The organism is Bradyrhizobium sp. UFLA01-814, from assembly GCF_046718885.1.
Classification (GTDB): Bacteria; Pseudomonadota; Alphaproteobacteria; order Rhizobiales; family Xanthobacteraceae; genus Bradyrhizobium; species Bradyrhizobium elkanii.
The window spans coordinates 1-50,423 of sequence record NZ_JAQOSR010000048.1 but is presented as its reverse complement, the minus strand read 5'-3'; the positions used below and the strand labels follow the sequence as shown (position 1 = coordinate 50,423).

The window sequence follows — 50,423 nt, the reverse complement described above, 5'->3', positions numbered from 1 at the left end:
GCTGCTCACGGTCCTCAATGCCATGATGCGAGACCGAAAGCCGTACCTGCAGACCAAACCAACATAACAGTTGCCGGGTCGCGCGGAGCCTGTCATCGGGCGGCGCTTCGCGCCGACCCGTTGGCTTGCCCGGGACGACGGCGAGTTTTGTGGCGCTAGATCCGCCGCCCCGCCCGCTCCCAATACGGATCGCGCAGCCGGCGCTTGAAGATTTTTCCGGAATCTTCACGCGGCAGGTTGGTCTGGATCTCGATGTGCTTGGGCACCTTGTAATCGGCGAGCGCAGTCTTCAGCTGGGCGCGGACGGAGGCGATGTCGAGCACGACGCCTGGCTGCGGCTCGACCACCGCCATCAGCGCCTCGCCGAACTCGGCATCCGGAATGCCGAACACCGCGCAATCGTGCACGCCGGGAACGGCATGCAGCACCGCCTCGATTTCGGCCGGATAGATGTTGACGCCACCCGAGATCACCATGTCGCGCTTGCGATCGCAGATGAAGACGTAGCCGTCGGCATCGATATAGCCGACGTCGCCCGAGGTGATGAATCCCTGCCGGTCGATCTCGGCGCGCTTCTCCGACTTGTTGTGATAGGTGAAATCGGGATTGCCCTTGATCCGCGAATAGATCTCGCCGATCTGCCCCTGCGGCACCTCCTTGCCGTCGTCGCCGACGAAGCGCAGCTCGGCACCGGGCGAGATCTTTCCGACCGTGCCGGGCTTCTTCAGCGCGTCCTCGGAATTGGCGAAGGTGACCGCGCCTGACTCGGTCGAGCCGTAGAACTCGTAGATCACCGGCCCCCACCATTCGATCATGGCGCGCTTGACATCGGGCGGACAGGGCGCGGCGGCATGGATGATGTGGCGCAGCGACGACATGTCGTACTTCCGGCGCACCTCCTCTGGCAGCTTCATCAGGCGGATGAACATCGTCGGCACCATGAAGATAGTATCGATTCGCTCGCGCGCGATCAGCTGCAGAAACTCCTCCGCGTCGAAGCGCGGCATCAGCACCAGCGCGCCGCCGAGCTTGCCCGAGCGCAAACCGAAGGAATTCGGCGCGGAATGGTAGAGCGGTCCCGGCAGGATCGCGCGTGCGCCGGGCTTCAGGCCGTAGATCATCGCGCGCATCGCTTCCGCATTGGCGGTTTGCTCCGGCGTCGGCGCGAAGCGGCGCACGCCCTTCGGATGGCCTGTCGTGCCCGAGGTGTAGATCATGTTCTGCGGCTGCGGCACCACCGGGCCGTCGTAGCGCGGGAATTGCGCGAGCCAGGCTTCGAAATCGATCGCGAAATCCGGTGTCGCCAGATGATCGGGATTGATCTTGTAGTTGGCGAGGATTTCCGGCGGCGTCGGCACGCCGAGCACGATGACACCGGGCGGGATCGCACCGCGCAGCGGATGCAGCATGTCGGCATGACCGATCAGGACGCGCGTGCCGGAATCCGTCAGCACATAGTTGATCTCCTCCGGCTTGAAGTGCCAGTTGATCGGCACACCATAGGCGCCGAGTCGCATCGCGGCATAGGCAGCCTCGATGAAGGCGATGTCGTTGCGCATCAGCATGCAGACGCTGTCGCCCGGCTTGACGCCGAGTTCGTTGAGGCCGCTGGCAATACGGTCGGCGCGCTCGGCCACTGCAGCGTGATCGCGCCGGCGACCGCCGCTGACGATGCCGAGGAAGGGCTGGGACGTTTCCATTGTCGTTGTCCGATCTTTCGTCGGGTTAAATGTCATTCCGGGGCGCGCAGAGCGCGAACCCGGAATCTCGAGATTCTCCGGTGCGCAATTGCGCACCATAGTTCGATGCTGCGCATCGCCCCGGAATGACTGCCGTGTCAGCCCGCATCCGCAAACCTTGGCGCGCGCTTCTCCAGATTGGCGCGCACGGATTCGGTCTGGTTCGGGCTGCCGAGCAATTTCTGCTGCTCGACGGATTCCGCGAGCAGCGCGGCCGCCGGATCGACCGACAGATTGTTGAGCATGCGCTTGGCGGCACGGATCGCATCCGGGCTCTTGCCGGCGATCTCGCGCGCGACCTCGAGCGCCGCGGCGCGCGGGTCGTCGCAGACGCGGGTGGCAAGGCCGTAACTTTGGGCCTCCTGCGCCGAGAAGATACGGCCGGTATAAGTGAGCTCGCGCAGGATGTCGTCGCGCACGAGGCTCGCGAGGATCGGCGTGCCCGCCATGTCGGGCACAAGGCCCCATTTGATCTCCATGATCGACATCCGCGCATCCTGCGAGAGGAAGCGCATGTCGGCGCCGAGCGCGAGCTGGAAGCCGCCGCCGAACGCGACGCCGTGGACCGCGGCGATCACCGGCACCGGAAGCTGGCGCCAGCCCCAGACCGCCTGCTGCGGGAAATTGGCCTTGCCGTGGGTGCGGATGGTGAGATCGCGCTTTTCGCCGCCCGGCACTCCGTTACCGCCGTCCTTCATGGCGGCGAAACGGCCCATGTCGAGCCCGGCGCAGAACGCCCGGCCCTCGCCGGACAGCACCACCACCCGAACGGCTTTTTCCCGGGAAAGCCGGTCGGTTGCGGCCACCAACGCCTCGAACATCGCGGCGTCGAGCGCGTTCATCTTGTCCGCCCGCACCAGGCGGACATCGGCGATACCGTCCGAAATCGATATCGAAACGCGATCTTCCATTGAAATCTCCTCCGCTGTTCCTTGTTGGCGCTTTACAGAAAGGCCGTTGTCCGCTTTTAGTCAATCGACCAATTAACTGACAACCCCCGTGGAGGAAACGATGTTCTCTGATCAGCTTCTTGCCGGGCGGCGCATACTGGTAACCGGTGGTGGCACAGGCCTCGGCAAGTCCATGGCCTCGCGGTTCCTGCAGCTCGGGGCCGAGGTGCATATCTGCGGCCGCCGCAAGAGCGTCTGCGATGAAACCGCAACCGAGCTGATGGCCGAGCATGGCGGGCGCGTGGTCAGCCACGGCGTCGATATCCGCAACGCCATGGCGGTCGACGAGATGATCGAGGCGATCTGGACCACCAGCGGTCCGCTCACCGATCTCATCAACAACGCCGCCGGCAATTTCATCTCGCGCTCGGAAGAATTGTCGCCGCGCGGCTTCGATGCGGTCGCCAACATCGTGATGCACGGCACCTTCTATGTGACGCACGCGGTGGGCCGGCGCTGGATCGCTGGCGGCCATCGCGGCAACGTGGTGTCGATCACCGTGACCTGGGTGCGCAACGGCTCGCCTTACGTGGTGCCGTCGGCGATGAGCAAGTCGGCGATCCACGCCATGACCATGTCGCTCGCCATCGAATGGGGCCGTCACGGCATCCGCCTCAACACCATCGCGCCCGGCGAGATCCCGACCGAGGGCATGAGCAAGCGCATCAAGCCCGGTGACGAGGCCGGCGCGCGGACCAAGGCGATGAACCCGATGGGCCGCGTCGGCACCATGGAGGAATTGCAGAACCTCGCCGTGTTCCTGATCTCCGGCGGCTGCGACTGGATCAACGGCGAGACCATCGCCATGGACGGCGCGCAGGCGCTCGCGATGGGCGGCAATTTCTACCAGCTGCGCGACTGGAGCGACGACGACTGGACCAAGGCGCGCGAGTCGATCAAGGCCCAGAACGAAAAGGACCGCGCGGCGCGGGGCTGAAGCCCGCGCTTGCTCCTCAATCACTACTGTCGTCCCTGCGAAAGCAGGGACCCATAACCACCGCTCAAAGCTACCGAGCACGCTGGGGCCACAGCGCACTCGACAACTCGATCCTGTGGTTATGGGTCCCGGGTCGCGCTTCGCTTGCCCGGGACGACGATGTGGATGGATCGTGGACGCCCCTCCGTATTGTCTTTGCTGCCGGATGCCGCCACACTCCGCGCAACCAAAACAAGACGTCACGGGGGAAACATGTCCGACGCGCCGAAGCTGACCAATCTTGCCGACATGGTGCGCGAGCGCGCCAAAAGCCGCGGCGCTGCGCTGGCCTATGAATTCGAGGGACGGCAAACCAGCTTCGCCGAGTTCGACATCAAGACCAACCGCGTCGCCAACGCGCTGATCGCGATGGGCGTCAAGAAGGGCGAGCGGATCGCCTATCTCGGCAAGAACAGCGACTTCTATTTCGAGCTGTTGATGGGGGCGATGAAGGCCGGCGTGGTGATGGCGCCGGTGAACTGGCGCCTGGCAGGCCCCGAGGTCGCCTTCATCGTCGACGACTGCAAGGCCCCCGTGCTGTTCGTCGGCCCCGAATTCGTCACGCAGGCGCGCAACATCCGCGACAAGCTGCCGAGCGTCCGCACCATTATCACGACCGAAGGCGGCGCGCCGGAATGGCCCGACTTTCTCGCCTGGCGCGATGCGCAGGGCGGCGACGACCCGCGCGTTGCGATCGAGCCAAAGGACATCGCAATCCAGCTCTACACCTCGGGCACGACGGGCAAGCCGAAAGGCGCGATGCTGTCGCACGCCAATTTCCTCAACCTCGTGCAGAGCGGCAACGAGGCCGAGAAGCCGGAATGGAACCGCTGGACCACCGACGACGTCTCGCTGGTCGCGATGCCGATCTTCCACATCGGCGGCTCCGGCTGGGGCGTGATGGGGCTCTATCACGGCGCCCGCGGCGTGATCGCGCGCGAGTTCGACCCGACCAAGGTGCTCGACTTCTTCGAGCAGTCCGGCATCACCAAGCTGTTCATGGTGCCGGCCGCGATGCAATTCGTGGTGCGGCAGCCGCGCGCGCGGCAGGTCGACTTCTCCCGCCTGAAATACATGCTTTATGGCGCCTCCCCGATTCCGGCGGCGCTGCTGAAGGAGTGCATCGAGGTCTTCAAATGCGGCTTCGTGCAGATGTACGGCATGACCGAGACCACCGGCACCATCGTCGCGCTGCCGCCGGAGGATCACATCGAGGGGCTCGATCGCATGCGCTCGGCCGGCAAGGCGTTGCCCGGCATCGAGCTCGCGATCCTCGATCCGGATGGCAAGCCGCTGCCGCCGGGCGAAGTCGGCGAGATCGCCACCCGCTCCGGCTCCAACATGGCCGGCTACTGGAATTTGCCCGAGGCCACCGCGCGCACGATCGACGGTGACGGCTGGCTGCGCACCGGCGACGCCGGCTACATGGACAAGGACGGCTATCTCTACATCCACGACCGCATCAAGGACATGATCATCTCCGGCGGCGAGAATATCTATCCGGCCGAGGTCGAGAGCGCGCTGTGCGACCATCCGGACGTGGCGGAAGCCGCCGTGATCGGCATTCCCGACGACAAATGGGGCGAGGCGGTGAAGGCGGTGGTGGTGATGAAGCCGGGAAAAACCGCGACCGCGACCGACATCATCAACTTCACGCGCGAACGGATCGCCGGCTACAAGACGCCGAAATCGGTCGACTTCATCCCGGCGCTGCCGCGCAACCCGTCGGGCAAGATTTTGCGGCGAAGCCTGCGTGAACCGTATTGGGCGGGCAAGGACCGGCAGGTGAACTAGCCCTCTCTGTCGTCCGGCCAAGCCAACGGGTCGGCGCGAAGCGCCGCCCGATGACAGGCTCCGCGCGAGCCGGGACCCATAACCACCGCTGTTCGTGGTGGTGCGATACTGGGGCCACATCCCTCTCCATCAACGGCCACTTGTGGTTATGGGTCCCTGCTTTCGCAGGGACGACGATGGAGCGAGACACGCATCACGCCTTCTTCATCTTCTCCCGCAAGATGCCCCAGCGCTCCTGCGCCTCCTCCGGCCAGACCTCTTTCCGATCGTAATACTCAGCGAACACTTTCGCGCCCGGCGGGAACGTCACCCAGGGCTGCTTCGACGACGTGAAGATGTGGACGTCCGGCGGACACTGGCTCGGATCATCCAGCGTGCCGACGCGGACGAAGCGCACCGCCGGTCCCGCGCCCGGGTAATTGCTCCACACCGCGACCTTGCAGATGGGGCAGCGCGCGATCTTCTGCCCCTTGCCGCTCGCCGACGGCGTGTCGACGATCTCGGGCTCGGCCGCGATGTGCGCGACCCGTTCGGCCTCGTACATCGCGTTGAGCGCATGCACGGTGCCGGTCTCGCGCTGGCACCAGGTGCAGTGGCAGGCGTGCACGATCAGCGGCCTGCCGGTCAGGCGGTAGCGGACGTTTCTGCAGGTGCATCCACCTTCCATGCTCATGCCGCCTCCTCTGCGTCAGTGCTTGCCGGCTCCCATGTAGCCGAACAGGAAGCCCGCCACCTTGCGCTTCTGGATCTCCTCGCTGCCTTCGGTGATGCGATAGCGGCGGTGATGGCGATAAATGTGCTCGAACGGCTTGTGGCGCGAATAGCCCATGCCGCCATGCACCTGCATCGCGCGGTCAGCGGCCTCGCAGCACAGACGGTTTGCCCAGAAATTGCACATCGAGACCCGGTCGGACAGCGTGTGCTCGACCTGCGCCTGGGTCAATTGATCCATCTCCCAGGCGGTCTTGCGGATCAACAGCCGCAGCATCTCGGCCTGGGTCGCGAGCTCGACCAGCGGCCACTGGATCGCCTGATTCTCGGCCAGCGCCTTGCCGAACGGCTTGCGCTCGCGGGCATATTTCACGCTCTCATTGATGCAGTAGACCGCAGCGCCGAGCGAGCTCGCCGCCTGGCGGATGCGGTTCTCGTGCACGAAGCATTGCGCCAGCGACAGTCCGCGGCCGACCTCGCCGAACTGCGCGTCCTCAGGCACGAACACATCGGTGAAGCTGACCCGCGGATGGTCGGTCGGCATGTTGAAGGTCCACATATACTCCTCGACCTTCACGCCCGCCGATTTCGCCGGCACCAGGAAGCAGGTGATGCCGCGGGCGTCGCCGTCGTTGCCGGAGGTGCGGGCAAACAGCGCGCAGTGGGTGGCGACATGCATGCCTGTCGTCCACATCTTCTCGCCGTTGATGATCCAGCCCTTGACGTTGTCACGCGTGGCCTGCACCGCCCTGGTCTCCATATGCGTGGCGTCGGAACCGTGCTCGGGCTCCGTCAAACCAAACGTGATGCGGTACTTGCCGGTGATCGAGCCGTCGATCATCGCCTTCTGCTCGTCGGTTCCGTAGCGGTCGAGCATGGTCACGATCGGCAGATTGCCGACGATCGAGTGCTCGTTCTGCAAATCGTTGTGCAGGCCGAGACCCTTTGAGGCAAAGTGTTCGCGGATGACGGCCATCCAGAGGTTGGAGCCGTCCTTGCCGCCGTAACGCTTCGGGATCGCGAAGCGCAGATGGCCGGCCGCATCGGCCAGGTTCTTGGCCTTGCGCAGCAGCAGCTCCCATTCATGGCGCGGCAGGCCGCCCTTGTCGAAGTCGGTGCGCGCCCATTCACGGCGATGGTCGAAGAAGCGGATGTTGTCATCAGCCTCTTCCAGCGGCTTGATCTCGCGTTCGATGAAGCGATCGAGCTCGGCGAGATAGGCTGTCAGGTCAGCCGGCAGATTGAAATCCAAGGCGGTCTCTCCCGGAAATATTGTTGATTCTGATTTTGCGTCTAGACGCTGTCGCGCATCCGCGTTCGGATCGATTAAGGTGAGAAGCCTGTCGCCAAGTCAAGCAGGTGAGCGAGGCTTGCGCGCGCGGTCGCCTTGCGTAATTGGATGGCACGGAACGCCGCGCAGGCGCTAGGATATGAGCAATATTCTTCGCCGCAGAAAATCGACGGGAGCAAACATGGATCTGAAATTCTCCAAGGTGACGCGCAGGGGTCCCATCACCATCGTGACGCTGTCGCGGCCCGAGGTTTACAACGCGCTGCATATCGACGCGCATTTCGAGCTCAACAAGGTGTTCGACGACTTCTCCGCCGATCCCGAGCAGTGGGTCGCGATCGTCACCGGCGCCGGCGACAAGGCGTTCTGCGCCGGCAATGACCTGAAATGGCAGGCCGCCGGCGGCAAGCGCGGCTGGGACAAGGGCGGCTTTGCCGGCCTCACCACCCGCTTCGACTGCGACAAGCCGATCATCGCCGCCGTCAACGGCGTCGCGATGGGCGGCGGGTTCGAGATCGCATTGGCCTGCGACCTGATCATCGCATCCGAGAATGCGACCTTCGCCCTGCCCGAGCCGCGCGTCGGCCTTGCCGCGCTTGCCGGCGGCCTGCACCGGCTGCCGCGCCAGATCGGGCTGAAGCGCGCCATGGGCATGATCCTGACCGCGCGCCATGTCAGCGCCAAGGAAGGCCTCGAACTCGGCTTCGTCAACGAGGTGGTGCCGCAGGGCGAGGCGCTGGCAGCCGCCGAGCGCTGGGCCGAGACCATCACCAAGAACTCGCCGATGTCGATCCGCGCCTCCAAGCAGGCGATCCAGAAGGGCCTCGAAGTCTCGCTCGAGCAGGCGCTGGCGGAGCAGCGCGAGTATCCGGCGGTGAAGGCGATGGCCGCCTCACAGGATTACATCGAGGGACCGAAGGCGTTTTCGGAGAAGCGCCCGCCGAAGTGGCTGGGGCGGTAAAGACTTCGTCCACACCTCAATGGCGGGGGAGTGAGCGCATGCCTGTCTCCCCTCGTCGTCCCGGCGAAGGCCGGGACCCATTACCATCTATGTGAATTGTGGATGAAAGGCTGTAGCCCCAGCATCGCACCACAAGTGAGATTTGGGGTTATGGGTCCCGGCCCCCGTGCGCAATTGCGCACTAGGCCGGGACGACGGCGAGGTTGTTGAAGCGCAGCGAAACCCATCAGCGCTTGCCGCGCGTCCCGATGGGTTTCGCTTCGCTCTAGCCATCCTATTTTCCGAGTTCCCGCTTGTAGGATGCGTAGTTCGGCTGGTCGACGGCGAGCTTGTCCAGCGTGGTCTGCCACAGATGCTCCGATAGTCCTGGCGTTTTCAGATCGACCTCGCCACCTGCGATCTTCTCCGACAGCGCGCGGTTCAGCTCCATCAGCGTTCCGTCGGCGCCCAGCAATTGCTTCAGCCGCGCGGCCTCGGTCGCATCGCCGGCCTCGGCGAGCGCGAGCTGGCGTGTCACCAGATCGAGCGCGTTGATACCGACGCGCAGCTTGAAGCCGTTGTGCCCCTTGATCGCAGGCGCGATCTCGCCGCGCAGGAAATCGGCGACGGCCTTGATCAGTTCGGTGGGTGTCGGTTCGTCCTGCATCTCAACGACCTCTCGGTGCGAGTAGCCTAAGCAGATCAATCTCGGTCTCCGACGCGCGCCGCCCGATCATCGCGCGCTCCATCGAGTGGTCCGGGCCACTTCGGAAGCGCTGCATCATGCCGCAGCACATCACGCCCCAGCGCAGCGTGCCCATCACTTCCCAGAACATCACGCGGTCGGGGTCGGCCTTGCGGCCGGCTTCTGCATAGCCTGCGAACAGATCTTCGCGTGTGCCGAAGCCGCCGACCGGCTTGTCGATCTCGCCGAAGCGCCAGGAGTTGACGCAGATCCAGCCGAGATCCTCCATGGGATCGCCGGTATGCGCGAGCTCCCAGTCGAGCACCGCGCGCACCCCGTCGGGGCCGATGATCAGGTTGCCGTGGCGGAAATCGCCGTGCACCAGCGTCACCTCGGACGACGGACCGGGATCGTGATCGCGCAGCCAGCGCAGCGCCAGCTCGAACACCGGCCGCGGCCAGTTGAAGCTGTGATACTCGCGGGCGAGATCCTCGATCTCCTTGGTCGCCGTCAGGCCGCGCAGCTTGGGCAATTTCGCCTGCGGCAGGCCATGGATGCCGGCGATGACGCGGCCGAGCTGGCGCGCGAGGATCGGCCGCGCGCCGGCGAATTCCTCGTCGCGCAAAATTTTCCGCGCGATGGTCTCGCCTTCGACCCGCGCCATGATAAAGCCGCGGCCAAGGCCGTCCTCCGGCCTCAAGACATGCATCACCTTCGGCGACGGCAGGCCCGCGTCATGCGCGAGCTGCATCAGCGTCGCCTCGGCATCGAGGCCGGCGGCGCGGCCCGGCGCGGCACCGTAGCCCGGCGGCGCGCGGCGCAGGATCGCGCCGACATTGCCGTTCGGGTGCACGATGTCGAACGTCCAGGTCTCCTGGCTGGCGCCGCCGGAGAGCTTTGCGGCGCCGGTGACGCCGGTTGCGCCTGGATGAAACGAGGCGACGCAGCGGGTGAGCTCGGTCTCGATCATTTGCCCTTGAACTTCGCCGGCCGCTTCTCGAGGAATGCGGTGACACCTTCCTTGAAATCCTCGGCACTACCTGCAAGGCGCTGCGACTCGAATTCCAGATTGAGCTGATCCTCGAGGGTATTTTCCGGGCTGTCCCAATAGAGCTTTCGGATCAGCGACAACGCCACCGTCGGGCCGTTGGCGAGATCGTGCGCGAGCTTCATGGTTTCTTCCATCAGCGAGGCGTCGTCATAGACGCGGTTGACGAGACCCCACTCCAGCGCCTTCTCGGCCGGCAGCCGCTCGCCGAGCAGCGACAGCTCGACCGAGCGCGCCTTGCCGATCAGCCGCGGCAACAGCCAGGTCGAGCCGCAATCCGGCACGAGACCGATGCGGCGGAATGCCTGCAGGAAATAGGACGAGCGCGCGCACAGAATGAGATCGCCCATCAGGGCGAAGCTCATGCCGGCGCCGGCGGCCGGCCCGTTCACCGCCGTCACGATCGGACAGTGCAGCTTACGCAATCGGCGCAGGAACGGATGGAACGCGGTCTCCAGCGCCGCGCCGGCATTGCTCTTGCCGGGCTTCTGCTGGTTGCGGCCCTGCAGATTGGCGCCGGTGCAGAAGGCGCGGCCCGCGCCCGTGATCACCAGGCAGCGCACCTCGTCACGCTTGTCGTCGATCGCATCGAGCGCCTCGGCAAGCCCGCCCAGCATGTCGATCGAGACCGCGTTCATGACTTCCTGGTGGTCGAGCTTGAGGATCGCGACCGATCCGTCGAAGTCGAGCGTGACGTGCTTGAACTGCATGGTTTCCTCTTCACCTTGTTTCGGCGGTTGGTACCGCGGTAGGTCGATGCTTCGACCCATATTTGATTTTTGTGCCGGGCTTGTCCATGGTCGGCGGCAAGCCCATCCGTGAACGCGTGATTAGCGCGCACCAAACCAAATGGAAACCCCAATGAGTGGCATCTTCGATCTCACCGGCCGCGTCGCTGTCATCACCGGCGGCAATGGCGGTATCGGCCTCGGCATCGCGCAGGCGCTGAACGCCGCCGGCTGCAACGTCTCGATCTGGGGCCGCAACGCGGAAAAAAACGCCAACGCCGCGGCCTCGATGAAGGCCGGCCCCGGCAAGGTCGCGACGCAATTCTGCGACGTCAGCGATCCCGGCTCGGTCAAGACCGCGATGAAGGCAACCCTCGACACCTTCGGCCGCGTCGACGGCTGCTTCGCCAATGCCGGCATCGGCGGCGGCGGACGAAGAGCCTTCATCGACCGCACTGAGGAAGAATGGCGCAAGATGTTCGCGACCAATCTCGACGGCGTGTTTCACGTATTCCAGGCTGCGGCACGCCACATGACCGACCGCGCCGAGGCCGGCGACAAGTTCGGCCGGCTGGTCGCGACCTCGAGCCTCGCCTCGCTGTTCGGCACCGCGCGCAACGAGCACTATGCCGGCACCAAGGCGGCGCTGAACGCGCTGTGCCGCGCACTCGGCGTCGAGCTCGCGCGCCACGGCGTCACCGCGAACGCGATCCTGCCCGGCTGGATCAAGAGCGACATGACCGCCGGCATCATGGCCAACGACAAATTCGTCGCCAATGTGATGCCGCGAATCCCGGTGCGCCGCTTCGGCGAGCCGAGCGATTTTGGCGGCATCGCCGTCTACATCATGAGCAAGGCGTCGTCCTATCATACGGCGGATTGTTTTGTGATCGACGGCGGGTACACGGCGTTCTGAGTTGGCTCTTGCCGCAACACTGATGTCGTCCCTGCGAAAGCAGGGACCCATAACCACAGGGCGCGGTTGTCGAAGCAGGCTGGGGCCATAGCGTCTCACCCAATGTGCAACGGTGGTTATGGGTCCCGGGTCGCGCTGCGCTTGCCCGGGACGACAGCGAGTATGTGGCGCGGCCTGTGAATCATCATGCATCCACATCCTTGCGGCGCTGCTGCGTCCAAGTCTTGCGTCTACTTGCCTCCTCCAAAGCAGAGGGCACAGGGAAAGCCCGGCGCCGATCGCAGCGTCGCGCGGGGATGCGCAGTTGCGTGGCGCGGAATGACGGCCGCAGAGTGACGGGTAGAGCAACGCGCGACGCAGCGTCGCTTCCGTCGTGGCAAAACTGCTGCTAGCGTTTGAGCCGCAAGGGACGCAATGAGGCGGCTTTTAACAAGCAGGGAGGATATTTCAGATGTTTTCACACGTGATGGTTGGCACCAACGATCTGGACAAGGCCAAGGCGTTCTATGATGCGCTGCTTGGCACGCTCGATGTCCGGCCGGCCCGGGTCGACGGTCACCGCATCATGTACCTCACCAAGGCCGGCATTTTCATGGTGTCCAAGCCGATCAACGGCGAACCGGCGACGCATGCCAATGGCGGCACGATCGGCTTTGCCTGCTCTTCGCCGGAGCAGGTCGAGGCTTGGCACGCGGCCGGCGTCGCCAATGGCGGCAAGCCTTGCGAGGACCCGCCGGGTGTACGGGAAGGTTCTGGCGTGAAGCTCTACCTTGCCTATCTGCGCGATCTCGACGGCAACAAGATCTGCGCGATGCACCGGATGGTCTGACGATCCGAGCGTCGTCCGCGGCGGCGTTCAAACAACGTTTGAAACGCCGTCGCGAAATTCCGCGATGCGGTAGGGGCGATCGAAAAATCGGTGCTCGCGCTTGGCGCCGCGCGCGTCTATTGTTCGCCGCGAAACGCGCCTTCGCGAGGGAGAAAAGACAGTGAAACATGCCTATGTGCCGCGCACCACGAACTACACGCTCAATCCGGGCGACGAGCTCAATGACCTGCGGATGTCGGACAAGGTCCGCCCGCTCTACGATCATGTGAAGCAGTTCATCCGCGACACGGTCGACCCGATGTCGGTCGAGTTCTATCGCGCCGGCGAGAAGAAGACCAACCGCTGGAGCTTCACGGACGAGCAGCTCGCGATCCTGCAGAAGGCCAAGGACAAGGCCAAGGAAGTCGGCCTCTGGAACTTCTTCCTGCCCGACGCCGAAACCGGCGACGGCCTCAACAACCTCGACTACGCCTACATCGCCGCCGAGCTGGGCAAGAGCCCGCTGGCCTCCGAGACCATGAACTGCTCGGCGCCGGACACCGGCAACATGGAGGTGCTGGAGCGCGTCGGCACCAAGGCGCAGAAGGAGAAGTGGCTGAAGCCGCTGCTCAACGGCGAGATCCGCTCGGCCTATGCGATGACCGAGCCGAACGTCGCCTCCTCCGACGCCAAGAACATCTCGACCACCGCGAAGCTGGTCGGCGACGAGTGGGTGATCAACGGCGAGAAGTATTACATCTCCGGCGCCGGCGATCCGCGCTGCAAGATCATGATCGTGATGGTGAAGACCAATCCCGACGCCGCGCCGAGCAAGCAGCAATCGCAGATCCTGGTGCCGATCGACACCCCCGGCGTCGAGATCCTCGGGCCCATGCACGTGTTCGGCCATGACCATGCGCCGCGCGGCCACATGCATCTGCGCTTCAACAATTGCAAGGTGCCGAAGGAGAACATGCTGCTCGGCGAAGGCCGCGGCTTCGAGATCTCGCAGGTCCGCCTCGGCCCCGGCCGCATCCATCACTGCATGCGCACCATCGGCAAGGCCGAGAAGGCGCTCGACATGATGGTGCAGCGTGGCCTGACCCGCGAAGCCTTCGGCAAGAAGATCGCCCATCTCGGCGGCAACATGCAGATCATCGCCCAGGCGCGTTGTGAGATCGAAGCGATGCGGCTGATGGTGCTGAAGGCGGCCAAGGCGATGGACGTGCTCGGCAACAAGGAAGCCCGGGTCTGGGTCTCGATGGTCAAGGCCATGGTGCCCGAGCGCGCCTGCAAGGTGATCGACCAGGCGATCCAGATGCACGGCGCCACCGGCATCTCGCAGTGGTCCCCGCTCGGCGAAATGTACCAGGACGTCCGCCATCTCCGCTTCGCCGACGGTCCGGACGAGGTGCACTGGATGGTGGTCGGCCGCCACGAGCTGAGCATGTCGTAGTTTCTCCTCCTCCCTCTCCCCGCTCTTCGCGGGGTCGAGACGAGCGCAGCTCGCTCTTAGAGGGTTGGGGTGAGGGGCTGCCTCCTCGAAGACGGTGAGAGAAGGACTCGCGGAGGCTCCCCCTCACCCGTATCGCATCTTCGATGCGATACGACCTCTCCCCGCAAGCGGGGCGAGGTAAGGAAGCAAGTCTGCAAGGCGGGTGCGCGCAAGCGTAACCCGCCTTTTGCTTTCCGAACCGTCGGCGGCAGGTTACCCTTGCGCCAACCCGCCCTACGCCTTTCGGAATGACCATTATGGAATATTCCCCCAGCGACCTGAGCCAGCGCGAACGCTACAAGGTGCTGACCTCTTTCGTGCTGCCGCGGCCGATCGCCTGGGTGACGAGCCTCGGCGCCGACGGCGTCGTCAATGCGGCGCCGTTCTCGTTCTTCAACGTGTTCTGCGAGGATCCGCCGCTCTGCATGTTCGCGGTCAACCGCAGGCCGGACGGCCGCGAGAAGGATACCCTGGTCAACATCCAGCGGCTGGGCGAATTCGTGGTCAACCTGACCGACGAGCCGCTGGCGCGCGCGATGCATGAGACCTCCGGCGACTTCCCGCCCGAGATCGGCGAGCCCGATTATCTCGGCCTGAAGCTCGCGCCCTCAAGCAAGATCTCAGTCCCTCGCCTCGCCGAGGCGCCGTTCGCGATGGAGTGCAAGACCTGGAAGCTGATCGACGTCAATGGCGACCGCCAGCTCATCATGGGCGAAGGCATCCACTTCCACATCCGCGACGAATTGTGGGACCGTGACGCGATGCGCGTCCACATGGAGCGCTACCACCCGATCGGCCGCATGTTCGCCGACCGCTATTGCCGCACCGACGACCGCGTGGTGTTTCCCGCGGCCGAGGGCGCAAAGACGAAATAACGAGGACGAGACAATGAGCGAAACATTCCGCGACAACGAGGCGCAGAGCCGGTTCGAGCTCGCCGTCGATGGCGCCACCGCCTTCGTGGTCTACCGCAAGACACCGGACACGATCACGCTGGTTCACACCGAGGTGCCGGCGGAGCTCGGCGGCCGCGGCATCGGCTCGAAGCTCGCCCGCGCCACGCTGGATGCGGTGCGCGCGCAAGGCATCAAACTCGTGGTGAAGTGCGAATTCATCCAGGGCTTCATGAAGAAGCATCCGGAATATGACGATTTGTTGGGGTGATCGCAGGGCGGCTTGGCAAAGCGTGTCATTCGTCATGGCCGGGCTTGTCCCGGCCATGACGCGTTTCGTCACGATGCCGCCTGCTCGACCTTGTCCTGCGTCTTCGTTTCGAAATCGCTGGCCTCATGGCGCTCGTGGAGCTGGCTCGACGGCTCGCCCCAGGTGCGGTTGACCATGCGGCCGCGCTTCACCGCGGGCCGTGCCGCGATCGCATCGGTCCAGCGCTGCACGTTCTTGTAGTCTTGCACCGAGAGGAATTCGCCGCCGCCGTACAGCAGCCCCTTGGCGAGGCTGCCGTACCAGGGCCACACCGCCATGTCGGCGATGGTGTAGACATCGCCCGCGAGATACTCGTTGTCGGCGAGCCTGCGGTCGAGCACGTCGAGCTGGCGCTTCACCTCCATCGCGAAGCGGTCGATGGCATATTCGATCTTGGTCGGCGCATAGGCATAGAAATGCCCGAAGCCGCCGCCGAGATAGGGCGCGGCGCCCATCTGCCAGAACAGCCAGGAGAAGGTTTCGGCGCGGGTCTTGACGTCGGTCGGCAGGAAGGCGCCGAATTTTTCCGCGAGGTAAACCAGGATCGAGCCCGACTCGAACACCCTGATCGGCTCCTTACCGCTGCGGTCCATCAGCGCCGGGATCTTCGAGTTCGGATTGACCGCGACGAAGCCGCTGCCGAACTGGTTGCCGTCGATCTTGATCAGCCAGGCGTCATACTCCGCGCCCTTGTGACCCGCCGCCAGCAGCTCTTCCAGCATCACGGTGACCTTCACGCCGTTCGGCGTCGCCAGCGAGTAGAGTTGCAGCGGATGCCGGCCGACCGGCAGTTCCTTGTCGTGGGTGGGACCGGCGATCGGCCGGTTGATGCTGGCGAAGCGCCCGCCGCTCTCCTTGTTCCAGGTCCAGACTTTCGGCGGCTCATAGGCAGAAATGTCGTTCACGTCGTTGGCTCCCGATTCATGTTCTTGCCGGGTGGCGCGGCGGCCGCCGTGCCCATCCCATGTCCGCACTAGATGGTGCGCAGGCTGCGCTTTGCCCACCCCGCGCGACCGCATTTTCTATCCAGCGGAATGCACCGCGAGGGATGCAGCCGGAGCAGCGCCTGCACGCAAGATCGCCGTGGCCGAAACCCGCTTGGCTTCGCGGACCGTGATGCGCTAGCGTTGCAGGGGCTGACGCCAAACAAGCACAAGAAGCAGCCGCCGGGAGAGAACCAGTCCATGAAATCACCGATCTGCGACATGCTGGGGATAGACTTCCCCCTGCTCGCCTTCAGCCATTGCCGCGACGTGGTGGCGGCGGTCAGCCGCGCCGGCGGCTTCGGCGTGCTCGGCGCAACCGCGCATTCGCCGGAGACGCTGGAGCAGGAGTTGAAGTGGATCGACGCGCATGTCGACGGCAAGCCCTATGGCATCGACGTGCTGATCCCTGAAAACATCTCGACCGCGGGCGAGAAGAACGTCACCTGGAAGAGCCTCGAGGCGCGCGTCTCGCAGGAGCATCGCGACTTCACCCGCAATCTCTTGAAAAAATACGATATCGAGCTGACCAGCCGCAACGTCGCCGACAACCAGCCGCAGCCGTTCGACGCCGAGACCGCGCTGCAACTGCTCGAGGTCTCGTTCCGGCATCCGATCAGGCTGATCGCGAATGCGCTCGGCGTACCGCCGAAGGCGATGATCGAGATGGGGCGCAAGCATGGTGTGCCGGTGGCAGCATTGGTCGGCTCCAAGGAGCATGCGCTGCGCCAGGTCGCGGCCGGCGTCGATATCCTGGTCGCGCAGGGCACCGAGGCCGGCGGCCATTGCGGCGAGGTCTCGACCATGGTGCTGGTGCCCGAGGTGATCAAGGCGGTCAAAAAGATCCGCGACGTCCCGGTGCTCGCCGCCGGCGGCATCATGACCGGCAGCCAGATGGCGGCCTGCATGGCGATGGGCGCGGCCGGCGCGTGGACCGGCTCGGTGTGGCTGGCCACGGTGGAATCGGAGACCTCGGAGATCTTCCGCGAGAAGATGATCGCGGCATCCTCGCGCGATGCGGTCCGCTCCAAGGGCCGCACCGGCAAGCCGGCGCGGCAGCTCCGCTCGGTCTGGACCGACGCGTGGGACCGCTCGCCGGACAGCCCCGGCGCGCTCCCGATGCCGCTGCAAAGCATCATCAGCCGCGACGCCTTCAACGCCATCGACCGCGCCGCCGCCGGTGGTAACGAGAAGGCCCGCGACCTCGTCAGCTATTTCGTCGGCCAGGGCGTCGGCCTGGTCGACAGCGTCAAATCCGCCGGCGCCGTGGTGCAGGAGTTCAAGGAAGAATTCGTCGAGGCCGTCGAGCACATGAACGCGCTGGTGGCGGAGTGATCGAATGCGTCTCATCCTTCGAGACGCGGCCAAGTGGCCGCTCCTCAGGATGACGGTGTGCCCGTAGCCGTCACCCTGAGGTGCGCGCCCTTGCGCGCCTCGAAGGTGACGGCGTGGCGAAGACCTAGAAAGTGAAGCAAGAAAAAAATGACCACATCTCACATCCCCGAAGACCGCATTCCCGTCATCGTCGGCGTCGGCGAGATCGTCGATCGTCCGAAGGACATCGCCGCCGGCCTCGAGCCGCTCACCTTGCTTGAGGAGGCGCTGAAGCGCGCCGAGGCGGACAGCGGCGCCAGGTTGCTCTCCGACGTGCAGTCGCTCGACGTCGTCAACTTCCTGAGCTGGCGTTACCGCGATCCCGAGAAGCAGCTGGCGCAGCGGCTCGGCATTCAGCCTTCGCATCTCTATTACGGCCCGGTCGGCGGCGAGAGCCCGATCCGCTATTTGCATGAGGCTGCGCAACGCATCGCGCGCGGCGAATGCAGCGTTGCCGCGGTCTGCGGCGCGGAGGCGCAGTCGACGGCGACCAAGGCGCAGCGTGCCGGCGTCGAGCTGCCGTGGACGCCGTTCGCGCACGACGTGGAGGAGCCGAAGCGCGGCGCCGCGTTCCAGAAGCCGATGGCCGTTGCGCTCGGCGTGTTCAGGCCGATCACGGTCTATCCGCTCTATGAGTCCGCAACATCGGCGCATTGGGGCCAGACGCCGCGCGAGGCGCTGAGGGAATCGGGCGAGTTGTGGTCGACCTATGCGCGCGTTGCCGCCGACAATCCGAACTCGTGGCTGAAGAAGACGTTCACCGGCGAGGAGATCACCACGGCCACGCCCGACAACCGGATGATCGCCTGGCCGTATACAAAACTGATGGTGGCGAACCCGACGGTGAACATGGGCGGCGCGCTGATCCTGACCAGCCTCGCAAAAGCGCGCGCGGCCGGCGTGCCGGAGGAAAAGCTGATCTATCCGCTCGGCGGCGCCTCGGCGGAAGAGCCGCGCGACTATTTGATCCGCGATCAGTTCGTCGAAAGCCACGCGCAGACCGCGGTGCTGAAGGCGGTGATGGATCTCGTCGGCGGCGATGGGAAAAAGTTCGACGCGATCGAGCTCTACAGCTGCTTCCCCTGCGTGCCGAAGATGGCGCGCCGGACACTCGGCCTCGGGTCCGACGTGCAGCCGACCGTGACCGGCGGTCTCACGTTCTTCGGCGCACCGCTCAACACCTACATGACGCATTCGGCCTGCGCGATGGTGCGCAAGCTCCGCAGCGGCGGCACGCTCGGCCTGCTCTATGGCCAGGGCGGCTTCGTCACCAAGCATCATGGCCTCGTGCTGTCGCGCGCGGCGCCGAACGTCGCGCTCAAGCAGGACACGTCCGTGCAGGCGGAGGCCGACCGCAACAGGCGCAACGTGCCCGACTTCACCGCAGAGGCTGCGGGAAAAGGCAAGGTCGAGGCCTTCACGGTGATCTATCGCGCCAATGGCGAGGTCGAGCATGGCGTCACCATGCTGCGCACCGAGGACGGCCGCCGCACGCTCGGCCGCATCCCGGCGAGCGACACGGCAACGTTGGCCTATCTGCAGGACATGGACCGCACGCCGGTCGGCACTACAGGCGACATCGTCACCGCCGGCGATGGCATGCTGGAATGGCGGGTGGGCTGACAATTCCTGCCACGCTGCAAAATCCGCCGTCATCCTGAGGTACGAGCAGAGCGAGCCTCGAAGGATGGGCTGCGAACACCGTCGTGATCCCATCCTTCGAGGCGCGCAAGGGCGCGCACCTCAGGATGACGGCAGAGCAAGCGGCTTGAGGTGAGAGGCAGGAACGAACTTACCCGTCCTCCCCTACCCCTTCACGTCCTGCTTTTCGGACGCCGTGGTCGGTTTGCCCTTGGCGCCGGCACCGGTGACGCGCACATGGTCGCCGTCGGCGAGTCCGTCCGGCGGGGCGGTGATGACGCGGTCGTCGGGCGCGAGACCGGTGGCGATCTCGATCTCCTTGCCGAGGTCGCGGCCGATCTTCACGGTCTTGAACAGCACCTTGTCGTCAGGACCGACGGTTGCGACCCGCAGGCCGCTGCTGTTGAAGATCAGCGCGCTGGCGGGAATGCTGAGCGGCGTGGATTCGCGCTGCAGATTGAGCTTCACGCTGGCATAGCTGCCCGGCATCAATTCGCCGGAGGAATTGTCGAGCCCGAGTTGCATCCGCGTCGTGCCGGAGGCGACATCGACCGCCTGCGAGGATGCTTCCACCGTCGCCTGGAAGGCGCGGTTCGGGTAATCCGGCAGTGCCAGCGTGGCCTTGGCACCGATCTTGATCGCCGGGACGTAGTTCTGCGGCACGTTGACATAGACGCGCAGCTTGGTGATGTCCGAGATCGTGAACATCGCCGGGCCCGAGTTACCGCCGGCGTTGATCAGCGCGCCGACGTCGGTGTCGCGCGAGGTCACCACGCCGTCGAACGGCGCCGTGATCTTCTTGTAACCGGCGAGCGCTTCCAGCCGCTCGACATTGGCCTGGCCGGCCTTGACCGCACCGTTCTTGTTGGAGAGGTCGGCGGTACGCTCGTCGATCTCCTGGGCGGAGACGAAGTTCGAGGCCACCAGCGTCTTGCGCCGGTTCAGCGTGGCCTCGGAAAGCTTGGCCGAGGCCTGGGCGCTGGCGAGATCGGCGCGCGCCTGCAGTAATTGCTGGTCGAGGTCGGGCGCCTCGATCTCGGCGATCACCTGGCCGGCCTTGACGCGGGCGCCGATGTCGGCGTCCCAGTTCTTGAGATAGCCGGACACCCGGGCATAGATCGGCGCGCGGGAATAGGCCTCGAGCCGGCCCGGCAGGTCGATCGTGGGACTCAGCGCCTTGGCATTGGGCAGCGCCACCGCAACGGTCGGAATGGCCTGGTCGTCGGTCCATTCCTTCAGCCGTGTGTCCTGTTCCTCACGGGCGCGGATCCCGGTGCCGACGATCAGGCCCGCCCCGACCAGGGCCACCACGCCGAAGATGCCCAGCTTCCGGCGTGAGACCGGGGGGCGCTGTTCAGTGGGCGGCATGCGGAATCTCCGATGAGGCGGCGGCTTTGGCGCCTTGCTTCTTGTGTACCATACTGAATACCACGGGAACAAACATCAGCGTCGCGAAGGTGGCGAAGATCAGGCCGCCGATCACGGCCCGGCCCAGGGGCGCGTTCTGCTCGCCGCCCTCGCCCAGCCCCAGCGCCATCGGCGCCATGCCGATGATCATGGCGAGCGCGGTCATCAGCACGGGGCGGAACCGGACGAAGCCGGCCTCCAGGGCCGCCGCGACGGGATCGCCGAGTTCCTCATAGCGCTCGCGGGCGAAGCTGATCACAAGCACGCTGTTGGCGGTCGCCACGCCCATGCACATGATGGCGCCGGTGAGCGCCGGAACCGACAGCGTGGTCTCCGTCGTGAACAGCATCCAGACGATGCCGGCGAGCGCGGCGGGCAGCGCCGTGATGATCACGAACGGGTCCGACCAGGACTGGAAGTTCACGACGATCAGGAAGTAGATCAGCACGACCGCGCCGAGCAGGCCGAACAAGAGGCCGGTGAAGGCCGAGTTCATGGTCTGCACCTGGCCGAGCAGCACCACGGACGAGCCCTTCGGCACCTCCTTGGCGGTGTCGGCGATCAGCTTGCGCACGTCGGTCGCGACGCTGCCGAGATCGCGGCCTTGCGTCGTGGCGTAGATCTGCACCAGCGACTGGATGTCATATTGCGACACCACCGCGCTCGAGGTCGCGCGCTTGATGTCGGCGATTCCGCCGAGGATCGGCGCCTGGGTGTTGCCGGTCGCGGTGATCGGCAGCGTCTGCAGCGCGCTCAGCGAGTCGATCTGGTATTGCGGCGTCTGCATCACGATCGAATACGACACGCCGTTGTCGGGATTGAGATAATAGGTCGGCGCCACCTGCGAGGAGCCGGCGAGGTTGACGACCAGCGAGTTGGTGACGTCGCGCTCGGTCAGGCCGACATATTGCGCGCGGGTGCGGTCGACATCGATGTTGAAGGTCGGGTTGTTCGGCGACTGCTGGATCCGCGCATCGGCGATGCCGGGGATGCGCTTGATCCCGGCCAGCAGCTTGTTGGCATAGGCGAAGTTGGCATCGAGATTGGCGCCGCGGATCTGCAGATCGATCGGCGCCGGCGCGCCGAAGTTCAGGATCTGGCTGACGATGTCGGCCGGCAGGAACGCGAAGCTGGTGCCCGGGAACAGCCGCGGCAATTGCTCACGCAGCGTGCGGACATGCTCCTCGGTCGGCTTGTGGCCTTCCTTCAGGCGGATCTGGATGTCGCCGTCCTGCGGGCCGATCACGCCGGTGTTGTTGTAGGTCATGTTGATGCCGGAGATCGGCATGCCGATGTTGTCGGTCATGGTCTCGATCTCGCCGGGCACCAGCTTGCGGATCGCCTTCTGGATGTCGGCGAGCTGGTTGGCGGTCTCCTCGACGCGGGTGCCGACCTGGGTGCGGACATGCATCAGGATGTTGCCGGCGTCGACCGACGGGAAGAAGTTGCGCCCGAGGAACGGCACCAAGAGGAACGACGCCGCGACCACCGCGAGGAAGCAGCTCACGAACACCGTGCGGTGACCGAGCGCCATCGCGAGCAGGCCGCGATAGCCGCTGCGGATGCGCTCGAACCGCGCCTCGAAGCCGCGCTGGAACCAGACCAGGGGATTGCGCGACTTCGGCGGCGCGCCCTCATGATGCACATGCGCCTGCAGCAAATAGTTCGCCATGGTCAGCACCAAGGTGCGCGACAGGACGAACGACCAGATCATCGCGAACATCACCGCTTCGGCCATCGGCACGAACAGGAAGCGCGCCACGCCGGTGAGGAAGAACATCGGCACGAACACGATGCAGATGCAGAGCAGCGAGACGAAGGCCGGCGTCACGATCTGGTTGGCGCCGTCGAGGATCGACTGCTCGACCGGTTTGCCCTGCTCAAGGTGATAATTGATGTTCTCGATCGTCACCGTGGCGTCGTCGACCAGGATGCCGACCGCGAGCGCGAGGCCGCCGAGCGTCATGATGTTCAGCGTCTCGCCGATCAGGGACAGCATGATGATGGCGCCGAGCACCGACAGCGGGATCGACACCGCGATGATGACGGTCGAGCGCCAGCTGCCGAGGAACAAGAGGATCATGATGCTGGTGAGCAGCGCGGCGATCACGCCCTCGAAGGCGACGCCGGTGATCGCGCCGCGGACGAACACCGACTGGTCGCCGATGAAGCCGATCTTCAGCGCGTCCGGCATCTGGTCCTTGACCTCGATCACCTTCTGCTTGATGCCGGAGATGATATCGAGCGTCGAGGTGGCGCCGGCCTTCAGCACCATCATCAAGACCGAGCGGTTGCCGTCGACATGGACGATGTTGGTTTGCGGCGGGTTGCCGTCGCGGACCGAGGCGACGTCACGCACATAGACCATCGCGCCGTTGACCTGCTTGATCGGCAGGTCGCCGAGCTCCTCGAGCCGCAGCGGTGAGTTGTTGAGGTTGATGGTGTATTCGAAATTACCGATCTTCTGCGTGCCGACCGGGGTGATCAGGTTCTGTGCGGCGAGCGCGTTGGCAACGTCCTGGCCCGACAGGCCGCGGGCCTGCAGCGCAGTCGAATTGAGGTCGATCTGGACCTGGCGCTGCTTGCCGCCGAACGGATACGGGATCGCCGCGCCGGGCACCGTGACCAGCGGCGTGCGCAGCTGGTTGATGCCGATATCGGCGAGGTTCTGCTCGGTCAGGCCCTCGCCCGACAGCGCGACCTGGATGATCGGAACCGTCGAGGCGCTGTAGTTCAGGATCAGCGGCGGCGTCGCGCCCGGCGGCATCTGCTTGAGCAGGGTCTGCGAGATCGCGGTGACCTGCGCATTGGCGGTGCGGATGTCGACGTTGGGCTGGAAGAAGATCTTGATGATGCCGACGCCGTTATAGGAATTGGCGACGATGTGCTCGATGTCGTTGACGGTCGTGGTCAGCGCGCGCTGGAACGGCGTGGTGATGCGGCCGGACATCTGGTCCGGCGGCAGGCCGGTGTACTGCCAGACCACGCCAATCACGGGGATGCGGATATCCGGGAAGATGTCGGTCGGCGTGCGCAACGCCGCCAGCGGTCCGATAATCAGCAGCAGGATCGCGAGCACGACGAAAGTATATGGCCGGCTCAGCGCGATACGGACCAGTGCGATCATAAAACAAGCATTCCCGAAATGAAGCCCGCCCAGGCAGAGGAATCGACATTGCAAAAGCCGTTCCGCAGCGGCCGATTTACCCGATGGCGGGCAAAACGCCAACCCGCGGAGCCGCGGCGGCTTTCACTTCCTCGGCATAGTGCGTGAGGCTGCGCGCTCCGATCGGCCATGCCGGGCGCTGTGCCGCCGATCGCGCGCGGATCGTCGTCAAAAAGAGACGGCTCTGCTGCGAATGCGAGCCGGCTGAGGACGCCATTTCGGCCGACGCGAGCTTAATGCATCGCTGCTCTGCGAAAATGTAAAACGTGGTGGGCCGGGTCGGCCCACCACGTCGGCATCGGTTACGCGAAGGATGGCGGCCGCCCGAGCGGCGCCGCCGGATCAGGCGGCGCGGACGGCGTCGAGGAACTTGCTGACCTCGACCTTAAGGCGGCTGCTGTCGCCCGAGAGCGATTGGGCCGCCGACAGCACCTGGCTCGACGCCGAGCCGGTTTCGTTGGCGCCATGCTGGACGTCGGTGATGTTGGCCGAGACCTGCTGGGTGCCCTGCGCCGCCTGCTGCACGTTGCGGGAGATTTCCTGCGTCGCCGCGCCCTGCTCTTCGACCGCGGCGGCAATGGTGGACGAGATCTCCGACAGTCGTTCGATGGTCGAGGAGATTTCCTTGATCGCGCCGACCGACTCCTGGGTCGCGGTCTGGATGCCGGCGATCTGCTGGCCGATCTCGCCGGTCGCCTTGGCGGTCTGCTCGGCCAGCGCCTTCACCTCGGACGCCACCACGGCGAAGCCGCGGCCGGCCTCGCCGGCGCGCGCCGCCTCGATGGTCGCGTTCAGCGCCAGCAGATTGGTCTGGCCGGCAATGGTGTTGATCAGCTCGACGACGTCGCCGATCCGCGCGGCGGCCTTCGACAGCTCGCTGACGCGATCGTTGGTGGTGCGCGCCTGGCCGACGGCATCGCCGGCCATCCGTGCCGACTCCTGCACCTGGCGGCTGATCTCGGTCACCGACGACGACAGCTCCTCGGTCGCCGACGCCACCGACTGGACATTGGTCGAGGCCTCCTCGGACGCGGCGGCAACCGACGTGGTCAGCTCCTGCGAACGCCGGGCGGTCGACGACAGCGTGCCGGCGGAGGCTTCGAGCTGGGTCGAGGCCGACGACACGGTCTGCACGATCTCGCCGATCATCTGTTCGAAATTGCGGGTGATGGTATCGACCCGGCGGCCGCGCTCGATCTTGGCTTCGGCGTCGGCAGCCGCGGCTTCATCGGCCGCCTTCTTGGCGACCAGGGCTTCCTTGAACACCTGCAGCGTATCGGCCATCGCGCCGATCTCGGTCTTCTCGCTCTGATGCGGGACGTTTGCGGTCAGGTCGCCGCGGCCCAGCGCCTGCATCGGGCTCACGATCGAGGCGATGCCGGCCGAGACGTCGCGGATCATCAGGAAGCTGACGCCGACGCCGACGATGATGGCGGCGCCAAGGATCATCGCAAGCAGCATGACGGCAGACGCGTAGCTGTTGGCCGCGTCGTGCGCCGCCTTGTCGGCACCGGCATTGTTGAGCTCGATGTCCTTGCGCAGGATCTCGTCGGCCTCGAGGCCGATCTTGTTCACGGTCTTGGCGTTCAGCTCATGCGCTTCGTGCTGGATCTTGCCGACATCCCTGCGCGACAGCGCCATCACCTCCTCGGTGCCCTTCTTGTAGCGGGTCCAGGCATCGACCCATTGATTGTAGAGCCCGCGCTCCTCGGGGGATGCGATCAGGGGTTCATAGGTCGCGCGGACCTTGGTATTGGCTTCGACCACGGTCGCAAGGGTCTTTTCCTGCGCGAGCTTCTCCTCCAGCGTCTCGGACAGCATGTGCTCGCGGATGACGTTGCGATAGGTGATGACGCCGGCGCGCAGATCGCCGAGCGCACGCACGCTCGGCAGCCAGCTCGTCGTGATGTCGACGGTGTTGGCGTTGATCGACCGTAAATTCACGACCGCGAGCAGGCCCATGCCGGTCATCGCGACAAGCAGGAACGCAACCACGGCAATAATCTTGGCGCGGATCGAGAATTTGGCGAACATCGTGGGGTCTCTTGATATCGGGCTCGCGAAGCCCGATCGAATGGCTGGGGGCGCGGCGGGACGCCGCAGACATCAAAGCCAGCCCCCCTCCTTAAGTAGGGTTAATTTGGTCCCCCGTTGAACTACTGAGACGCTGTTCGACGCCGTGGCATGATGCGCGCCAGCCGCATCAAGGCATCAATGCCAGCGCATCCGAGAAAAACTCCGGCCCGCCGAAATTGCCTGATTTCAGGGCAAGCACCATCTCGCCTCTCCCGGTGCCGACTGCTCGCAGAACCGGCACGCCGGCGGCGATTTCCGCACCGACCAGGAATCCAGGGATGCGCAGGCGATCGACCACGGCGCCCGAAGTTTCACCACCGGCGACCACCAGCCTGTGCACGCCCGACTGCACCAGACCATCCGCGATGTCGGCCATCGCCTGTTCGATGGCATGCCCGGCTGCATCGCGACCATGACGGGATTGCACAGCTGCCACCTCATCCGGGGTCGAGCTGCTCGCAATCAGGATCGGCCCCGCCCCGAGCCGGTCCCTGGCCCAGGCGAGCGCGCGCTGCGCCTCGTCCTTGCCGGCGACCACCCGCTCGGGATCGAGGTGCAGGACCGGCATCACCTTCTCGGCGTTGGCGATCTGGCGCAAGGTCGCCTGCGAGCAACTGCCGGCAAGGCACGCCGCCGCGCCGCCGACCGGCGTCGCCAGCATCGCATCCGCGGTGTCCGGTTTGGCTTTGCTCGCGGCGACCAGCGCCCGCGCCAGGCCAAGCCCGATCCCGGAAGCGCCGACCGAAAGACGGTGTTCCAGCGCGACCTGCCCGATAGTCTCGAGGTCGCGGTCGAACACCGCATCGACGATGGCGGCGCCGATGCCGCTTTGCGTGAGCTCGGCGAGCTTTGCCCGGACGGCGTCCGCGCCACGGCTCAGCGTCGCCAGATCGACCAGGCCGACCTTGGTCGTGCTTTGCCGCGCCAGCACGCGAACCAGATTGGAATCATGCATCGGGTTGAGCGGATGGTCCTTCAGCGGACTCTCGTTCAGCGGCACCGAGCCGACGAACAGATTGCCCTGGTAGACGGTGCGGCCGGTCTCCGGGAATGCCGGCGTCACCAGCACGATGGCATCCCTTGAATCGGCGCGCAGCGCGTCCATCACGGGGCCGATATTGCCGGCATCGGTTGAATCGAAGGTCGAGCAGATCTTGAACAGGATATGTTTGGCGCCGCGGCCGCGCAGCCAGGCCTCCGCTGCGCGCGAACGCGTCACGGCGAGGCCGGCCTCGATCGAGCGGCTCTTCAGCGACACCACGACGGCGTCGACCTCGGGCAGCGCGAGATCGTCCGCGGGCACGCCGATGGTCTGCACCGTGCGCAGGCCGGCGCGGGTCAGCGTGTTGGCGAGGTCGGAGGCGCCGGTATAGTCGTCGGCGACGCAGCCAAGAGACAGTTTTCCGGCTGATGTCACGGCTTCACTCCGGCATAGGGCTTGAACCAGGCGAGACCGTCGGTGGTCTTGCCGCGCGGATTGTATTCGCAGCCGACGAAGCCGCCATAGCCGAGCCGGTCGAGCTCGCCGAACAGGAACGGATAGTTCAGCTCCTCGCCGTCAGGCTCGTTGCGCGAGGGGATCGACGCAATCTGGATGTGGCCGATGATCGGCATCATTTCGCGCAGCCGCATGGTGACGTCGCCATGGATGATCTGGCAGTGGTAGATGTCGAACTGCAGCTTCAGGTTCGCGATACCAAGCTCGTTGATCAGATCGCGCGCGAAGATGAAGTCGTTGAGGAAGTAGCCGGGCACGTTGCGCGGATTGATCGGCTCGATCACGAGGTCGAGGCCGTGCGGCGCGAAGAACTCCGCGGCATGGGCGACCGATTTGCGAAACGCGGCGACCGCCCTGGCATCGCTGCGGTCGGCTATTCCCGCCATCAGATGCACCCGCTTGACGCCGGTCGCCTGCACATAGGGCAGCGCGGTCTTCAGGCTTTGCTGGAGGTCGGCGAAGCGATCGGGCAGCGCGGCAAACCCCTTCTCGCCTGCGTTCCAGTCGCCCGGCGGCAAGTTGAACAGCGCCTGCGTCAGCCCATTGTCTTTCAGCCGCTTGCCGACCTCCTCGGCCGGATGGTCGTAAGGAAACAGGAACTCGACCGCGGTGAAGCCCGCTTTCGCCGCCGCCTCGAAGCGGTCGAGGAACGGGACCTCGTTGAACATCATGGTGAGGTTGGCGGCAAAACGGGGCATTGCAAGATCCTCTTATTTCTCGCCTGGAAGCTTGGTGCCGGTAACCTGCGCATACATCCGCGCCACCGACGCATCGTCGTCGCGGCCCATGCCGGCGGCCGCGGTCATCAGGAACATCTGCAAGGCCGCGGCCGAGACCGGCACCGGGAAGCGTGCATTGCGCGCCATGTCCTGGATGATGCCGAGATCCTTGACGAAGATCTCCACCGCGCTGCGCGGCGCATAGTCGCCGTCGAGCACATGCGGCATGCGGTTCTCGAACATCCAGGAATTGCCGGCGGAGGCGGTGATCACCTCATACACCTTGCGGATGTCGAGGCCCTGCTTGGCGGCAAAGGCGATCGCCTCGGAGGCGGCCGCGATATGCACGCCGGCCAGCAGCTGGTTGATCATCTTGAACGCAGCGCCCTGCCCCGCGGCATCGCCGAGCTCGTAGAGTTTTGCCGCCATCGCATCCAGCGCCGGCCGCGCCTTCGCAAACGCCGCCGCACTGCCGGAGGCGAGAATTGTCAATTCGCCTTGCGCCGCGCGTTGCGCGCCGCCGGAGATCGGGGCGTCGAGATAATGCCGACCGGTCGCCTCGAGCTGTTTTGCGAGGCGCCGCGCGATATCGGGGTCCATGGTCGCCGAGGAGATGAAGACCGCGTCCTTGGCCAAGGTCTCGGCGACACCGTCCTTGCCGAACAGAATCCCTTCAGTCTGCGCGGCATTGACGACGACGCTGACGACGATGTCGGCATCCCGGGCCGCCTCGGCCGGCGACTTGGCGCCCTTGCCGCCGTCGGCGACGAAGCGCGCCACCGCATCGGCCGTGACGTCGCAGCCGGTCACCTCGAAACCGGCCCGCCTGAGCGAGGTCGCCATGCCGTATCCCATCGAGCCCAGCCCGATGACGGCGACACGTGATGTTGCGGAACTGGACATGTGGCGATCCCTGAACATTTTTAGTTGTTTGAGCATGACCTTTTCGGAAAACCGGCCGCCACTTTGCGCCAGCGCGGCCTTCCGGGTCCGGATCAAGCTCGTTGCTGCTTGCCTATCACGGCTTGGCCGCGCTGCCAAAGCATGAGACAAAGCGGAAAACGGATAGCGCCAAAGCTGGCGCCGCGAGCGAAACCGGATGAACGAAACAAAGCTTCGTGAGGACATCTGCCGCTTCGGCCGCTCGCTGTTCGAGCGCGGCCTGACGCCGGGGTCCTCGGGCAATATCAGCGTCCGGCTCGACGACGGCGGCTGGCTGGTGACGCCGACCAACGCCTCGCTCGGCTTCCTCGATCCGGCGAAAATGTCACGGCTCGACGGCAACGGCCGGCTCGTCTCCGGCGACGCCCCGACCAAGGAAGTGCCGCTGCACACCGCGCTCTACCAGACGCGCGCCTCCGCCGGCGCCGTGGTGCACCTGCACTCGACCCATTCGGTCGCGCTCTCGATGCTGCCGGAGATCGACCCGCGCGCCGCGCTGCCGCCGATGACGGCCTATTACGTCATGAAGTGCGGCCAGACCGCGCTGGTGCCCTATTATCGCCCCGGCGATCCGGCCGTTGCCGACGCGATCCGGGGGCTGGCCGGGAAATATTCATCGGTGCTGCTCGCCAATCACGGGCCCGTGGTGTCGGGCGATACGCTGGAAGCGGCGGTGTTCGCGACCGAGGAGCTCGAGGAAACCGCAAAGCTCTATCTGCTGCTGCGCGGGCTGAACCCGCGCTATTTGTCGCCCGACCAGGTGGCGGATTTGACCAGGACGTTCGGGCTCGTGCTGCCGGATCACCCTCACTAGATCAAGCGGAGGATCGATATGCGGAAGACAGTCATGATGAGGTTCACAGGCTTGGCGTTAGCGGTTCCGTTCGCCGTTGGCCTTGCGGCGTCTGACGCACGGACCGAAGAGACCTTGCAAGGCATGCTGGCAACCCAGCTGCGCGCGCAGGGCTATCCTTGCGACAAGCCGCTCAAGGCCGAACGGGACGACAAGCTCTCGAAGCCCGACAACGAGGCCTGGACGCTGACATGCAGCAACGCGACCTATCGCGTCAGCCGCGTGCCCGATCTTGCCGCCAAAGTCGAGAAGGTCGAAGAGGGCAAGGACAAGTAGGATCCGTGGGCTGGATCGGTAGCCAGGCATCAACCATGGCTTCCCGCCGCAAACACTGACGTCATCCTGAGGTGCGAGCGCAGCGAGCCTCGAAGGATGGGCCACAAGCGCGCCTGCGGCCATCCTTCGAGGCGCGCCGAAGAGGCGCGCACCTCCAGCGACAAAGGCTTCGCCTTTGCGCGGGGATGACGGCGGTGTGCGTGGAGACATTCCGTCGCTACAGCCCCAGATACGCCTTGCGCACATCCGGATTGCCGCTGATCTCGGCGGCGGTGCCCTGCATCAGCACGCGGCCGGTCTGCAGGATGTAGGCGCGGTCGGCGATCTCGAGGCATTCGGCCATGCGCTGCTCGACGATCAGCACCGTCATGCCGGCGTCGCGGATGCGCTTCACGGCCTGGAAGATCTCGTCGACCAGTTTCGGCATGATGCCCTGCGACGGTTCGTCGAGCATCAGAAGCCGCGGCCGCGTCATCAGCGCGCGGCCGATCGCGAGCATCTGCTGCTCGCCGCCGGACAAGGTCTCGGCACGCTGGTCGAGCCGTTCGCCGAGTCGCGGGAACAGCTTGAACACCAGATCGAGCGGCGCGTCGCGGTCGGATTGGCTGCGGTAGAGATAGCTGCCGAGCCGCAGATTGTCGCGCACCGAGAGCCGCGGAAACAGCCGGCGGTTCTCCGGCACGTAAGCGATGCCGCTTGACGTGATGACGTGCTGCGGCTGGCCGTCGATACGCTTGCCGTCGAAGGTGACGGTCCCTGCGCGCGGCCGCTCGGCGCCGGCGATCGATTTCAACAGCGTCGACTTGCCCGCACCGTTGGCGCCGGCGACGCAGACGATCTCGCCCTTGGTGACGTCGATCGACACCGAGGAGATCGCGACGAGGCCCTGATAGGCGGTGGTGACTTCACGCACCGACAGCATGACGATCCCCGAGATAGGCAGAAATGACTTCCGGATTGCGGACGACCTCGGTCGGCTTGCCCTCGACCAGCACCTTGCCGAGATTGAGCACGATGGCGCGGTCGACCAGCGGCATCACGATCTCCATCACGTGCTCGACCATCAGCACGGTGACGCCGGTGGCGCGGACCTTGCGCACCAGCTCGACGCCGGTCTGTGCCTCGACCGGCGTCAGTCCGGTGAGGACTTCGTCAAGCAGCAGCAGCTTCGGCTCGGTGGCGAGCGCGCGGGCGACCTCGAGCCGGCGCTTCTCCGACGGGACGAGGTCGGCGGCCAGCTTGTCGGCGCGCGCGGCAAGGCCGCAGAACTCCAGCACCTCATAGGCCTTCTGCCGCGCGATGCGCATCTTGGTGTTGCGGATCAGCGCGCCGACGATGACGTTGTCGATCACGGTCATGGTCTCAAAACTCTTGACCACCTGGAAGGTGCGCCCGACGCCGCGCTGGCAGCGTTCCGCCGCCGGCAGCTTTGTCACGTCCTCGCCGTCGAAGATGATCGAGCCCTGGGTCGGCGGCAGCACGCCCGCGATCAGGTTGAACAGCGTCGACTTGCCGGCGCCGTTCGGGCCGATCAGGCCGACTATCTCGCCGCGCCCGACCGAAATCGAGACGTCGCTGTTGGCGACGAGGCCGCCGAAGCGCTGCCAAACTCCGCGCGTTTCCAGAAGCGCCGTCATCGTGCAGCTCCCTTGCGCAGGGAGAACACGCTGACCAGGCCGCGCGGCAGCGCCAGCGAGATCACGACAATCAGCGTGCCGTAGACGATGAGGTCGACGCCGCGCCCGGAGCCGCCGATGAACGAGCGCGTCAGCTCGGTGAGAGGGATCAGGATGACCGCGCCGAGCACCGGCCCCCACAGGGTGCCGATGCCGCCTAACACCGCGGGCAGCGCCATCAGCAGCGAGAACTGGAAGCCCATCACGCTTTCAGGATCGATGTAGGAGACGAACTGGGCGTAGAAGCTGCCGCCGACCGCAACGAGGAAGGCCGAGACCGCCGCCGCGCCCATCTTGGAATTGAACACGACCACGCCGAGGCTTTCGGCCGCATCGGGATTGTCCTTCACCGCGCGCCACCAATAGCCCCATTTGGAATCCTCCAGCCACCAGGTGACGAACCAGGCGACGCAGGCCAGCGCCAGCGCGAAATAGAAGTAAGGCAGCTTCGAGCGGGTGAACTGGAATTTCAGCCAGCTGTCGCCGCGCACCGGGATGTCGATGCCGAGCGCCGCGCCGGCCCAATCCCAGTTCTGGATCAGCAGCAGCGCGATCTCGGCGATCACGATGGTCGCGATCACGAAGTAATGCCCGCGCAGGCGGAAGCAGGGATAGCCGAGCGCCATCGCGATCAAGGCGGAGATCGCCCCGCCGGCCAGCATGCCGAACCACGGCAGCACGCCGAACTTGGTGAACAGGAGCGCTGTGGTATAGGCGCCGAGCCCGAAATAAAGCGCATGGCCGAGCGAGATCTGTCCGCAATAGCCGGACAGGATGTTCCAGCTCTGCGACAGCGCCGCGTACATCAGCGTCAGCACCATGATGTTCTGGACGTAGACGTCCTTGACGAACAGCGGCACCAGCGCGGCGATCACCGCGAGGCAGGCCGCCACGATCAGGTCACGCCTGCGGCGTTGGGCGAACTGGGTGTCCATCACATCGATCCGAACAGGCCACGCGGGCGGATGAAGACGACCAGCAGGTAAACGGCATAGATGCCGACCGATTTCAGCGACGGCGGCAGGATCAGCGCGGTGGTCGCCTCCACCAGGCCGACGATAATGCCGCCGGCAAAGGCGCCGAACACGCTGCCGAAGCCGCCGAGCGCCACCGTGACGTAGGCGATCAGGGCGAACGACGCGCCGACGTCGGGATAGACGTAGAAGAAGATCGCCATGATGGCGCCGGCGAGGCCGACCAGCGCTGCACCGAGGCCCCAGCCGAGCGCGAACACCCGGTTCTTGTCGATGCCGACCAGCGCCACCGCGCCGGCGTCCTCGCGCGTCGCCTCGAGCGCGCGGCCGAAATCGGTGCGATTGATGAAGAAGTAGAGCGCGACGAAGGCCGCGATCGACAGCATCGCGCCGATCAGCTGCGGCTCCGGCAGATAGATGCCGGCGATCGACACCGTCTTGCCGCCGACCCAGGAGTTGGTGACGCTGCGGTAGTCGGGCGTGAAGAAGAACTGGGCGAGGCCCCGCATCACGATCGCCAGCCCGAAGGTCGAGAAGATCTGCACCATGCCGGCATTGGCCTTGGCGCGCATCGCGAAGCGGACGATCAATAGATAGACCACCGCGCCGAACACGAACAGCGCCGCGGCGACCAGCGGCGCCGAAAGCAAGGGATCGATCGCGAAGAACGCGAACAGGAAGAAGGTCGCGTACATCGCGATCATCAGGAACTCGCCGTGCGCGAAATTCACGACGTCCATCAATCCGAAGATCAATGCGAGGCCTGCGGCGATCAATCCGTAGAGCAGCCCCATCAACAGGCCACTCGCCAAACTCTGGATAATGGTCTCGGCTGTCACCGCCGTCTGTCCCCTCAATAGCGTTTTCGAGCGAAGTAAATACCGGTTCGCGCTAGGAAAACGCGTCGCAACAAGAATCCAGAGCTCCGTTCCGATACAATCGGAACGGACGCTCTGGCGCCCGACCGATCAGCTGTTCATCGGCCAGATCGCCTCGGAGACGGCGGCCTGTTCCGGGAAGATCGTCACGAAGTTCTTCGCGGAGTACTGCAACAGCACCGGATCGGCGAAGTTGTTCTGACCCATCTCGTCGAACTTGACGCGCCGCCACGGCATGATGGTTTGATCGCCCGGCATGTCGGTGGCGACCAGCGCCTCGCGGATCTTCTCGCCGTCGGTCGACTTGGCGCGGTTGATGGCGTCCGCCATCACGATCAGGCCCATGAACTGGCGCGACGAATAGTCGTTGAAATCCTTGCCGGACTTGGCGCGGTACATCTCGTTGATGAGACCGACCATCGGACGCTTCTGCGCCAGGTCGAGCGAGAAGCTGCCGCGCGAGATCACGCCCTCGAGCTTGTCGCCGACCGCGTCGTAGGTCGCCTTCTCGGAGAAGCCGGCGTCCTGCGCCATGATGTTCTTCGGCTTGTAGCCGAGCTCGGCCATGGTCTTGACCAGGAGGATCGCGTCGGTGGTGTAGCTCGACGGCATCAGCACGTCGGCATTCGCCGCCTTGAGCTGCTGCACCTCGGCGGTCAGCGACGGCGAGTTGGCGCGGTACTTGATGTCGGCCACGATCTTGTAGCCGCGCTCGCCGGCGAGCTTGGTCTGCGCGTTTGCCGAATCGGTGCCGAAGATGGTGTCCTCGTGGAACAGCGCCAGCGTTTCGATCTTCTGGCCCTTCTTCTTCATCGCATCGAAGAAGTCGAACATCGCGGTCGAGAACATCTCGTCATGCGGCGAGGCGCGGAAATAGTATTTCAGGCCGCGGCGATGCAGGCTCGGCGAGGAATTGTCGGCCGAGAGGAACGGAACGCCGTAGCGCTCGCAGATCTGGCTGACGGTGACGGCGACCGCGCTCTGATAGGTGCCGATCACGGCGCAGACCTTCTCCTGCGTGATCAGGCGCTCGGCTTCAGCGCGGCCCTTCTGCGGATCGGCCTGGTGGTCGGCGAACACGAGCTTGACCTTGGCGCCGCCGAGGCCGGACAGGCCCTCGCCCTTGGCGAGCGGCAGCGCGAAATCATAATTCTTGTTGATGATGTCTGCCGCGGTCTCGAACGCGCGCTGCGCGTCGACGCCGATCTGGGCGCTGGCGCCCGAGAGCGGATAGATCACGCCGATTGCCACTTCACTGGCCTGCGCGCGCGCGGCCATCGGACCGAGCGCCGCGGCGGCAGTGGCACCCAGCAACACGTTACGGCGAGAGATCGTCATCGAAATTTCCCCTTGGTCAGCTTGTTATTATCGATGTGACGCTTGTAGCGCGCAGTAAAGCCTCAATGAATTGCACGAATTGCCTATTCAGAGCACAGCGAGCTGCTTGTTCCTGAGATCGGTCACCAGCATCAGGCCCGGCGAATGCGTGATCGCGAACGGCAGCTTCGCACTTGCGATCACCGATTGCGGCGTGACGCCACAGGCCCAGAACACCGGGATTTCGTCGTCGGCGACCGGTACCGCATCGCCGTAATCGGGCTTGGCGATATCCTTGATGCCGATCGCATGCGGATGGCCGAGATGGACCGGCGCGCCATGCACCGACGGAAAGCGCGAGGTGATCTGCACCGCGCGGATCGCATCCGCCGGCTTGAACGGGCGCATCGACACCACCATGGGTCCCGCGAACGGCCCCGACGGGCTGCAGGCGATACTGGTCCGGTACATTGGCACACGCAGATTGCGTTCAATGTGACGGATCGGCAGGCCCTCATCCAGCAGCGCCTCTTCAAACGAGTAGGAGCAGCCGAGCACGAAGGTGACGAGATCGTCGCGCCAGTATTTGGTGATGTCGGCCGGCTCGTCCGCCACCTCGCCGTCGCGCCAGACCCGGTAGCGCGGCACGTCGGTGCGGATGTCGAGGTCGAGGCCGAGCGCCGGAATGCGGGGATCGCCGACGTCGGACATGCCGATGATCGGGCACGGCTTCGGATTGAGCTGGCAGAAGCGGTGGAAGGCGCCGGCGAGTTTTTCCGGCAGGATCGCGAGATTGCCCTGGACGAAACCGTTGGCGAGACCGGCTGTGGTGGCGGAGGCCACGCCGTCACGGCAGGCGCGGCGCGCTTCGACGCTCGCCAGCACTGGTTCCCCTTGAGATCGCTGCACTGCCGCAAAAACAGTCATGGGATTCTCCTGCCCATAATCTCGACAAGGACAAACCAACACCAAGCGTGATATAATGTCTAATCGTCCTTTCTAATCAAAATCGATAAAACAAATTTATCGATCTGGAAAATGCTTCCAATGACGGACTTCCGCTCGATCGAGACATTCCTTTGGGTCGTCAAGCTCGGCAGCTTTCGCGGCGCCGCCCAGCGGCTCAACACCACCCAGCCGGCGATCTCCCAGCGCATTGCCCAGCTCGAGCGCGAAATGGGCGTCAAGCTGCTCAACCGCGACCACCGGGTGGCCTCGCCGACCCCGAGTGGACGGCTGATGATGATCTATGCCGAGAAGCTGATCGGCCTGCGTTCGGAGATGATGGCCGAGGTCGGCGACCGTTCGGCGATGCGCGGCGCACTGCGGCTCGGTGTCGCGGAGACCATCGTGCACACCTGGCTGCCGCGCCTCGTCAAGAGCGTCAACGAGATCTACCCCAACCTGTCGCTGGAGATCGAGGTCGACATCACGCCCAATCTGACCGCGCGGCTGCTGGCGCAGGAGATCGAGCTCGCCTTCGTGCTTGGGCCGGTCTCGGCGTCCGGCGCGCACAACCATGTGCTGTGCGATTACCCGATCGGTTTCCTGGCGAGCCCGGCGCTCGGCCTCGGCGACGGCCCGGTGGCGCGGCAGGACCTGGCGCGGTTTCCGATCATCACCTTTCCGCGCAAGACCCAGCCCTACGAGACCGTACGCGCATTGTTCAACGCCCCCGATCTGCCGCCGATCCGGCTGCACGCCTCGACCTCGCTCGCGACCGTGATCCACATGGCCAATGAAGGGCTTGGCATCGCGGTGATCCCGGCCGCGATCGTCGAGAACGAGCTTGCCGACGGGCGCTTGCTGCTGCTCGACACCGACCTCAAGCTGCCGCCCCTCACCTTCACCGCGAGCTGGCTCGCCTCGCCCGATGCGGTCGCCATCGAGCGCGTCGCCAATCTCGCCAGGCAGATCGCGCAGGCGAGCGTGGCGGTTGACGGCGCGAGAGTGGCGCGTCATTGAACGATTGCCGGATAATCGAACGTCATTCCGGGATGGTCCGAAGGACCAGACCCGGAATCTCGAGATTCCGGGTTCAATGCTGACGCATCGCCCCGGAATGACGAAAATAAAAATGGACTGACGACATGAGCCGAGCCGCCACCAACCTGCAGATCGATTCCGCCCGCCTCTGGGGCACCATCCACGAAACCGCGCAGTTTGGTGCAACGCCCAAGGGCGGCGTGCGGCGGCTGACCCTGAGCGCCGAAGACAAGCAGGTGCGCGACTGGTTCCGCAAGGCGTGCCAGGACGCCGGCCTCGAGGTGCAGGTCGACGCGCTCGGCTCGATGTTCGGCTTGCGGAAAGGACGGGATATGTCGAAGCCGCCGATCGGCGTCGGCTCGCATCTCGACACCCAGCCGACCGGCGGCAAATATGACGGCGTGCTCGGCACGCTGGCGGCGCTCGAAATGGTGCGCACGCTCAACGATGCCGGGATCGAGACCGAGCTGCCGATCTGCATCTGCAACTGGACCAATGAGGAAGGCTCGCGCTTTGCGCCGGCGATGATGGCCTCGGCCGCCTATGTCGGCGACTTCACCACGGACGACATCCTGTCGCGCAAGGACGCCGAGGGCGTCACGGTGGCGCAGGCGCTGGACACGATCGGTTATCGCGGCGACGCCCCGGTCGGCCGCCAGAAGTTCACCAGCTTCGTCGAGCTGCATATCGAGCAGGGTCCGATCCTGGAGGCCGAGGGCAAGACCATCGGCGTGGTCGATTCCGGCCAGGGCGTGTTGTGGTACGACGGCAAGATCGTAGGCTTCGAGAGCCACGCCGGTTCGACCCCGATGCCGCTGCGCCGCGATGCGCTGGCGACGTTGTCCGAGATCGTGCTGGCGATGGAGAGCATCGCCAAGAAGCACGGCCCGAAGGCCGTCGGCACCATCGGCGAGGCCGTGATCGCCGCGCCCTCGCGCAACGTCATCCCCGGCGAGATCGCCTTCACGGTGGATTGCCGCAGTGCCGACGCCACGATCATGGATGCGCTGGATCGCGACCTGCGTGCCGCCGTGAGCGAGATCGCAGCAAAGCGCAAGGTCGAGGTGCAGCTTGATCTCGTCTGGCGCAAGGCGCCGACGCATTTCGATCCCAAGCTGGTCGACGCGGTCGAGAACGCCGCCAAGCAGCTCGGCTATTCGCACCGCCGCATCACCTCGGGCGCCGGCCACGACGCCTGCAACCTCAACACGGTGATGCCGGCCGCGATGGTGTTCGTGCCCTGCAAGGACGGCATCAGCCATAATGAGCTGGAAGATGCCAAGCAGACCGATTGCGCTGCCGGCGCCAACGTCCTGATGCATACGGTGCTGGCGCTCGCCGGCGTCGCGTCCTGATCTTCCCTTCTCCCCTCGATGGAGGCTTTCGTGCGCGCAGTGTTTGTCGACGCCAATGAATCGCTCGCTGTCATCACGGAGCGCCTGGAAAAGTCAGGCGATCCAAAAATGCGGATCAACCGCAACCCCGACATCAAGTCCGAGGACTATCCGGCTGTGCTCGACGGCGCCGAGATCGCGGTGGTCGATCACACCGCGCTGCCGACCGATGTTGCGAAGAAGTGCGCCGGCCTGAAGCATGTCGTATTCCTCGGCACCGGCGCGCGCAGCTACATGAACCCGGAAGAGCTCGCCGAGCTCGGCATTTCCGTGCACCTGATCAAGGGCTATGGCGACACCGCGGTCGCGGAATCGGCGATCGCGCTGATGTGGTCGTCGGCGCGCGTGATCGCGCAGATGGACCGCGAGATGCGCGCCGGCAACTGGCTGCGCGAGGACGGCATGCAGCTCACCGGCAAGACGCTCGGCCTCGTCGGCTTCGGCGGCATCGCCGCCGAGGTCGCCCGCATCGCGCTTGGCAGCGGCATGAAGGTGATCGCGTGCAACCGGTCGCCCAAGAACCATCCGGGCGTCGAGTTCGTCGATCTCGACACCGTGCTGGCGAGCAGCGACGTGGTCTCGATCCATCTGCTATTGAACGACGAGACCCGCGGCCTGATCACGCGCGACAAGATCGCGAAGATGAAGAAGGGCGTGGTGCTGATCAACACCGCGCGCGGCGCGATCGTCGACGAGCAGGCGATGATCGATGCGCTCAATTCGGGCCACATCCGCCACGCCGGCCTCGACGTCTACAACATCGAGCCGCTGCCCAAGGATCACCCGTTGACCAAAATCCCGAACGTGACGCTGTCGGCGCACTCCGCCTTCCGCACGCCCGAGGCGAGCGAGAATTTGATCCACGCGGCGTGGGAGCACTGCCGCAGGATCGTGAAGGGGTAATTTCACCGTCGTCCCGGCGCAAAGCGCCGCCCGATGACAGGCTCCGCGCGAGCCGGGACCCATAACCATCACTGCCCATTGTCACGAAGGCTGGGGCCACAGCGAGCCCCAACAACAAGACCCTGTGGTTATGGGTCCCTGCTTTCGCAGGGACGACAGTGGCCGTAGGGTGGCTAACCCGCCCTACGCAGATTGCGGAGCAATCAATAACGACGTCGTCCTGGACAAGCGAGAGTAGCGAGCGCGATCCAGGACCCATTACCACCGGCCTGCGTCATCGCGCAGGGCGGTGATCAGAACCAGCAATACAACAAGCACTCGGGGTAATGGGTCCTGGCTTTCGCCAGGACGACCCCGTGATTGACAGCGTAGCCTAATCCACCATCTCCGCGACGGCCTTGCCGCACGCGGTAGTGTCGGCATTGCCGCCGAGGTCGCGCGTGCGCAGCGTGCGTTCGCCGAGCGTGCGCTCGATCGCGCCGACGATGGCGCTAGCTGCCTGCGTCTCGCCGAGATGCTCCAACATCATCGCGCCCGACCAGATCATGCCGATCGGGTTGGCGATGCCCTGCCCCGCAATGTCAGGCGCCGAGCCATGCACCGGCTCGAACACCGAGGGGAAATCGCCTTCCGGATTGATGTTGCCCGACGGCGCGATGCCGATCGTGCCGGTGCAGGCCGGGCCGAGATCGGAAAGTATGTCCCCGAACAGATTGGAGCCGACCACGACGTCGAACCAGTCCGGATGCAGCACGAAGTTCGCGGTCAGGATGTCGATGTGGTACTTGTCCCACTTCACGCCGGGATACTTCTTGGCCATCGCCTCCACGCGCTCGTCCCAATAGGGCATGGTGATGGAGATGCCGTTCGACTTGGTCGCCGAGGTCAGATGCTTCTTCGGCCGCGACTGCGCCAGATCGAACGCGAATTTCAGGATGCGGTCGACGCCGGTGCGGGTCATCACGGTCTGCTGGGTGACGAATTCGCGGTCGGTGTCCGGGAACATGCGGCCGCCGACCGAGGAGTATTCGCCCTCGGTGTTCTCGCGCACCACCCAGAAGTCGATGTCGCCGGGCTTGCGGTTCGCCAGCGGCGACGGCACGCCGGGCATCAGCCGCACCGGGCGCAGATTGACGTATTGGTCGAATTCGCGGCGGAATTTTATGAGCGATCCCCACAACGAGATATGGTCAGGTATTTTCGCCGGCCAGCCGACCGCGCCAAAGTAGATCGCGTCATGCTTGCCGATCTGGTCCTTCCAGTCGGCCGGCATCATCTCGCCGTGCTTCTCGTAATAGTCGTAGGAGGCGAAGTCGAAATGGTCGAACTTCACGTCGACGCCGTGCTTCTTCGCCGCCGTCTCGATGACGCGCAGGCCCTCGGGCATCACTTCCTTGCCGATGCCGTCACCGGGAATGACCGCAATCCGATACTGCTTCTTTGCGCTGCTCATCGAGAACACCCTTGTGATTTGCCCGGCCGGCAATGCCGCCTATTCTGATGATCCTGCAATGGACCAAACTTCGCGCGAGCGCAACGCTGCAGTGCAGTGTTGACCGCGGCGCGACCCTGCCCCACCAAATTCGCCGACACCACTCCTCATACCAAGCGAGACATCCCATGGATCTGCATCTGCGCGGCAAGCGTGTCCTGATCACCGGCGCCTCCAAGGGCATTGGCGCGGCCGCCGCCGAAGCCTTTGCCGAGGAAGGCGCCAATTTGCTGCTCGCCGCCCGCAACGGCGAGCAATTGAAGGCACTGGCCGAGCGGCTCCGTTCTGCGCATCAGATCGACGCGGCGATCAGCGTGGTCGACCTGCGCAAATCCGAAGATCTGGCGCGATTGGCAAAGGAGGCCGCCGACATCGACATCCTGGTCAACAATGCCGGCGACATCCCGGGCGGCTCGATCGACAAGATCGACGAGGCGACCTGGCGGCATGCCTGGGAGCTCAAGGTGTTCGGTTACGTCAATCTGACGCGCGCGATCTACGCCCAGATGAAGGCGCGCGGCGGGGGCGTGATCGTCAACGACATCGGCGCGGCCGGCGAGAAGTTCGACGCCAATTACATCTGCGGCAGCGCCGGCAATGCGGCGCTGATGGCGTTCACCCGCGCGCTCGGTGGCAAGAGCCTCGCCGACAACATCCGCGTCGTCGGCATCAATCCCGGCCCTGTCGGCACCGATCGCCACGTCACGCTGCTCAAGACCCGCGCCAGGAACCAGTTCGGCGACGAGAACCGCTACAAGGAATTCCAGAAGGGTCTGCCGCTCGGCCGGCCCGCACATGCACGCGAGATCGGCGACCTGATGGCGTTTTTGGCGTCCGACCGCGCCGGCTATACGTCCGGCGTGATCTATACCGTGGATGGCGGGCTGACGTCGGGGTGGGGTTAATCCCGATCGCGCCACTTCTTTCACCGTCATCCTGAGGAGGCCGCAAAGCGGCCGTCTCGAAGGATGGGCCACGGGCTACGTCATCCTTCGAGGCTCGCTCCGCTCGCACCTCAGGATGACGGTGATAGTACGCGTCGCTCCATCCACGTCATTGCGAGCGAAGCGAAGCAATCCATCGCGCCGCAAGCGGAGAAATGGATTGCTTCGTCGCTATCGCTCCTCGCAATGACGGCGGCGAAAGCGTCACAGCCTCTCAGGATGACGTCAACTCGCCGTCCGCTCGAACAGCTGCCGGATCAGGGTCGTGATGCGGCCCTGCGGCGCCAGCATCTGGTTCATGATGGAGAAATGATCGGCCCCGGCGATCTCCTCGTAGGTCACCGGCAGGCCGTAACGGGCGCGATGGCCGGCGAAATCGGCTGTCTGCTTGCGCAGCAGCGGCAATTCGGCGCTGCCGACCACCAGCGACAGCGGCTTTGCCGTGCCGCCTTCCGCCATCATCGGCGAGTTGCGCCGCGACGCCGCTTCGTCGAGCTTGAGCTTTTCGTTGAGGTACGAATGCCTGATCGGCTCGAGGTCGTAGATACCCGAGATCGCCATGCCGGCCCGGACATGGGCGTTCGACAGCGCCATCGATGTCAAATGTCCGCCGGCCGACCAGCCCGACACCACGATGCCCTCGGCAGCGGCCCCGAGCGCGGGCAACTGCCCGGCCAGAAAGTCGATGCCGGCATGGATCTCGGCGACGATGTCATCGAGCGTCGCATCCGGCGCGAGCGTATAGCCGATCAGCGCGACATTGATGCCATGGGCCATCGGCCCCTCGGCGAAGATCGTGAACACCTCCTTGGCACGGGTCTGCCAGTAGCCGCCGTGGATGAACAGCAGCGTCGGCGCGCCGTCGCGGGCTTTCAGGAAGTCGATCCGGTTGCGCTCGCGCGGGCCGTATCTGAGGTCGAGATGGCCGGCGTGCTTTTGCCGCAGTGTCGCCGAGCGCTGCTCCCAGCCCGCAGCGATCTCGGCGCTACCCTTGACGGCAACGCCGTTGTTCAGACCGAGATCGCGCTCCTGCTGGCTCATCGCGCGCCAGTCCAGCGCGGAAAACAACGCTGCCATCCCTGCCCCTTCCGTTCACGTCGCATTGCCACGACGGCAGGAAATGTTCTACAGCACAAGCAAACGGAAGGCATAGGAGCAACGGCGCATGGCTGATCAGGGCTTGGTGAAGGAAACGGCGTGTGCCGTCGTCGAAAAGCTGAAGGCCGGTGACGTCACGCCGCTCGATCTGCTCGACGTGCTGGAGACGCGCATCGCCGAGGTGGACGGCAAGGTCAACGCACTGCCGACACTCTGCTTCGACCGCGCCCGCAGCCACGCCAAGGCCCTGATGCAGAAGCCGGTCAGCGAGCGCGGTCTGCTCGCGGGCCTTCCCGTTCCGATCAAGGACCTCACCGCCGTCTCCGGCGTGCTGACCACGCTGGGCTCGCCGATCTTCAAGGACAACGTCCCCGCGAAGTCGGACATCCTGGTCGAGCGCCTCGAACAGAACGGTGGCGTGATCTACGCCAAGTCGAACACGCCGGAATTCGGCGCCGGCGCCAACACCTTCAACGAGGTGTTCGGTCCGACCCGCAATCCCTGGGACACGTCACGCTCGGCGGCCGGCTCCTCCGGCGGCGCCGCCGCGGCCCTTGCGAGCGGCACCGCGTGGCTCGCACACGGCTCCGACATGGGCGGCAGCCTGCGCAACCCGGCGAGCTTCTGCGGCATCGTCGGCCTGCGGCCGTCGATCGGCCGCGTCGCGCACACGCCGAAGTTCGGTGTCGACCGTACCCTCGGGGTGCAAGGACCGATGGCGCGCAATGTCGAGGACCTCGCGCTGCTGCTCGACGCGATGAGCGGCGAGCATGCCGCCGATCCGCTGTCGCTGCCCGCACTGCCGACCTCATTCCTGTCGGCGGCGCGTTCGAACCAGAAGCCGAAGCGCATCGCCTATTCACCCGATCTCGGCATCACGCCGGTCGATCCCGAGGTCAGGGCTGTGACCCGCAAGGCGGCGGAGCGGTTTGCGGAAGCCGGTGCGATCGTCGAGGAGGCGCATCCCGATCTGCGCGAAGCCCATGAATGCTTCCACGTGCTGCGCGCGTTCGATTTCGCGATCAGCAAGGCCGAATTGCTGCGCACCAAGCGCGATTTGCTGAAGCCCGAGGTGATCTGGAACATCGAGGAAGGGTTGAAGCTCACGGTCGAGAAGCTCGAACGCGCCGAGGCGCAGCGCGTCGCGATGACCGCGCGTGCGCTCGAATTCTTCGACAAGTACGACCTGCTGCTGGCGCCCGCGACCATCGTGGCGCCGTTCCCGGTCGAGAACCGCTATGTCGCCGAGTGCGACGGCAAGAAGTTCGACAATTACGTCGAATGGCTCGGCATCGTCTACGCGATTACGCTGGCCTGCTGTCCGGCGCTGTCGCTGCCCTGCGGCTTCACCGCCTCGGGCCTGCCGGTCGGCCTGCAGATGGTCGCAAAGCCGCGCGCCGAAGCGCAGCTGCTGGCCGGCGCGAAAGTGCTGGAGGACATTCTGGGCGTGCGCGGCACCACGCCGATCGATCCGCGTCCGCCGAAGTAAGGCTTTTTCCTCATGGTGAGGAGGCGCGCAGCGCCGTCTCGAACCATGAGGCCCGGTCCGTCCGTGGCCTCGTCCTTCGAGACGCTTGCTGCGCAAGCTCCTCAGGATGAGGTGATGAATCTGTTGATGCGGCCCCAAGACGCGAAGCCTACGCCCTGTCCCCCGTCGCCTGCAGCGCCACGGTGAGTGCTGCCTTGGTCTGCTCGACGATCTCGTCCAGCAACTCCTCGCGGCTGATCTGCGCGGACTCGCCGGTCAGCAGGCCCTGCTCGGCGAGCATCACGATGCCGTGCAGTCCGGCCCAGATCTTCAGCGCCTGCCGCTCGCGCAGGAGCCCGACCGCGGGCGCCTCGAACGACTCGACCAGCAGTGCCAGCGTTTCCATCGCCGCGGTGTGCAGCTCGCTGCCCTTGGGCGCGCAGGCCATGGTGCGCGACGCGAACATCAGCCGGTAGATGCCGTGGCGCTCCAGCCCGAAGGCGAGCGCGGCCTGGGCAAAGCGCGACAGTTTCGAGCCTTTGCCCGACTGCTCGATCGCCTCGCGCATGATCACGTTGAACTGCCGGAACGCTTCGGCGGTCACCGCCTCCAGCAGCGCCTCGCGGTCGGCGAAATGCCGGTACGGCGCCGGCTGCGAGACGCCGAGCTGCTTGGCCAGCGCCTTGATGCTGATCGCCTCGGGACCACCGAGCTCGACCTCGCGTAACGCGGCCTGGATCAGGGCTTCGCGGAGGTCGCCATGGTGGTAGGTTTTGAACGGCTTACGAACGATTTGTCCCATTGCGGCAATGATCGCTGAATTTTCGCTTGACGCGCAAGCGCGACGATAATGTAATATACTATAACTTGGCGATCCGGTTAAGAGGCCGGCCGCCCAAGCAAGCCAAGAACTTGCCTGAACAAGAACTTGCCTAAACAAGACTTGCATAAACTGGAATGAGGAACCGGGCGCAACCCACAATGCGCCAGAGCCGAGGGAGGGTGCTTGCATGACCAAGCTCAGAATCCGCGTCGACCAGGACAAGTGCCAGGGTCACGCCCGCTGCAAATCGCTCGCCCCCGAACTGTTCGAGCTCGACGAATACGGCAACGCCCATGAGGTCGGCGACGGGACCGTCCCGGCCGGGCTCGAGGACAAGGCCTGGCTCGCGCAGACCAATTGCCCGGAAATCGCGATCGAAGTCACCGAGGAATGACGGCGAGCCGGGGACGGCCGCGCGCCGCCCGTTGAGCCGACCAGCGTTTGATCGAACGAGAAGGAAACGAGCTGATGTCCGATTCCCCGTCCGCAAGCTATCTGCCCGAACATCCCCCGGTCTCCGACTGGGTGCATGATTTCGACCATACCGATCCGGTCTGGACCGACGACCCGTTCCCGATCTGGGAGACGCTGCGCGCGGCTTCGCCCGTCGTGCATACCGAGCGCTTCCTCGGCTGCTACATGCCGACCACCTATCAGGCGGTGAAGGAGATCGCCTACGACACCGAGCACTTCTCCTCGCGCCGGGTCATCGTGCGCGACATCCGCCCCGAGATCACCGCCCGCGCGCCGCCGATCACCTCCGATCCGCCGGAGCACAAGCCCGCCAAGCAGGTGCTGCTGCCGCCGTTCACGCCGGACGCAATGAAGCGGCTGGAGCCGCGGGTGCGCGCGATCTGCAACGAGCTGATCGACGACTTCATCGCCGACGGCCACTGCGACGCCGCCGCGCGCTACACCAAGCACATCCCGGTGCGCGCCATCGCCCACATGCTGGGGATTCCCGAGAAGGACGGCGATCTCTTCATCAAATGGATCCACCAGATCCTCGAGCTCGGCATCAAGAACGAAGACGAGCTGATGAACGGCGTACGCGAGATGACCGGCTACTTCGTGGCCCATCTCGAGCAGCGCAAGCTTGAGCCGGGCGACGATCTGATCTCGCAGCTGCTGCGGGCCAAGGGTCCCGGCGGCCAGCCGCTCACCGACGAGCATGTGCTCGGCTCGCTGCGGCTGCTGCTGATCGCCGGCATCGACACCACCTGGAGCGCGATCGGCTCCTCGCTCTGGCACCTCGCCAAGACGCCGGCCGATCGCGAGCGCCTGATCGCGGAGCCGGCACTGATCCCGACCGCGATCGAGGAATTCCTGCGCGCCTATTCGCCGGTGACGATGGCGCGCGAGGTGATGAAGGAGACCACGATCTCCGGCTGCCCGGTGAAGGCGGGCAACATGGTGCTGCTGTCCTTCCCCGCAGCGAACCGCGATCCCGCCATGTTCCCCAATGCGGACAAGGTGGTGATCGACCGCAAGGAGAACCGCCACGCCGCCTTCGGCCTCGGCATCCACCGCTGCGTCGGTTCCAACCTCGCACGGATGGAGATGCAGGTCGCGATCGAGGAATGGCTGAAGCGGATCCCCGATTTCCGGCTCGATCCGGCCGGCAAGGTCACCTGGTCGGAAGGCACGGTGCGCGGCCCGCGTCAACTGCCTGTCCTGTTCGGCAACAACGCCTGAGGAACCGGACAGCGGTTACATCACGTCACCCAATGAGGTAGCTTGCCCCGGAATCGAACCGACGAGTCCGGGAGCAATGCTATGTCCGAACAAACCGCTCAGCCCGCGAGCGATCATCTCGACATCCACGACGTCGAGCGGCGGGTGAAGGCGATCTTCATCGGCTCGGTCGGCAATCTCGTCGAGTGGTACGATTTCTACGCCTACACCGCGTTTGCGCTGTATTTCGCGCCGGCATTCTTCCCGCACAGCGACCCGGTGGTGCAGCAGCTCAATGCCGCCGTGCTGTTTGCCGCGACCTTCCTGATGCGCCCGCTCGGCGGCTGGCTGTTCGGCTACATCGCCGACCGCTATGGCCGTCGGCTGTCGTTGACGCTCTCGGTGGTCTGCATGTGCTTCGGCTCGCTGATCATCGCGGTGACGCCGACCTATGCCTCGATCGGCATCGCGGCCCCGGCGATCCTGGCGCTCGCCCGCATCATCGAGGGCCTGAGCCTCGGCGGCGAGTACGGCGCCAGCGCCACCTATCTCAGCGAGGTCGCCGATCCCAAGCACCGCGGCTTCTACTCCAGCTTTCAGTACGTCACGCTGATCGGCGGCCAGCTCACCGCGATCATCGTGCTGCTGTTGCTGCAAAAGGTGTTTTTGACGCCGGACGAGCTGAAGGCCTGGGGCTGGCGGATTCCGTTCGTGATCGGCGCCATGCTCGCGATCGTCGCGGCGGTGATGCGGCGCAACCTGCATGAAACCGAGGCCTTCGAGGAGGCCAAGAAGGTTTCCAAGCCGACCGGCTCGATCGTCGGCCTGTTGAACTATCCGCGCGAATTGCTGCTGGTGGTCGGCCTCACCGCCGGCGGCACCGCGGCGTTCTATACCTTCACCACCTACATGCAGACCTTCGTGAAGCTGTCGGTCGGCCTCACCGAGGACCAGACCACCTTCGTGATCTTCGGATCGCTGATCTTCGCGACCATCCTGCAACCGATCTATGGCGGGCTCTCCGATCGCATCGGCCGCAAGCCGCTATTGATCTTCTTCGGCATCGCCGGCACCGTGGCGACGGTCCCGATCCTGACCACGCTGAAGGAGACCAAGTCGCCGTTCATGGCCTTCCTTCTGATCTGCGGCGCCTGGATCTTCGTTGCCGGCTACACCTCGATCAACGCGATCGTGAAGGCCGAGCTGTTTCCGACCAATGTCCGCGCGCTCGGCGTCGGCCTGCCCTACGCCATCACGGTGTCGATCTTCGGCGGCACCGCGCCGGCGGTCGCGCTCTATTTCAAGAGCATCGGGCATGAGGACTGGTTCTACTACTATCTCAGCGGCATGATTTTCCTGTCGCTGCTGATCTACTCCACGATGCGCGATACCAAGCGCGACTCCGCGATGCATCGCCACGAATGATGGCCTGACGCGATGACCGACGATCAGGAACCGCCCGAGAGCAAGCTGACGCGCAGCAAGCAGCGCTGGGCGCGCGAAGGCAAATTCCTCACCGGCAGGATCACCCGCCCGGAGGAGCAGCGTTTGCCGCCGGGCCAGCATCTGACGGCAGACTGGCCGGTGCTCGATCTCGGGCTGATGCCGAACATCTCCCAGGAGCGCTGGCGGCTCGACGTCTACGGCGCGGTCGAGCAGACCATCTACTGGACCTGGCAGCAGTTCATGGCGCAGCCGCAGACGCAATTCGTCTCGGACATCCACTGCGTCACGACCTGGTCGCGCTACGACAATCAGTGGGAGGGGCTCGCCACCCGCGACCTGCTCGCCGTCTGCCAGCCGCGCGAGGACGCGCGGTTCGTGGCACTGCATTCTTATGACGGCTATACGACGAACCTGCCGATCGAGGATTTCGCGGCCGAGAACGCGCTGCTCGCCCATAGCTGGTCGGACAAGCCGCTGGAGCAAGAGCATGGCGGCCCGGTGCGGCTCGTGGTGCCGCATCTGTATTTCTGGAAGAGCGCGAAGTGGCTGCAGCGCATCGAATTCCTCACCGAAGATGCGCCCGGCTTCTGGGAGGTGCGCGGTTATCACAATCGCGGTGATCCCTGGGCCGAACAACGCTATTCTGGCGACTGACAAACCAACAAGATGATGGAGCCTGCCCGTGCCGCACGAACGCTTTCAATTCACCGGTGTGGGCGGCCATCAGCTGGCCGCCGCGCTTGATACGCCTGACGGGCCGATCAAGGCCTATGCGCTGTTCGCGCACTGCTTCACCTGCGGCAAGGACGTGCTGGCCGCAAAGCGCATCGCGGTTGCGCTTGCGGCGAAAGGCATCGCCACGCTGCGGTTCGACTTCACCGGCCTCGGCTCCAGCGAGGGCGAGTTCGCCAACTCGACCTTCACGTCGAACGTCGCCGATCTGGTCCGCGCCGCCGACCATTTGCGCGAGACGCGCAAGGCACCTGCGATCCTGATCGGCCACAGCCTCGGCGGCGCCGCGATCCTCGCCGCGGCGGGTCAAATCCCCGATGCCAAGGCGGTCGCGACCATCGCCGCGCCGTCCGATCCCGTCCATGTCACGCATTTCTTCAAGGACCGGATCGAGGACATCCGCGCGCAGGGCGAAGGCGAAGTCTCGCTCGCCGGCCGCCCGTTCCGCATCAAGCGAGAATTCCTCGACGATGTCGCCGAGCAGAATCTGATGGCGCAGGTGAAGCAGCTCCACAAGGCGCTGCTGATCATGCATTCGCCGACCGACGACACCGTCGGCATCGACAACGCCACGCATATCTTCAGCGCCGCCAGGCACCCCAAGAGCTTCGTCTCGCTTGCCGGCGCCGATCATCTTCTGAGCGGCAAGCAGGATGCCGCCTATGTCGCCGACGTGATCGGCGCCTGGGCCGAACGCTACATCGAACTCGCGCCGCAGCCGGCGGCAGATACCGGCACAGCGCCGCGCAACGTCGTAGTGCAGGAGACCCGGGCCGGCAAGTTTCAGCAGATCGTCACGACAGGCCCGCATCGCATGCTGGCCGACGAGCCGGTCGCGGTCGGCGGCCAGGACTCCGGTCCCGGCCCCTACGACTTCGTGCTGGCCGGGCTAGGTGCCTGCACCTCGATGACGATGCGGATGTATGCCGACCGCAAGTCGCTGCCGCTCGATCGCGTCACGGTGACGCTTACGCACAGCAAGATCTACGCCAAGGATTGCGAGGAGTGCGAGACGCGCGAGGGCATGCTCGACCAGATCGACCGCGTCATCAGGATCGAGGGCGAACTCGACGCCGACCAGCGCAAGCGGCTTATGGAGATCGCCGACAAATGCCCGGTGCACAAGACGCTGACGTCGGAGGTGCGGATCGTCACCAAGGCCGCGGAATAAGCCTGCGACGCAGCGGGATGGGCCGAGCCGTAGCAGCATGTCGGCTACGTCCCCCTCCCGCCTGCGGCCGTCGCAGGGGCGCGCTGAAAAATATCGAAAACAACCCCATGCAAAGGTGCCGGCGGCCGCCGGCGCTCTACAAGGCAACTTGACACGTCGGGCAACTCAGGGACTGTCTCTTATACACATCTGACGCTGCCGACGACCATGGTATAGTGTAGATCTCGG

The 50,423-nt window shown here is 65.1% G+C and carries 45 protein-coding genes; 22 read left to right on the top strand and 23 right to left on the bottom strand.

What is annotated here, in order from left to right:
- Positions 1-155: 155 nt before the first annotated feature.
- Entirely contained in the window at positions 156-1,700 is a 1,545-nt protein-coding gene (locus PMN64_RS16970) for an acyl-CoA synthetase (RefSeq protein ID WP_411781438.1), read from the bottom strand.
- A gap of 137 nt (positions 1,701-1,837) precedes the next feature.
- On the bottom strand, positions 1,838-2,650 hold the full coding sequence (locus PMN64_RS16965; protein ID WP_028338738.1) for a crotonase/enoyl-CoA hydratase family protein: 813 nt from the start codon (positions 2,648-2,650) through the stop codon (positions 1,838-1,840).
- A 100-nt stretch (positions 2,651-2,750) separates the two neighbouring features.
- Here PMN64_RS16965 and PMN64_RS16960 point away from each other — a divergent pair, with 100 nt between their 5' ends.
- Both PMN64_RS16960 and PMN64_RS16955 read left to right on the top strand, forming a co-directional pair.
- Entirely contained in the window at positions 2,751-3,626 is an 876-nt protein-coding gene (locus tag PMN64_RS16960) for an SDR family oxidoreductase (protein WP_018270548.1), read from the top strand.
- Between the two features lie 252 nt (positions 3,627-3,878).
- Positions 3,879-5,459 (top strand): fatty acid--CoA ligase, encoded by a 1,581-nt coding sequence (locus PMN64_RS16955; protein ID WP_028338739.1) that lies wholly within the window; start codon positions 3,879-3,881, stop codon positions 5,457-5,459.
- A gap of 193 nt (positions 5,460-5,652) precedes the next feature.
- Here the strand turns inward: PMN64_RS16955 and PMN64_RS16950 are convergent, their stop codons facing one another.
- Positions 5,653-6,132, bottom strand: a complete 480-nt coding sequence (locus PMN64_RS16950) for a GFA family protein (RefSeq protein ID WP_028338740.1) — start codon at positions 6,130-6,132, stop codon at positions 5,653-5,655.
- A 15-nt stretch (positions 6,133-6,147) separates the two neighbouring features.
- A complete protein-coding gene (locus PMN64_RS16945) occupies positions 6,148-7,422 on the bottom strand; it encodes an acyl-CoA dehydrogenase family protein (protein WP_028338741.1) in 1,275 nt (424 codons plus the stop codon).
- Between the two features lie 220 nt (positions 7,423-7,642).
- On the opposite strand from PMN64_RS16945, the gene PMN64_RS16940 reads away from it, so the two are divergent.
- A complete protein-coding gene (locus PMN64_RS16940) occupies positions 7,643-8,422 on the top strand; it encodes an enoyl-CoA hydratase-related protein (protein WP_411781437.1) in 780 nt (259 codons plus the stop codon).
- A gap of 274 nt (positions 8,423-8,696) precedes the next feature.
- On the opposite strand, the gene PMN64_RS16935 is transcribed toward PMN64_RS16940, so the two are convergent.
- From PMN64_RS16935 to PMN64_RS16925, 3 genes are read right to left on the bottom strand one after another with little or no spacing between them, the layout of a single operon-like run.
- Positions 8,697-9,068 carry a DUF6285 domain-containing protein gene (locus PMN64_RS16935; protein WP_028338743.1) on the bottom strand — a complete coding sequence of 124 codons (372 nt, stop codon included), beginning with the start codon at positions 9,066-9,068 and terminating at the stop codon, positions 8,697-8,699.
- Between the two features lies 1 nt (position 9,069).
- The gene (locus PMN64_RS16930; protein WP_028338744.1) at positions 9,070-10,056 is read right to left on the bottom strand and encodes a phosphotransferase family protein; all 987 of its coding nucleotides are present in this window, start codon (positions 10,054-10,056) and stop codon (positions 9,070-9,072) included.
- Entirely contained in the window at positions 10,053-10,844 is a 792-nt protein-coding gene (locus PMN64_RS16925) for an enoyl-CoA hydratase/isomerase (RefSeq protein ID WP_028338745.1), read from the bottom strand. The genes PMN64_RS16930 and PMN64_RS16925 overlap by 4 nt, the downstream gene beginning before the upstream one ends.
- Positions 10,845-10,995: 151 nt before the next feature.
- On the opposite strand from PMN64_RS16925, the gene PMN64_RS16920 reads away from it, so the two are divergent.
- The 5 genes from PMN64_RS16920 (at position 10,996) to PMN64_RS16900 (ending at position 15,245) form a co-directional block, all read left to right on the top strand.
- On the top strand, positions 10,996-11,778 hold the full coding sequence (locus PMN64_RS16920) for an SDR family NAD(P)-dependent oxidoreductase (protein ID WP_035630930.1): 783 nt from the start codon (positions 10,996-10,998) through the stop codon (positions 11,776-11,778).
- A 451-nt stretch (positions 11,779-12,229) separates the two neighbouring features.
- On the top strand, positions 12,230-12,607 hold the full coding sequence (locus tag PMN64_RS16915) for a VOC family protein (protein ID WP_035630932.1): 378 nt from the start codon (positions 12,230-12,232) through the stop codon (positions 12,605-12,607).
- 160 nt (positions 12,608-12,767) lie between these two features.
- Positions 12,768-14,042, top strand: coding sequence for an acyl-CoA dehydrogenase family protein (locus PMN64_RS16910; protein WP_304499314.1), 1,275 nt, complete (start codon positions 12,768-12,770; stop codon positions 14,040-14,042).
- Between the two features lie 296 nt (positions 14,043-14,338).
- Positions 14,339-14,956: a flavin reductase family protein gene (locus tag PMN64_RS16905; protein WP_028338748.1), complete on the top strand. Its 618-nt coding sequence runs from the start codon at positions 14,339-14,341 to the stop codon at positions 14,954-14,956.
- Between the two features lie 13 nt (positions 14,957-14,969).
- The gene (locus PMN64_RS16900; RefSeq protein WP_028338749.1) at positions 14,970-15,245 is read left to right on the top strand and encodes a GNAT family N-acetyltransferase; all 276 of its coding nucleotides are present in this window, start codon (positions 14,970-14,972) and stop codon (positions 15,243-15,245) included.
- Between the two features lie 68 nt (positions 15,246-15,313).
- Here PMN64_RS16900 and yghU read toward each other — a convergent pair whose 3' ends face one another.
- Positions 15,314-16,189 (bottom strand): glutathione-dependent disulfide-bond oxidoreductase, encoded by an 876-nt coding sequence (gene yghU, locus PMN64_RS16895; protein ID WP_411781436.1) that lies wholly within the window; start codon positions 16,187-16,189, stop codon positions 15,314-15,316.
- Positions 16,190-16,468: 279 nt separating this feature from the next.
- Here yghU and PMN64_RS16890 point away from each other — a divergent pair, with 279 nt between their 5' ends.
- Both PMN64_RS16890 and PMN64_RS16885 read left to right on the top strand, forming a co-directional pair.
- On the top strand, positions 16,469-17,602 hold the full coding sequence (locus tag PMN64_RS16890; RefSeq protein ID WP_411781435.1) for a nitronate monooxygenase: 1,134 nt from the start codon (positions 16,469-16,471) through the stop codon (positions 17,600-17,602).
- A gap of 147 nt (positions 17,603-17,749) precedes the next feature.
- Positions 17,750-19,264: an acetyl-CoA acetyltransferase gene (locus tag PMN64_RS16885; RefSeq protein WP_411781434.1), complete on the top strand. Its 1,515-nt coding sequence runs from the start codon at positions 17,750-17,752 to the stop codon at positions 19,262-19,264.
- Positions 19,265-19,447: 183 nt separating this feature from the next.
- Here the strand turns inward: PMN64_RS16885 and PMN64_RS16880 are convergent, their stop codons facing one another.
- The 6 genes from PMN64_RS16880 to ltnD all read right to left on the bottom strand — a co-directional run bounded on the left by PMN64_RS16880 (position 19,448) and on the right by ltnD (position 29,069).
- Positions 19,448-20,650: an efflux RND transporter periplasmic adaptor subunit gene (locus PMN64_RS16880; RefSeq protein WP_411781433.1), complete on the bottom strand. Its 1,203-nt coding sequence runs from the start codon at positions 20,648-20,650 to the stop codon at positions 19,448-19,450.
- Positions 20,637-23,816, bottom strand: coding sequence for an efflux RND transporter permease subunit (locus tag PMN64_RS16875; protein WP_411781432.1), 3,180 nt, complete (start codon positions 23,814-23,816; stop codon positions 20,637-20,639). The genes PMN64_RS16880 and PMN64_RS16875 overlap by 14 nt, the downstream gene beginning before the upstream one ends.
- A gap of 381 nt (positions 23,817-24,197) precedes the next feature.
- Positions 24,198-25,889 carry a methyl-accepting chemotaxis protein gene (locus tag PMN64_RS16870; protein WP_411781431.1) on the bottom strand — a complete coding sequence of 564 codons (1,692 nt, stop codon included), beginning with the start codon at positions 25,887-25,889 and terminating at the stop codon, positions 24,198-24,200.
- A gap of 169 nt (positions 25,890-26,058) precedes the next feature.
- Entirely contained in the window at positions 26,059-27,348 is a 1,290-nt protein-coding gene (gene otnK / locus PMN64_RS16865; RefSeq protein WP_411781430.1) for a 3-oxo-tetronate kinase, read from the bottom strand.
- Positions 27,345-28,127, bottom strand: coding sequence for a 2-oxo-tetronate isomerase (otnI, locus tag PMN64_RS16860; RefSeq protein WP_411781429.1), 783 nt, complete (start codon positions 28,125-28,127; stop codon positions 27,345-27,347). Before otnI ends, otnK begins: the two co-directional genes overlap by 4 nt.
- A 12-nt stretch (positions 28,128-28,139) precedes the next feature.
- Positions 28,140-29,069, bottom strand: a complete 930-nt coding sequence (gene ltnD / locus PMN64_RS16855) for an L-threonate dehydrogenase (RefSeq protein ID WP_411781439.1) — start codon at positions 29,067-29,069, stop codon at positions 28,140-28,142.
- A 178-nt stretch (positions 29,070-29,247) separates the two neighbouring features.
- Between ltnD and PMN64_RS16850 the strand changes: the two genes are divergently transcribed.
- Complete coding sequence (locus PMN64_RS16850) at positions 29,248-29,904, top strand: aldolase (protein WP_411781428.1); 657 nt, start codon at positions 29,248-29,250, stop codon at positions 29,902-29,904.
- Positions 29,905-29,937: 33 nt separating this feature from the next.
- Positions 29,938-30,219 (top strand): hypothetical protein, encoded by a 282-nt coding sequence (locus tag PMN64_RS16845; RefSeq protein ID WP_051447712.1) that lies wholly within the window; start codon positions 29,938-29,940, stop codon positions 30,217-30,219.
- A 217-nt stretch (positions 30,220-30,436) separates the two neighbouring features.
- Here the strand turns inward: PMN64_RS16845 and PMN64_RS16840 are convergent, their stop codons facing one another.
- The 6 genes from PMN64_RS16840 to PMN64_RS16815 all read right to left on the bottom strand — a co-directional run bounded on the left by PMN64_RS16840 (position 30,437) and on the right by PMN64_RS16815 (position 35,991).
- Positions 30,437-31,141, bottom strand: coding sequence for an ABC transporter ATP-binding protein (locus PMN64_RS16840; RefSeq protein ID WP_018270525.1), 705 nt, complete (start codon positions 31,139-31,141; stop codon positions 30,437-30,439).
- Positions 31,125-31,856 (bottom strand): ABC transporter ATP-binding protein, encoded by a 732-nt coding sequence (locus PMN64_RS16835; protein WP_028338762.1) that lies wholly within the window; start codon positions 31,854-31,856, stop codon positions 31,125-31,127. Before PMN64_RS16835 ends, PMN64_RS16840 begins: the two co-directional genes overlap by 17 nt.
- Entirely contained in the window at positions 31,853-32,830 is a 978-nt protein-coding gene (locus PMN64_RS16830) for a branched-chain amino acid ABC transporter permease (protein WP_038387989.1), read from the bottom strand. Before PMN64_RS16830 ends, PMN64_RS16835 begins: the two co-directional genes overlap by 4 nt.
- Positions 32,830-33,708 carry a branched-chain amino acid ABC transporter permease gene (locus PMN64_RS16825; RefSeq protein WP_026192487.1) on the bottom strand — a complete coding sequence of 293 codons (879 nt, stop codon included), beginning with the start codon at positions 33,706-33,708 and terminating at the stop codon, positions 32,830-32,832. Before PMN64_RS16825 ends, PMN64_RS16830 begins: the two co-directional genes overlap by 1 nt.
- A gap of 129 nt (positions 33,709-33,837) precedes the next feature.
- Positions 33,838-35,085, bottom strand: coding sequence for an ABC transporter substrate-binding protein (locus PMN64_RS16820; RefSeq protein ID WP_026192486.1), 1,248 nt, complete (start codon positions 35,083-35,085; stop codon positions 33,838-33,840).
- An 87-nt stretch (positions 35,086-35,172) separates the two neighbouring features.
- Positions 35,173-35,991 (bottom strand): putative hydro-lyase, encoded by an 819-nt coding sequence (locus PMN64_RS16815; RefSeq protein ID WP_411781427.1) that lies wholly within the window; start codon positions 35,989-35,991, stop codon positions 35,173-35,175.
- Positions 35,992-36,111: 120 nt separating this feature from the next.
- Here PMN64_RS16815 and PMN64_RS16810 point away from each other — a divergent pair, with 120 nt between their 5' ends.
- The 3 genes from PMN64_RS16810 (at position 36,112) to PMN64_RS16800 (ending at position 39,347) form a co-directional block, all read left to right on the top strand.
- The gene (locus PMN64_RS16810) at positions 36,112-37,029 is read left to right on the top strand and encodes a LysR family transcriptional regulator (RefSeq protein WP_411781426.1); all 918 of its coding nucleotides are present in this window, start codon (positions 36,112-36,114) and stop codon (positions 37,027-37,029) included.
- Positions 37,030-37,154: 125 nt separating this feature from the next.
- A complete protein-coding gene (locus PMN64_RS16805) occupies positions 37,155-38,405 on the top strand; it encodes a Zn-dependent hydrolase (protein ID WP_411781425.1) in 1,251 nt (416 codons plus the stop codon).
- Between the two features lie 30 nt (positions 38,406-38,435).
- Positions 38,436-39,347: an NAD(P)-dependent oxidoreductase gene (locus tag PMN64_RS16800; RefSeq protein ID WP_411781424.1), complete on the top strand. Its 912-nt coding sequence runs from the start codon at positions 38,436-38,438 to the stop codon at positions 39,345-39,347.
- 373 nt (positions 39,348-39,720) lie between these two features.
- Here PMN64_RS16800 and PMN64_RS16795 read toward each other — a convergent pair whose 3' ends face one another.
- On the bottom strand, positions 39,721-40,800 hold the full coding sequence (locus PMN64_RS16795; protein WP_411781423.1) for a tartrate dehydrogenase: 1,080 nt from the start codon (positions 40,798-40,800) through the stop codon (positions 39,721-39,723).
- A 167-nt stretch (positions 40,801-40,967) separates the two neighbouring features.
- On the opposite strand from PMN64_RS16795, the gene PMN64_RS16790 reads away from it, so the two are divergent.
- Positions 40,968-41,744, top strand: coding sequence for an SDR family oxidoreductase (locus PMN64_RS16790; protein ID WP_028338769.1), 777 nt, complete (start codon positions 40,968-40,970; stop codon positions 41,742-41,744).
- 264 nt (positions 41,745-42,008) lie between these two features.
- On the opposite strand, the gene PMN64_RS16785 is transcribed toward PMN64_RS16790, so the two are convergent.
- The gene (locus PMN64_RS16785; RefSeq protein ID WP_411781422.1) at positions 42,009-42,860 is read right to left on the bottom strand and encodes an alpha/beta hydrolase; all 852 of its coding nucleotides are present in this window, start codon (positions 42,858-42,860) and stop codon (positions 42,009-42,011) included.
- Positions 42,861-42,948: 88 nt separating this feature from the next.
- Here PMN64_RS16785 and PMN64_RS16780 point away from each other — a divergent pair, with 88 nt between their 5' ends.
- A complete protein-coding gene (locus tag PMN64_RS16780) occupies positions 42,949-44,370 on the top strand; it encodes an amidase (RefSeq protein ID WP_411781421.1) in 1,422 nt (473 codons plus the stop codon).
- Positions 44,371-44,518: 148 nt separating this feature from the next.
- Here PMN64_RS16780 and PMN64_RS16775 read toward each other — a convergent pair whose 3' ends face one another.
- Complete coding sequence (locus PMN64_RS16775; RefSeq protein ID WP_411781420.1) at positions 44,519-45,151, bottom strand: TetR/AcrR family transcriptional regulator; 633 nt, start codon at positions 45,149-45,151, stop codon at positions 44,519-44,521.
- A gap of 208 nt (positions 45,152-45,359) precedes the next feature.
- Between PMN64_RS16775 and PMN64_RS16770 the strand changes: the two genes are divergently transcribed.
- From PMN64_RS16770 to PMN64_RS16750, 5 genes are all read left to right on the top strand, one after another.
- Positions 45,360-45,566, top strand: a complete 207-nt coding sequence (locus PMN64_RS16770; RefSeq protein ID WP_411781419.1) for a ferredoxin — start codon at positions 45,360-45,362, stop codon at positions 45,564-45,566.
- 74 nt (positions 45,567-45,640) lie between these two features.
- Positions 45,641-46,867: a cytochrome P450 gene (locus PMN64_RS16765; protein ID WP_411781418.1), complete on the top strand. Its 1,227-nt coding sequence runs from the start codon at positions 45,641-45,643 to the stop codon at positions 46,865-46,867.
- An 81-nt stretch (positions 46,868-46,948) separates the two neighbouring features.
- Positions 46,949-48,271 (top strand): MFS transporter, encoded by a 1,323-nt coding sequence (locus PMN64_RS16760; RefSeq protein WP_411781417.1) that lies wholly within the window; start codon positions 46,949-46,951, stop codon positions 48,269-48,271.
- A gap of 12 nt (positions 48,272-48,283) precedes the next feature.
- Positions 48,284-48,946 (top strand): sulfite oxidase-like oxidoreductase, encoded by a 663-nt coding sequence (locus tag PMN64_RS16755; protein WP_411781416.1) that lies wholly within the window; start codon positions 48,284-48,286, stop codon positions 48,944-48,946.
- 28 nt (positions 48,947-48,974) lie between these two features.
- Positions 48,975-50,195, top strand: coding sequence for an alpha/beta fold hydrolase (locus tag PMN64_RS16750; protein ID WP_411781415.1), 1,221 nt, complete (start codon positions 48,975-48,977; stop codon positions 50,193-50,195).
- Positions 50,196-50,423: the final 228 nt, after the last annotated feature.

What these genes read in the sequence shown, in the direction of transcription:
- PMN64_RS16970 (WP_411781438.1), bottom strand. Translation starts at nt 1,700, where the DNA reads ATGGAAACGTCCCAGCCCTTCCTCGGCATCGTCAGCGGCGGTCGCCGG.
- PMN64_RS16965 (WP_028338738.1), bottom strand. Translation starts at nt 2,650, where the DNA reads ATGGAAGATCGCGTTTCGATATCGATTTCGGACGGTATCGCCGATGTC.
- PMN64_RS16960 (WP_018270548.1), top strand. Translation starts at nt 2,751, where the DNA reads ATGTTCTCTGATCAGCTTCTTGCCGGGCGGCGCATACTGGTAACCGGT.
- PMN64_RS16955 (WP_028338739.1), top strand. Translation starts at nt 3,879, where the DNA reads ATGTCCGACGCGCCGAAGCTGACCAATCTTGCCGACATGGTGCGCGAG.
- PMN64_RS16950 (WP_028338740.1), bottom strand. Translation starts at nt 6,132, where the DNA reads ATGAGCATGGAAGGTGGATGCACCTGCAGAAACGTCCGCTACCGCCTG.
- PMN64_RS16940 (WP_411781437.1), top strand. Translation starts at nt 7,643, where the DNA reads ATGGATCTGAAATTCTCCAAGGTGACGCGCAGGGGTCCCATCACCATC.
- PMN64_RS16935 (WP_028338743.1), bottom strand. Translation starts at nt 9,068, where the DNA reads ATGCAGGACGAACCGACACCCACCGAACTGATCAAGGCCGTCGCCGAT.
- PMN64_RS16930 (WP_028338744.1), bottom strand. Translation starts at nt 10,056, where the DNA reads ATGATCGAGACCGAGCTCACCCGCTGCGTCGCCTCGTTTCATCCAGGC.
- PMN64_RS16925 (WP_028338745.1), bottom strand. Translation starts at nt 10,844, where the DNA reads ATGCAGTTCAAGCACGTCACGCTCGACTTCGACGGATCGGTCGCGATC.
- PMN64_RS16920 (WP_035630930.1), top strand. Translation starts at nt 10,996, where the DNA reads ATGAGTGGCATCTTCGATCTCACCGGCCGCGTCGCTGTCATCACCGGC.
- PMN64_RS16915 (WP_035630932.1), top strand. Translation starts at nt 12,230, where the DNA reads ATGTTTTCACACGTGATGGTTGGCACCAACGATCTGGACAAGGCCAAG.
- PMN64_RS16905 (WP_028338748.1), top strand. Translation starts at nt 14,339, where the DNA reads ATGGAATATTCCCCCAGCGACCTGAGCCAGCGCGAACGCTACAAGGTG.
- PMN64_RS16900 (WP_028338749.1), top strand. Translation starts at nt 14,970, where the DNA reads ATGAGCGAAACATTCCGCGACAACGAGGCGCAGAGCCGGTTCGAGCTC.
- PMN64_RS16890 (WP_411781435.1), top strand. Translation starts at nt 16,469, where the DNA reads ATGAAATCACCGATCTGCGACATGCTGGGGATAGACTTCCCCCTGCTC.
- PMN64_RS16885 (WP_411781434.1), top strand. Translation starts at nt 17,750, where the DNA reads ATGACCACATCTCACATCCCCGAAGACCGCATTCCCGTCATCGTCGGC.
- PMN64_RS16880 (WP_411781433.1), bottom strand. Translation starts at nt 20,650, where the DNA reads ATGCCGCCCACTGAACAGCGCCCCCCGGTCTCACGCCGGAAGCTGGGC.
- PMN64_RS16875 (WP_411781432.1), bottom strand. Translation starts at nt 23,816, where the DNA reads ATGATCGCACTGGTCCGTATCGCGCTGAGCCGGCCATATACTTTCGTC.
- PMN64_RS16870 (WP_411781431.1), bottom strand. Translation starts at nt 25,889, where the DNA reads ATGTTCGCCAAATTCTCGATCCGCGCCAAGATTATTGCCGTGGTTGCG.
- otnI (WP_411781429.1), bottom strand. Translation starts at nt 28,127, where the DNA reads ATGCCCCGTTTTGCCGCCAACCTCACCATGATGTTCAACGAGGTCCCG.
- ltnD (WP_411781439.1), bottom strand. Translation starts at nt 29,069, where the DNA reads ATGTTCAGGGATCGCCACATGTCCAGTTCCGCAACATCACGTGTCGCC.
- PMN64_RS16850 (WP_411781428.1), top strand. Translation starts at nt 29,248, where the DNA reads ATGAACGAAACAAAGCTTCGTGAGGACATCTGCCGCTTCGGCCGCTCG.
- PMN64_RS16845 (WP_051447712.1), top strand. Translation starts at nt 29,938, where the DNA reads ATGATGAGGTTCACAGGCTTGGCGTTAGCGGTTCCGTTCGCCGTTGGC.
- PMN64_RS16840 (WP_018270525.1), bottom strand. Translation starts at nt 31,141, where the DNA reads ATGCTGTCGGTGCGTGAAGTCACCACCGCCTATCAGGGCCTCGTCGCG.
- PMN64_RS16835 (WP_028338762.1), bottom strand. Translation starts at nt 31,856, where the DNA reads ATGACGGCGCTTCTGGAAACGCGCGGAGTTTGGCAGCGCTTCGGCGGC.
- PMN64_RS16830 (WP_038387989.1), bottom strand. Translation starts at nt 32,830, where the DNA reads ATGGACACCCAGTTCGCCCAACGCCGCAGGCGTGACCTGATCGTGGCG.
- PMN64_RS16820 (WP_026192486.1), bottom strand. Translation starts at nt 35,085, where the DNA reads ATGACGATCTCTCGCCGTAACGTGTTGCTGGGTGCCACTGCCGCCGCG.
- PMN64_RS16815 (WP_411781427.1), bottom strand. Translation starts at nt 35,991, where the DNA reads ATGACTGTTTTTGCGGCAGTGCAGCGATCTCAAGGGGAACCAGTGCTG.
- PMN64_RS16810 (WP_411781426.1), top strand. Translation starts at nt 36,112, where the DNA reads ATGACGGACTTCCGCTCGATCGAGACATTCCTTTGGGTCGTCAAGCTC.
- PMN64_RS16805 (WP_411781425.1), top strand. Translation starts at nt 37,155, where the DNA reads ATGAGCCGAGCCGCCACCAACCTGCAGATCGATTCCGCCCGCCTCTGG.
- PMN64_RS16795 (WP_411781423.1), bottom strand. Translation starts at nt 40,800, where the DNA reads ATGAGCAGCGCAAAGAAGCAGTATCGGATTGCGGTCATTCCCGGTGAC.
- PMN64_RS16790 (WP_028338769.1), top strand. Translation starts at nt 40,968, where the DNA reads ATGGATCTGCATCTGCGCGGCAAGCGTGTCCTGATCACCGGCGCCTCC.
- PMN64_RS16785 (WP_411781422.1), bottom strand. Translation starts at nt 42,860, where the DNA reads ATGGCAGCGTTGTTTTCCGCGCTGGACTGGCGCGCGATGAGCCAGCAG.
- PMN64_RS16780 (WP_411781421.1), top strand. Translation starts at nt 42,949, where the DNA reads ATGGCTGATCAGGGCTTGGTGAAGGAAACGGCGTGTGCCGTCGTCGAA.
- PMN64_RS16775 (WP_411781420.1), bottom strand. Translation starts at nt 45,151, where the DNA reads ATGGGACAAATCGTTCGTAAGCCGTTCAAAACCTACCACCATGGCGAC.
- PMN64_RS16770 (WP_411781419.1), top strand. Translation starts at nt 45,360, where the DNA reads ATGACCAAGCTCAGAATCCGCGTCGACCAGGACAAGTGCCAGGGTCAC.
- PMN64_RS16765 (WP_411781418.1), top strand. Translation starts at nt 45,641, where the DNA reads ATGTCCGATTCCCCGTCCGCAAGCTATCTGCCCGAACATCCCCCGGTC.
- PMN64_RS16760 (WP_411781417.1), top strand. Translation starts at nt 46,949, where the DNA reads ATGTCCGAACAAACCGCTCAGCCCGCGAGCGATCATCTCGACATCCAC.
- PMN64_RS16755 (WP_411781416.1), top strand. Translation starts at nt 48,284, where the DNA reads ATGACCGACGATCAGGAACCGCCCGAGAGCAAGCTGACGCGCAGCAAG.